Below are 51,573 nucleotides of genomic sequence, written 5' to 3'. Positions count from 1 at the left end.
TTATATCAACAGGCCCTATACTTAAACGCTTAGTGATACCCTCTACTTTTAATTCAGCAATAAAATCCGAATATGGGTAGTGCTTAAATTCAAAGTAATGATCGCCATAATTTAAATCTGCAGCTATTAACGGTCTGCCCTGCTGTGTCATTAATTTAAATTGACCGTCATAAGGCAAATGAAGCTCTATTTTATCTTTTTTAATATATAAGTAGCTAAACCAATCTGATATCTGCCGTTTCGAGAAAGACTTAGCTTGCTTTGCTGCTTCAGATTTGACTGCTAATTCCTCAATAATCGCTTTACCATCTTGATAGAATTTTTTTACAACAGTCTTTTCATTTTCGAACGTTAAACTGCCATCATCTTGATAATCATCTAAATTAGCGCCTAATTCAGTCAATAGCCAAAAAGTCGCAGCATCTGATTGGTCTGGCTTTCGATGAAAAAATTTAGCATGGTAAAAAATTTGCCCTAAAGGAGAGTTTTCAAAAATGGGATAATTGTTAAATTTAACAGAGCCATTGACTATGCCACTTTGCCCTGCAGGGCCTATTTCAATAAATTTAACTATAGGGTTAGCTAAAGCTTCCTCATGTAAAAACATACAAGCTTTAAAATCATCACGGCAATTCGCTACATGGAACGGCTTTTCTATCGTGCCTTGCGCTGTCGCAGATTTAGTCCAGTGAGAAATGATGGTTAAGTTGTTTAGAGCCACTTGGTTGTTTGTATCTAATAAGTGCTTTAATAAAATTGCGCTTTCGGAAAGAGGTCCCCAGTTAAGTACGTAAATTGGTTTTTTATTCAATAGTTCAACTAGCTGGATAATGCTATTGAACTGAGAAATATCAGCATAATTACGGCTAGGCTGGTATTTGCTTGGTTCAACTGTTTTGGTTATGTCTGAGCGGATAAAAGGGATTTCTATTTGATAATCTAAACCCTTACTTCGCCAAACAGGTACACTTAATTTATAAGCTTGAATAAAACTCTCAGCTATAAAGGGTGTCGCATCAGTTAAGTTTTTCCGATTGGTCGAAGAGTACACAAAACCCTGAATATTAAACCTGTCAGCTGTCAGTAATAGCGCGCCTAAAGCAGAAATATCATCCGGATCATTTTGAGGGTGACCATGCTCTCTTAAATCTCTAGGATCGGATAAGTCGCTATAAATCCATAAATTAGGTTTTTCCACTGCCAGTAAGTTAAAACTTGAAAGCAACAAGGTGCCAAGGATTATAATTTTATTCAGCATATTTAACTTGTCTCTAGACAAAATCAGGAAGATTAAATCTAAAGACAATCATGTATGGGTACAAGAATAGAGGTGTAAAGATATGTATAATTAAGTTTAGTAGCAAAGGTACTTGCTACTAAACTAGCGCTATATTATCGACGTTTAAAGAAGCGGCTTTCGTGGTATTGAGTTTCAGGTTCCCCTGCCGAATTTTTAACTGTGATAACAAAATAAAACTCTGTAATAGCTTCATCAAGTAAGTATGGATCTAACTCTAAACTGACAGGTAAATTCGCAACTCCACCTGAAACAACCTCAATTTGCTTATCGCCTAACCATTTAACTTCGCTAGGTAAATCATCTACAGACAAGGTATAAACACTATTATGCTGAGATTTATTTAAGATTTTGAGCGTGTAAGTATTTTCGATGTGGCCATTAAAGTTTTCACGATACAACTGATTTCTATCGCGGATAATGTCAAGATCGAATGCCGAGCGACTATAAAGCTCGTGCACAAAAAGCCCCATCATAACAACTAAAACAGCACCATACCCAACTAACTTAGAGCGTAAAATATGGGTTACGCCGCCCTCAAGTTTTCGCTCAGTAGTATAACTAATTAGGCCTTTTTCATAGCCCATTTTGTCCATCACACCATCACAAGCATCAATGCAAGCTCCGCAGTTAATGCACTCATATTGTAAGCCGTTACGAATATCTATCCCAGTTGGGCAAACTTGTACGCAAAGGTTGCAGTCAATACAGTCACCTAACCCTTTCGCTTTATGATCAGTTTTTCGAGATCTAGGGCCTCTAGATTCCCCCCGATTTGCATCATAAGATACAGTAAAAGTATCTTTATCAAACATAGCGGATTGGAAACGAGCATAAGGGCAAATATGGGTACACATAATTTCTCGCATCCAGCCTGCGTTTCCATAGGTACAAAAAGTAAAAAATAATACCCAAGCCGTAATCAGCATGCTGGTGGAGAATGTAAAAAAGTCGATAAAGAGTTGACCTATATCGACAAAGTAGCCAATAAAAGTCAAACTTGTGTATAAGCTAAAGAGTATCCAGCAAGTATGCTTTAGAACCTTTTTATATAGTTTCTTACCACTCATTTGCTGATCATCTAGCTTCATTCTCTGATGTCGACTGCCTTCTATTTTTTCTTCAAACCAGATAAAAATAAAAGTCCAAACCGTTTGCGGGCACATATATCCACACCAAACTCGACCTAAAAAGGTAGTGACAAAAAACAAAGCGAATGCCGCTATGATAAATATCCAAGTTAGTAACAATAAGTCTTGGGGCCACAAAGTTGTGGCAAAGAAGCGAAACTGCTGCTGCTCGACATCGAGTAATATAGCTTGCTGACCATTAAAGTTTATCCAAGGCAATAACATAAAAGCGGATAAAAAAACCATACCCATTCGACGGCGAACCGTTTGATATAAACCTTTAACTGCTCGGACATAAATTCTGCTTCGAGAACTTTCAACTTTTGAATGACTGTTTTTTGCTGGCTGAATTTTCACCGGGGAGGTGTCTACTTTTATGTCAATTTTATCATTCATATGAATATGTTAACCTAAACTGTCAATAATTGTGTATAGTCGCCATTATAGCCTGAAGCTAAGCTTTATGGTGAAACTTTATGTTTTTACAATAAGATTATATGCTTTAGATCAAAAGCTGGTTTGGAGTTGTACAGCCATGTTAAAAAAATTACTCATTTGGACCATAGTGTTTGCGGTATCTGTGCACCTATGGAAGCATCCTGAGTTTCAGCAATACAAAGAATATATGACAGATAAAATTTGGTTTTTAGCTGCCGAAAGTACCAATACCAAAATAAATGCGAAAACCTCTATGTATTTTGAGAAGATGCAATTTTGGATGGAAAATTTCACAACAGCGGAAAAAGATTTAATTTCTGAATTGAGTCAAAAACCTGCTAATTTTCATAGTTTCATTTCAAATTACTGTCAGTCAAAAACAGATTATCACCCTGTTTTATCAAAACAAAATTTAAAGCTTGCATGCAAAAAAGCGCTTGAACTAAAATCATTAATTGAACGTAAGTAATTTAAAAAGTACAGTAGTCGTATAACGCCAAATTATAAGGGGGGCCAATGTCTTTTATCGATGATATTCCATTTGATGGAGATAACTCAACTCCCCTGACTGAGTCGCTAAAAAAAAGAATAACAGCGGCAGAGTTAAGTTATAAAAACCGCAGTTCATTTGACATAGACCTTACACCTGCTGACTTAAGATTTTATGAATTTATCGCAGAGGGCAATACAAGCGCTCAAAAATCGGCAGAAGAAGCCGAGCTAGAAGCTGAGCTAAATAGGGTTAGGTTAGAAGTCGAAATTAATGCGATTCGCCGCAGAATGCAGCAAAAGCAAGATATAAAGGATAAACAGCAAGCTGTCTTTCATAGCATAGATTTATACATTGAAAAACATCTAGAAAAAGCCATAAAAGTGCCTCTTAAATACCTCACAAATTACCGAGATATGAGTCACTACAAACGAATATTTTCTGAGCTAGGCGATGACAGACTTTCTATTTCAAGGCTCACCAGCTTAATTGGTTCGTGTGATTGGCTCAGCAAAGAGATAATTAATTTCGTCAACAGCACTGGCTATAAGAACAAATTTAAAACCAAAGAAGCCAAGGACCTGCAACAAGCGATAAACCTACTCAATGTACGAGGGGTCACTATATTAATCCCGAAACTTGTGATTGAAAAAAACATACGTTCATATTCGGGTTATATGAAAAAGCCTTGGCAAAGGTTATTACAATACCAACAAATAACCTCCATGTGTGCTTTTTTACTAGCTCGGTATCAGAACAGGAACAATGCCTACAAAACCTACTTAATTAGCGCAATAAATATGTTTCCAGAATTCCTTTTACTCAACATGTTAGCGATTTTGAGTAAGGAGGGACAAAACTATGCAAGGCAAACCGCTACTCATCACCAAGATGACTTTAGAATGCAAAGCATAGATTCATACGAACCGTCTGCGAACATAGTCGCGAATTTAATGACACTTTCAGAAATAATTAAACCACTCGTAGTCGATGCGTTTAATTTTAATAACATTCCTATGATGCCAGTGTTAGAAGGCGAAGAAGAGCATTTTGATGAATTTTCAATTATCCAAAAAGCGAAAGGATTTACTATTTTTAGGTTGTTAATGGCCGCTCAAATGGATAAAAAAGAGGAAATTATTCAGCTACTTAAACACTATGGAATGGATAACTCTAGTTTACAGTATTTGCAATCGATCGATTTTAAATCAATCGATATTTACGAATTACTAGCCATAGTAAATAGTAAATAACCTGAACCCAAACATATGGTTCAGGTTAAATAGCCTCAAAAATAAAAGTGGCGACACTGTTGCACACTGACAGCAAATAAATGGTAAAATTTTTTATCCTTTTTTATACCACTAAATTATGTCAAACAAGCAAATCTCAATCGGGTTAATCAATCCTAAAAGTCCCAGTAATGTTGGCGCTGTTATGCGCGCAGCTGGCTGCTTTCAAGCTAATGCGGTTTTTTATACTGGCGAAAGATATAAGCGTGCAGCAAGATTTCATACAGATACTAAAAATGCGACGCAACACATACCTCTGACAGCAACAGACGACTTATTAGCATCCGCCCCAAAGGCAAGTAAGATTATTTGTGTGGAGCTAGTTGAAGGTGCGACCCCTTTACCCGATTTTCAACACCCTGAAAGTGCATTTTATATTTTTGGCTCGGAAGACGGCAGTATTAGCCAAGAAATAGTTGATCAGGCAGATGAAGTTGTCTACATCCCAACAATAGGTTGCTTAAATTTAGCCGCAACAGTCAATGTTGTTTTATATGACAGGCTTTCTAAGACAGATTTAGCTATAGCTGGTGATGAGTTAATTAGAGCGAGTCGAGATACCAATAACCAAGTTAAAGTAAAAAGCTAGATTAGCTTTTTACTTTTTCTAAAAGCGGTTGGTTTTACTCGTTACTCTCAGGTTGTTGTTGATTTATAGATGCTTCTAAAGCTGCAACTTTTTGTTCTAGATCGACAAGCTTTTCTCTTGTTCTCATCAAAACTCTTGTTTGAACATCGAATTCTTCTCTAGAAACCATATCAAGTTGAGATAATTTACTTTGCAAAATTTGCTTAGTTTTACCTTCCATATCTTCAGCAAACTGCTTCACGCTTGGCGGTAAAGATTCACTAACCTGTTTTGCAATTTCTTCTAATTTTTTCGCATTAATCATAATTTCAAACCTAATTTAAATCTGATCTTGAATACCACTTGGTTTATATGAAAGATTGTATCATTTGGTTTCAGCCTAAGTCCTAAAAATTTTCAACATAAAGAAAATCATAACCAAAATAGATAAACAAACTACACACAACCAAGCTGACAAACATAACTGGGAGTCCTTTTTTAAACCATAAACTAGGGCTAATTGCCCACTCTGGTTTATTATATTGCTTAGATATTCGCTCAGATAAAGTCACTATATATACATTGGCAGTTGAGCCTATATGCGAACCATTGCCTCCCATGCCCACACCTAAAGCAAGCGCCCACCACATAACGCTTACGTTGATACCTTGCTTATCTAAACTCAGTAAGACTGGGATCATAGCCGCAGTAAAAGGAATATTATCTATCAAAGCGGATAAGATAGCTGCAATCCAAAGTAATAATAAGGCTGCGATAATAGGGTAATTAATTATGATGGGCTTAAATTTCTCGCCTAACAGATGCAACAAGCCACTGTGCTCAACTCCACCAATCAAAATAAACAACGAGATAAAAAATATTAGCATCGGGGTTTCAATATGATGACTTACCTCTTCTAAATCTACTTTTTTCGCAATAAAAATAAGCAAGGTCAAACATGCTGCAGCCACTAGCCAAGGCTGCCAACCTATATGATGATGAATAACAAAAAGTACCACCATTAATAGCATGACTCGAAGAGATTGACGCCATAAGCGACGATTAGTGTAATGCGTTCGACCAGAAAATTGATGTAAACTCGTTTGGCTTAAGTCTTCAGAGAATAACCGTTTTAGGCATAATAGAATGGCAAGCCAAGCGAATAAAACGGGTGGCGCCATATGAATAAAAAAGGTACTAAAATCAATTTTAGCTGCTGAGCCTATCATCAAATTAGGCGGGTCACCTACCAGAGTTGCTACACCCCCCGCATTAGATAACAGTGCCGCTGTGAATAAATAAGGGACAGGAGAAATAGCCATTCTTTGGCAAATAATGACAATTAACGGGCCAAAAATAATAACGGTTGTGACATTGTCTAACACCAATGAAATTAAGCTTATGACACTACCGAGCAAGATGATTAACTTAAATTGATTACCATTACTGACCTTGCCTATTCGTTGCGCTATATGCTCAAAACCACCTGTACTGGCCATAATTGAAACCATAATCATCATAATCGCCAGTAAAAAAACGACATTCCAATCAATCGCAGCTAATGCGAGCTCTGGACTATAAAACCCAAATACTTGACCGGCAATGATAATAGCGCCTGCGCCTGCCATCGCAAACTTGGCCCTTTCAATACCATGAAACTGCTCAGTAAAAATACCAATAAAGGTCGCGGCTAAAATTATTGCACTTATGCTTAAAGGATTAATCAAGCTTGCCTCATTAAGCGAATTATCAATACCTGCAGTATAGTCAGCATTAATCCCTTAGCCATATGATTCAAATCACCTTTTTGCTATTTTATAAAAATAGTCCGTTTTAAAAACTTCTCATTTGTAATTTGATTTTGGAGCTAGCAAAACCCCCACCTAGTCGAGCTAAACCCTGTTAAAAATAAAAAATTTATCTTTTTTATTTTTAATTGAACTAAGTCAAAATTTAAGCGTCTATTAAGCTGTTAGTTAAATTTGTTACTCCCGTAAGAATCCTTGTGTCTTTAACGCCAACCTTAGTGTTGGCGTTTTTTTTAACTAAAATTTAAGCCTAACTGTTTGAAATTACACTTTCATTTACGCTTCATTCAGGTTTATCATTCAACCACAAACAACTCAGAATAATAATTTTATGCATAAACATATTGGATTTGGTTTAAATTTGATTGCGCTTGGACTCTTTATCCCAGGCATTTTATTACCTATGTTTTCGTTAAATATGGAGATGAGTGCACAGGTTAGCTCCTCTGTTTTAACTTCGTCGATTGTCGATAAAGAGCTATCGATTCTAGCGACAGTTGAAGAGCTCTGGCAGGATCAGCGCTTCATTGTTGGGGCTCTAATCTTTATTTTCTCTGTTTGTATTCCACTGATTAAAACAAGTTTAGTCAGCTTTGCTTATTTTAAGCGTCATACTTTACTTGAAGAAAAAATAATGAATTTTGTCGCCTCTATCGGTAAGTGGTCTATGGCGGATGTCTTTATTGTCGCTATCTTCCTTGCCATTTTATCGACTAATCATGCAGACACTGCGGACAATCAAGCCATTTCTATGTTTGGTTTTAAACTGGATATTCTAATTAGCAGCGAAACGCTATCCGCGGCTGGGGTAGGCTTTTACTACTTCACAGGCTATTGTTTACTTTCTTTGCTTGGTACGCATATTAGCCAATTGAGTTTACACAAGCAGCCTTAAGTTATGAATTTTGCTATTAGTTTACTAGTAGCGGCAATTCATGCCTGTTAGCGCATGTTTGTTCTACGTAAAGTATAGAGTGAACTGGTATAAAAGCGCCATCTAGCTAAGCTAGCTGGCGCTTTTTAAATTTCAGAATTAGAAAGCGATTATCTTGACTCTCTTAACGCTTTAATCCTATCGTCTAATGGTGGATGACTAGCAAATAAACTCATTAACTTAGGTTTATTATTAATACCAAATGCCATCATAGAGCCTTCTAATTGGCTTTCTTGACTGCGTTTTAGCTTTTCAAGTGCGCCTATCATAGCGGATTTACCCGCTAAATGAGCGCCGCCTGCATCAGCTCTGAATTCGCGTTTTCTTGAAAACCAAGCAACAACGATACTCGCTAACACACCAAGAATCATTTCTAGTACAAACACCACTGCAAAATAGGCAATTCCGCCTAAACCACCTTCGTTATTATTATTTCGAGTTGCATTATCGATAATGCCAGCAATGACTCGAGCTAAGAAAATAACAAAGGTATTCACAACACCTTGGACCAAAGTTAAAGTCACCATATCGCCATTTGCTATATGGCTAATCTCATGCCCAATAACGGCTTCAGCTTCTTGTTGCGACATATTTTCCAATAAGCCTGTACTAATCGCGACTAATGCATTGTTTTTGTTTGCACCAGTTGCAAATGCATTCATATCTGGCGACTGGTAAAGTGCCACTTCAGGCATACCGATTCCCGCCTGTTGAGCGTGACGTTTAACTGTACTAATTAACCATTGCTCAGTTGAGTTTTTTGGTTGCTCTATAACATAAGCACCCACAGATCGTTTTGCCATCCATTTGGACATTAGCAACGAAATAAACGCGCCACCAAAACCAAATACACAGGCAAGCATTAAAAGTCCACCAAGCCCTTGGCGATCTATACCAAAGACAGACATTAAAATACTTAAGGTAACACTTAAAACCAGCATGATTGCTAGGTTTGTTAATAAGAATAATACGATACGTTGCATTTTTAACTCCGCTTAGAATTGAGACAACAAAGACATAATATGTCTAATTCAAACAAAATCAATAGCATTATAAAAATATATTTTCGCTTTATTTGCCTAGGGTGTGTTGAGCTTTTGGGTACAAAATATGTACAGAAAACGTCCACACACCGTAGTAAACTAGTCCCCTAATTGATACTTTACTTTTGCTCTATATACAAAATAACTTCACCGAGTTTGATGCCAAATTTAACGATTTCGGTTCGATTAAGTAAACGTTTTTCATCCATTAAATACATCCAATCGTCTAGCCTAACTTGATATTCACTGCCGTCATAGTTAATCAATAGATCATAAGACCAATAAAGCGCTGAACCTTTGGTTTCTCCATACGCAACACCAACAACATCGTTTGCTGTGCCTTTATATTTATTCTCTGATAGCTTCTCTAGCTGCCAAATTCTTGTTGATTTTTCGCCATCATCAAATTCAAACCACTCCTTAATCTCACCTTGATTACCCTGCCACTTAGCAAGAAGCTCGACTTCAAAACGCCGAGTCATCTTCCCCGAGCGATCAAATACCATACCGTAAGCAATTAATTCGCCATTAAAAAATGTTTCAAGCTTTAAGTTAGGCGTGGTCTTTGCGTAATCTTGCAGAGATTGATTTGAACAAGCCGCTACTAAGTTCAGTAATAAAACAGCGGCAATAACTGGATAAATTTTTAGCTTTAACAGCCTCATTTGGATCACTCCTTTCGAGTATTGGATAGGAAAATGAATTTAATTGTTCTGAACAAATTACTTAATTTTCAGTAATTGCTTTCTTAGTTCTGGTCGTGTCGTTTTTTCTGACAACCAAATAGCACTGAATGTCGGACCAAAGCTGACATCATCTATCGTCCCAATAAGCTCAAGTCGGTTTGCTGATTTCGCTTTGAAGTAAAACTGGCTTTGTTGGCTGCGATTCACTTTAAGCACAAGCTGATCGCCTTTTTTAATATCTGGCCAAATTACATTGAGCTGGATGAGCCAAGCATCAAGATTTTTAGGCGTTACGCCAATCTGCTGCCACTGGTCTAGTGTCGCTTGTATTAAATCTTGTTTAGAAATATCTCTAAGGTAAGTGATTTTAAGCGCCTGAGGGTAGCTAGTGATAATCTCCGAAGGCTTTTGTGTACTGATATCTAGTTCACTAGGAATAAAAAACTCAGCTTTATATACAGACCAGAATAAAAAGTCCATTTGCCCTTCGCCTAGTTTTTTGAGTGATTCAAGCGGTTGTATACTGGGCTGGGCTATACAGCTAAATGTGAAAAACCCGCAAAACAGCAAAGATTTTTGTATAGAACGAAGCTGATTTAAAAACATTTCAATTACCTTTTTGCCTGTAAATAAGCGAGCTTTATTTGTTTAAACGGCTCGCTAACAATGTACATAGAGGTAATAAAACGCTCCATATACAGGCATAAGTAATTAGAAAATTTAGTTCGGATACAGAAAGCGTTAACGCATTAAATTGTGCACCAGCATAATAACTAGCAGGTCCAAATACCAAGCCTAGTAATGATACGTATCTAAGCTTGATTCGGTTTAACCAAGCTAGGCTATGATTGAAAGAAATTGCCAATGCAATCCACAACAAGGCCAACCAAATTGGCACTAAATTATTAATTACGCTGAAATCTAACTGACTGGTTTTAAATTGAACGATTTGAAAAATACTAAGTATTTGATCAACGAATAGCCCTAGTACTGCAATAGGCAAGAGCCGGAAGTCGGAGCGCTTTGAATGACTAAGCAGAAAATGAATTAGGAGTAATCCAAACATCCAGATAACAGCATTGTGCTGGTAAATTGCAGCAAGAAACCAGCAAGCTTGGAAGCAAATTAGGTTATAAGCAGTTATAACCCAAGGCCTTTGTCTAAGCTGCTCTGTTAAGTTTGCAATCATAGAGTCTACTCGCTGCGCTTAGCATTAATAATCTATGACTGCTTTGTCTGCTTTACTCAAATATCTAGGTTTGCGGGCAACAATATGATGTGTGCTGATAACACGTTCGATGAAAGCGCCTTCGCAATAACTTAAGTAATACAACCAAAGTCGTTTAAAGTGCTCATCATAACCAAAGGTACTGATTTCGTGCCAATTTTGCTCAAATCTGACTCGCCAGTCTTTTAATGTTCTAGCGTAATGCAAACCTATGTCATCAATTTTATCTATCATCATATCGGTCGATTGAGCAATATGTTCACTCATAACAGCAATCGAAGGCAGGCAGCCTCCAGGGAAAATATATTTTTGAATAAAGTCTAAATTATTACGGTAATGGTCATAACGTTGATCCGCAATCGTGATTGCTTGAATCAACATTTTTCCAGTCGGCTTCAAAAGTTGATTACATTGCTTAAAAAAGCTTGGTAAAAACTCATGCCCTACTGCTTCTATCATTTCGACCGATACCAATTTATCGTACTGACCGGTTAGTTCACGGTAATCTTTTTTCAGCAGAGTAATTTTATCTGATAAACCAAGCTGGCTAACTCTCGCTTGGGCATATTCAAATTGAGCATCAGATATAGTTGTTGTCGTTACTTTACAACCATAGTTTGAAGCGGCAAATATAGCTAAACCACCCCACCCAGTGCCAATCTCTATTAAGTGATCGTTTTGGTTAAGATCTAATTTTTCGCATATTTGAGTTAGCTTATTAATTTGAGCTTGGCCTAGCTTTGTCGCTGCCTCATCGTAAATGGCGGCAGAGTACATCATTTCTCTATCAAGAAAACGGGTGTACAAGTCATTACCGAGATCATAATGCGCGAGTATATTTCGCTTAGAGCCTGCTGTTGTATTAGCATTTCTTAATGATATAAGCTTATTAGCAAAACGGGTTAGCCAAGCACTTTTTGATTCAACTGCATCCAAAATTTGCTGGCTTCGGGCAAATACTTGAATTAGTTTAGTCAGATCTGGAGAAGACCACTTCTTATCTAAAAAAGCTTCTGCAGCACCTATACTGCCCCCCTTAATAAAATCAATATAACAGCTGACATCATATACATGCATTTGCCCAACTAACTCAGCTTGTTTGTTGCCTAAGCGTGTAATTTGGCTGCCTTCATTTATCTCTAAACAAGCGGATGGCATTTTATCTAAAATTGTAAATACTATTTTTCTACACCTTTGGTTAAACCAAGATAGGCTGGCATCAATATTTAAATTTTGAGTTTGTTCCATCACTAACCTCTCTCTTTCTGATAAGGCACAAAAGGCACCTTTTTGATAAACAGCTTGAGTGCTTGCCAATATATAGTTAATAGTATTTTTAGCGTCATAAAAGGCAAATTAAACCAAGTTTTGACAAGTGAAAAATTCGTTAGTGGCTGCTTAGTTAACGCCATAGTGGCATCAAACACTTTACGAGCTTCAGAGTCGTCTTCACTTTCAGCTTCGCCTTCACTATGGTTTTCTATATGCACTAAAGTCTTAGCTTGGGGTGGCTTAACTTGCCATTTGTACTGCATTGCCATTTGCATAAAAGGTGAAACATGAAACTGTTTTTTTGTCATTTCAGGTGATTCAGTGTCAACTAAATAGTAGTGCGTTTCATTCCAAGGTGTATTACTAACTTCCGCCAACATATACTGGCAATCACCTTTATCTGAATAACAAAAATAGAAGTTAACTGGACTGAAATACAAGCCAAAACTTCGACACTGAGCTAACATAAAAATTTTATTGCCGCACCAATCTGCACCTAAGCTAACTAACTTATTTCTAATACGCTGTTTTAATTCTTCTGGTTCACCCGTTATGTAATCTTTTTGCTTAAAACGAATCGGGTTGTACCATTTTTCGCCAAATAACCAATGTTGCTTGGTGACCTGCTTGAGTTCATCTAGGTCTAACCCCAGCATAGCAAACTGATAACTAAACTCATGATTTTTAGGCGAGAAGCGTCTATGCCGCACCTTTCCAGAGTATATGCCACTGGCTAATGTCATAGCTCGACACCAAAGCGTTTAGCTACCAGTATAGCGCTTTTTACCCCATCTTCATGGAATCCGTTGTGCCAATAAGCACCAGCGAAGTGGGTATTGTTTTGACCGCAAATTTCAAGCCGCCTTTGTTGTGCTGCCATACTGACCTGATTAAATACCGGATGGTGATAGGTAAATTTTCTGAGTATTTTGGCAGGATCAATTTGCTCTGTTTGATTTAACGTAACGCAAAAAGTGTGCGGCGCTTTAATCCCTTGCAAAATATTCATATTGTAGGTAACACATGCTGGTCTAGTTAATTCAGATTCAGGGTTACTAAGCCCTAATTGATAATTCCAACTCGCCCAAGCCAATTTTCGTTTAGGTAGTAAATTGATGTCTGTGTGCAGCACGACTTCATTTGGGCTGTAATGAATACCCCCTAGTACAGACTTTTCCGCTTCGGTTGGCTGATCTAGTAATGCCAAAGCCTCATCTGAATGACATGCCAAAATAACTTCATCAAACCCTTCAACAACTCCATTCTCGAAATGTATGTTCACAGCCCCGAGAGAGCTCACGTTCTGATTGGAAGTATCAGTGCTGAGCGTTTCTCGACTTATTTTAGTGATTTTGGCATTTAATTTTATTTGCTGATAAAAATTACGAGTCAAAGGTTCAATATACTGCTTAGAGCCCCCCGGAATAACATGCCATTGGGGTCTGTCATTCACATTCAATAAGCCATGATTATAAAAAAATTGGACAAAGAACCTGAGTTGAAATGCTTTCATTTCAACCAAGCTAGTTGACCAAATAGCAGCCCCCATAGGTAGAATATAGTTTTGATTAAAGTATTCTGAGAAATTATTTTCAGCTAAAAAATCACCTAGGGTTTTGTCCGCTGGAATATCATCACTGGCATATAGCGCTTTGCATTTTTTGTTGAAGTTAAGTATTTGTTGAATCAAACACCAAAACTTAGGATTCAACAAATTAGTTCTCTGCGCAAATAGACTATTTAGGTTATTGCCATTGTATTCCAAGCCATTACGCTTATTCATCACGCTAAAACTCATTTCTGTAGGCTGAGGTGGAATGCCAAGTTGCCTAAGTAATTTGATGAAATTCGGATAAGTTTTATCGTTATAAACAATAAAACCAGTATCTATTGCATAGTTTTTGCCATCTAGAGATATATCTTTAGTCGCTGTATGACCGCCTATGTAATCATTTTTTTCAAATACAGTGACCTTATGTTTTTGACTGAGTAAATATGCTGCAGTTAAACCTGAAATGCCTGAACCAATAATCGCGATGTTTTTCATTATTTATTCATCCTAGTCGCTAGTTTTTTCCAAATTGAAAAAGGAAGAAGCGATATAAGCTTCATCAGATAAGTAAAGTGTTTTGGGAAATTGATTTCGGCTTTGCGTTTATTTATACCTTCAACAATGTAGTCAGCCGCTTGGGCTGTGGAAATAATTGAGGGCATAGGAAAATCATTTTTATCGGTTAAAGGGGTTGATACAAAACCTGGGTGTATTAGGCTGACATCAATATGGCTATTTTGTAGATCGATACTCAACGTTTTGGCTAAATAAGATAAACCAGCTTTAGAGGCACCATATGCTTCTGCTCTTGGCAGAGGTAGAAACTGAGCACTAGAACTAGTCAAAACAAGCTGTCCACCAGGTTTGACTAATTTCAACCAGGCTTCTAAACAGTACCCAACTGAGATTAAATTGGTTGTAATGACCCGGGCAAATAAATCGCTATCAAAATTCACTGCATCATTTATATACTCACAATTACCCGCATTTAGGATCAAAATATCCAACTGAGGTAAATCGCCTGACGCTGCTATTAGCGCTTTCTTATTAGTTAGTTCACATACCAGAGGTTTTATATTGGCATTTTCTAATACTAATTCATCTAGCCTTTGTTGATTTCGTCCACCCGCATAAACTAGATAGCCCATTTCTGCATAGGCTAAGGCTAAGGCTTTACCAATCCCAGATGAAGCACCTGTAATAAGTACGGTTTTAGAATTCATTGACTTGCTCGCTTTTTAACAAAGCGAATGGCACTGCCTAATAACGGAATATGTTCATATAACATAGCGCCAGCATCCAAATAATCTCTGTGGTAAATAACTAGGCCGTCGGTAAATTTTAAATGAGAGCAACCATCAACTCTAACTGATTTCCCGCCATTTAAAGAGGCATGCTGATACTGCATTTGCCAATATAAAGCAGCCTGATTTGCTTGCCAAAGCTGCGCTTGGATTTCAAATTCACAGGACACTAAATTTTGATATAAGCTTGCAAAATATCCAGTTAATTCCGCCAAGCCCTCTACCTGGTGGAGAGGGTCAATAAAGTTTATATCTGGGTGATATATGTCTGCAAGCTGAGCTAAATTATCTTTATTCAAACTCTGATAAGTTTGAATAAACTGATTAATATCGCTTTGATTCATAGTGACACCACTCCCTAAAAAATGAACCCGAGCTTTAGTAAATAAACCTGCCGATTGGATTAAGTAGTTTGCTTATACCTTGTGTAAATGTTTGCGCATCGTCTGCAACCGTAAAGCATAAGCAACCTTCAGCGGTAACTGGTGTATGTGTGTTGTGCTGATTTAACCAAATAAAATCGCCCGCATGATAAGTGTCGTGCTCATCGGAGAAAGACCCAGCCAGCAATAAAGTAAGCTCGTAGCCTTTATGGGTGTGAGTTGGCACTGTACCGCCTGCTTCTATTTCAAGTAAGTTTGAATGTACCTTGCCTTCAGCTAATTCAAGTTTTGCTCGACGCAATTTGCCCAACTTTTGCCAATTGGACATAGTGACAGAAGTTAATGCTCTAGGTAACTTTAACGATTGCCCCTTATAATCAATATTGACGCAAGGCTTAGCAAGCGGTTCTGGTCGACTAGGTTCGGTTGTAATAGCAGCAAACATTTCATCAAATTCGTCATTGATTGACTCAAAATCATCTAGTTCGAATTCATTAAAACTATCTTCTTTCATAAATTCAATTGCTTGCGATTCGGCTAATGCTTCACATTTTTTTCGACATTCGTCGCATAACTCATTATGTGCAGATACAGCAATACTTAAAGATGCTGGTAATTCACCTGCAACAAAGGCAGATAGCAACTCATGCTTGGGATGATATTTAATACTCATGAGTTTTCCTCTATTTGCTGCTTTAATTTATTTAATGCTAAACGTAAACGTGATTTAACCGTTCCGAGTGGAATTTCCAGCTGTGTAGCCAGTTGTTCTTGTGTCATTTCTTGAAAGTAAACGCCCTGAACCACTTGCTTTTGTGCTTCTGGTAACGAATCCAAATATTGAGCAATTTGCTGTGACATTAAGTGATCGGAGAACACCTCTCCACTGTCATCGACAACTTCAGCAATCGGCCAAATATCATCACTTAACGAATCTTCTTTTTGCGTCTGAGCTTTGCGCAGCATGTCAAAAGACAAGTTACGCATTATGGTATAAATCCAAGTGGTTGCAGCCCCTTTGTCAGCATCGTATAGATGCGACTTTCGCCAAACAATACTCATGGTATCTTGTAGCAAATCATTGGCGGCGCTTTCAGATTTAAGCTGCTTCATGCCAAAGCCTTTAATTTTTGGGGCGAAACTTTTGAAGATATTGGCAAAAGCTTTTTTGTCTCTTTTTAACGCAATATCTGACAACCACTGTTTAAGTTGTTGAGATTGTTCTGGTGTCATCCTAGGCTGCTTGTTCTGTCTTTCAGAGTTGATTGAAAGAGTATGATTTATCTGCTGCATAACGCCAATCTAAACCTTTATGTTTTATTTAGTTGTAGTTACGAGTCTGGAACTGAAAAAGATCACTATTTTTTTCGCCATTAATCACAGTATGCAAAAAATTAACGCATCTCTCAAAACTTTCTGGCTGTGCAAATTGAAGCTTCCTTTCTATTGATAGAGGTAGTAGCTCAACCAATCTAGCGCATACCCAAGCAGGTTCATCATATTTAGGCGAAGGATATAGGCTTTCGTATTCTGGAATTTTGCTAAAAAAACGCGACAAACTTTGCGCGAGCAATTTAGTTTTGTCTGAAGATGTTTGGCTTGCCCAATGCTTCACTTGCTTTGCAGAAGCAAACCTTAAACCATCATTTTCAAGCTCAAACTGAGTAAGCTTAACCATAGATTGAGCTTGGACATCAATAGATAACAAACCATCTTCTAAAATAGAGAAGTCGACGATTTCAACCCAAGCGGCAAGTTCTGAACTGTTATTTTCAGCTTCAGGTAAGTAACTAGATAACGCGAACCCTTCACCTGTTACAGCCTGTTTAACCAAGCGAATGTATCTAGGTTCGAAAATTCGTAAACGCGTTTTACCGCCGGGTAATAGTATAAGAGGAAGGGGGAAAACACCTAATCGCATATCATAATTCACAACTAAACAATAATGCTCAATTTACGAACACGATAGCTTAATAGATCAGTGGATTAGGCGTTTACATTTCTACTTACTTGCGTGATCGACTAGTTCATCCATCACTCGTTTTTTAATTTCGAGTTGTTGATCGGCTGGAATGCCATATTTTTCACCGAGAATTTGATAATCATCTACCGATAAAGATACGGTTAATCTCGGGCGTTTGGGTCTTTTAGTCACAGGTAAATCAAGAATCTTACGAATTTGGTCAGACGGACCTAAACCCGCATCTAAAGCTTCTTTACGGATAACGTATTGTAGCTTTTCATCCATATCGAAGGCGACTTGGACGGCTTTAATCGCCTTAGTGTTACTTGCCCATTTTTCTTTATTTACTCTTTTACTATCAGTCATCTATCGTTCCAGGATACATGTCAGCTATATCAGTTAACGGCCTATGAATGGTTAATAGTACGTCGGTATCGCCATCTTCCCATACTTCAATTTCAACCGAGAACTGCTCATCTGCACTGGTTAAACGGAAATAATCAAACGCTTCACTATCTCTATCTTCAGTTAATGGTGGTTTGCCAGGACGGAAGTCTTTTGCATAAAAGTAACCACGTTGTGCAAATGCATTTTGGAAGTAAACCGGTGCGACCCAATTATGATATTCATTTGGGTTATCCGTTAGCTTGAGTTCAGTTTGAATTTCATCATCGAATATTTCTGAAAAGTTATCTAAATCAAAAACTTGGCTAACTTGCTCTCGGTTAATTTTGACCGAAATATTTGCCCACTCTTCATCATCTTTTTCGACTGTCACATAAACTTTAACTGACCCACTACCTTGCAGAACAAATTCAATCTGACTCGACTTTTCGTACTGGTAACTATTTACTTCTTCGACTTTAAAACTCTGCTTACGCAGTAAATCAGGTAATGCAAATGAATCCGAAAAAGTAATAACATCGGTAATTTTAAGTTGAGATAAGTGAGTTAAATGGCGAATATTTTCTTCTTTTTTGCCACCAAATAAGCTAGATAAAAAGCCCATAATTTTCCTTTAAATAACCGATTTAAACACCCTAGATGAATGTTTTTATTCATATTATACAAACCAAAAAAGGAAGTAAGCGATTAATCACTTACTTCCTAGCCATTTCAAAACTTAGGTTAGGTAAATAGATTAACCTTGTTTAGCTTTAATTCTGTCTAATACAGAATTAGCAGAGCTAGCTTGGTCACCAATACCTGCAGCTTTTAACTTAGCTTCTAATGATGCATCACCAGATTCAGCTTGTAGTTGTTCTGACGCTTTTAATCTATCATCAAAATTTTGCTGCTTTTGTTTAATTCGCTCTAATGAATCTTTTGCGCTTAACAATTTGCTGTTACCCGATACAAAGTTATCTGTAATAGCAGCGGTTGCTTTTTGCACGCTATCAGTTGTCTTTACTACGCTTAATTGACGTTTGTAATCAGCTACTTGACGTTCTGATTTCTTAATCAGCTCTTTTAAACGTTCAACACTTGTTGTGAAGCTATCAAGCGAACCTTGTTGAGTCGTTAACTCAGTATCAAGCGACGCTATTTTTTCGGCAATTTCCATTGCTAATGCTTCATCACCTTTTGATAAAGCTTGGCCAGCATAATCTTCATGCGAAGCTATATCTTTTGTGATACGTTCTACTTCACGAGATGCCTGCATTTGCTTAGCCATAACATCAGTTAAATCACGCTTTGCTTTAGTTAAGTGGTTTTCCGCATCGCGAATTTCTTGTTCAAAAATGCGAGTTGAGTTTGCATCTACAATAGCTTCGCCAACTTCGTTCGCACCGCCCTTAATTGCTGTAAAAATTTTCTTAAAAATACTCATTACGTTACCTCTAGGCTTAAACTAAAAATTCACTAAAATCATCAATAACATCAAGTGCATTGTCACTTAATACGGTTAATTCGTGCTCTATCTCTTCAACACTAGAACTAATAGCTAGTGCGCCAAAAATCGAATACTTATCACCGATTTTGGCAAAAGAAGATAATGGCATTGGGATGTTCATCTCTAACATGGTTTCAAACATTTCCGTACGTTTTTCTGAAACCACCTCATCTTCACCCCAAAGATAAGTAATACATAAAATTTGGTCATCTGTTACCGAAACAAATATAGGTAACTCTTCGCGACCTAAAATAGATATTTGCAGCACATCCACTTCACCTGCGATAGGTTGGCAATCAAAACTATGTCCTGTGTCAGAGTTGTCACCTAGATCGTTCAGGTATTGTGCTATTTTATGAATATTCATCGCTGTCCTCTGTTATGGTTTGCTTGAAGTATTGTCACATTCAGCAAGACATATTATGTCTGAGTTAAAATTTACGCTCATGGACATTATATGTCAAACTAAAATGCGTGTTTTTTGTGAATTAGTTCTTATCTTGGGTTAATTCAACCAGCTTTCCTTCGCGAATTCGCCAAGCTTGATCATGATATTGATACAAAACTTGACTCCCCAGATAATTAATTTTGATATCAGCATAGTCTTGATAATAATTTTTGGGAAATTGAAAGCTAGCATGAATTAAATCATGCGTAAGCCAAGTTAACGAACCCGGTAACTCAGCTGTCTTAATTCGCTGACTAGCAGGCATGCCTTGTTTAGTTGCTATTGTCCAACCCCACTCACCAAAGCTAGGTACATTAAAATGATATTGTTCAACCTGGCTAAACTGACTATCCGCTAAGGTTTTGCCAATTGAAATAAATGCATCTTTTGCATGATAAGGGGAAGTTGATTGAACTACGATAGCACCATCAGCTGATAACAACTGATTCAACCTAAGGTAAAAATAGTTAGTGTATAGTTTGTTTAAATCAGGGTGGTTAGGATCTGGCAGATCAACAATAATGGCATCATAAGTTTGCTGCTGACTAATTAAAGTGTCAACTTGATTAAAAGCATCTGCATTAATGATATTCAAACTTTCATGTTGAAAAGCACCCTGTGTTAAGCCGGATATTTTGTCGGCTAATCTTGGCGATAATAATGCTTCTGGCTGCTTAAATAACTCAATAACGGAATTATCAAGATCGACTAAATCAATCCGCTTTGGCTGCCACTTTAAAATCTCCCTGACAGCTAAGCTATCACCACCACCAATCACCAGCACTTTCTCTTGCCGAGCCGAAGCAGACAATACTGGATGTACTAAAAACTCATGATAAATAGCTTCGTCTTGAGACGAAAACTGTAACCGGCCATTTAGGTATAAATTTACGATAGAATCAAAATTAGGGCCTAGATTTCGTTCGGTTAATACGAGCTGCTGGTATTTAGATTGAGTCTGGAATACAACATTATCTCGATACAGCATATCGGTTAAGTTATGCATCCATTGCTTACCAAAAAAACTTAAGACAATAATGGCTAACAGCATCAGTAAATGTAATCCAGCTAGTGTCATTTTCGCTTTTATCTTTGACCAAAAAACAACCAGAACAACTAAACCTGCAACCCAATTAACAGAAGCTGTAATAACCGCAGCTTGGCTAATATCTATGGTCATTAACCATAAGATCCAAATAGCGGCACCAATACCAGCACCAATATAATCAGCGCCATAAATTGTGCCGGCGTTGTGGGTTAAGTGCTGCTGGTGTAGTTCTTCTCGAACTCTGGCAATAAGTGGGATTTCCATACCAATGAAAAAGCCAAGTATTGCAGCGAGTACATAAGGTAAATTTCGAGCGAATTGAAAGCTAGCTTCAAAGAACCCGCCACGGGGTAAAGCATCAGGCGGAATTGCAAACGTATCCGCGATAATTTGTGGCAAATAAAAACTAAAACTAATACAAGTCGCAATAAAAATAATCGCAACAGAGCCAATCAGCCCAATTAAAACTTCTAACCAAGCAAATCCAGTGATCGCATGTTGGATTTTGCGCGCAGCAAAAGAACCAAAACCCATTGCTACTATCATTAAGCCTATAGTAGCAAAAATAGCATGCTCAACAGCACCTAGAACTCTACCGGCATAATGCGATAATAAGTATTCGTAAACTAGACCACAGGCCGCAAGCACGGCCATTAACAAAATAAGCAGTGCGTCTAATAAAGCTAAACGCACGGCTGGTTTAAATTGGGGCACGGCTTTACGCCATTAAAGAGGTAAGGATTAACGCAATTGACACTATGATAGCAAACTCAGCTGCTGCAACACCTATATTATGCTGCTGATCAACTTCAACCGTTGTATCTATTCCCATTAAGATAATTTTTCGGGCAATTCTGTTGAGGATAAAAATAATAAACGCCATAGCAATTGAAATCGCAAACCATCCAATCACATTCATGACAATTGCAGTTGGTTGATATATTAAAAAATAACTAGCCGCTTTTACCGCAAGCGCAGTTGCCACCATATGACCAGCGTGACGTATCGCAAGTGCAATTTGTCCACCCTTTAATGCATCTTGAAACGAAGCATCTTGGTTATGCTTAGCATAGTTGTGTTCACGTAAACGAGTTACAACTACCAAAATTGTTTGAGAAACAGCAAAACCCATTAAAATAGCGGCAAAGGTATAAATATTAATCCCTTCAACCCAAAGTAATACAGCTCGAATAATAATAGCAGTAGCAATCACAGCTGCAGCGTCAACAATGGCAACTGACACATTCTCATTGCGTATTTCTTCAACTTTATTAATTTGATTTAACGATACTTTATCGTGGATGAATCGACCAACCTTAATAAGGATTAGGCCAACAATACCATATGTAGCAACACCAATAGCTTCAACTATATAGCTATTAGCTGTTTCGCCTGTGATTGCACCTGTTAGCACTATCCCCATCGCAAAAATACTGCCTGCCATGCTAATACCAAAGGCAAAGTTATCTTTATGAGATAACTCCTCAGTTGTATTAACTTTTGCCCACATCCCAGAAACTACACGCATTGCTGATAACAAAGCAATTGCAATAACTAAATCAATTGCTAATAAGCTGAGTAACTCGGGTTTGATATAACTAAAAACATTAAAACTATTCATTGTAGTATCCATAACTTTTGGAAATCTTTATTAACCTTATTTACCGCCAAAACCACTACGGCTAAACCCGCTAGAACCACTTCTAAAACTCGAATTTCCGAAGCCACTAGACTTTTTGCTGCTAGCAGTACTGGTTGATTTTTTAGCATAGCTACTTTGGAAGCTTTTACTTGCATTTTTTGCCGTATGGCTAGAGCGAGAAACCCCTGTCGCCCCAGTTCGACTTTTAGCGTAAGCACTCTTAAATTTACTGCCGCCAAAATTTTTGGCCTTAGTCTCAATTTGAGTTTGCTTAGACAACTGTTTAGGCGAAGTATAACGAGAACGGCCATAGTCGTGATAATAGCTGTAATTACGGCGTCCAGACCAATCATTATAATAAAGACGGTTACTGCCCCAATTGGTTAAATTACTGAACAAGGAGTACATGCCATACCATTCCCAGAATGACATGCCATTACTCGCCGTACTCCATTGTCCGTATGATGGATTACCAATTAATTGACTACCTGCACCAAAATCAGCAGCATCATTTGCTTGTATGCTAGCAGCGCGACTAATAGACGACACTCGAGGCAATTCACCACCACTTAAATCAGCTAATACATTTAATGGATCAGACAAAGCATCATTAAATAATTCATTTGACGCGGCTTGGTATAGATTATTTAGCTCATCAAATCGGACTTGGTTAGACGGAAATAAATCCGCTCGCTTCGCACTATCAAATCTATCCAGCAAACTGGTATAAAGTGGACCTGAAGTGGTAGCGTCTCTCGCAAGCTCATCAGCTAACGCTTGATGTTCAGGCTTAATCTCTTTAACTTGCTTAGCATATTGTTTTATCAGATTTGCATTCCGGACTTGTCCTGAGTCAAGCCGTTGTGCTAAGTTTTTTAGTTGAATATCAACAAAACTGATTTGGTTTTCAATTTTAGCAACTAAAGGATCACCACATGCAGTGATGAAAGCTAAACTAAAAATGACCAAACAATAGCGGATAAATGGCGTGGCCATAAGGTCCTCTACACAAAATAACAATTAATAATTAATTAGCGCGAGTGATACTGTTTTTTTTGAACTCATCGCTAACCCAAAACAGGTTCAATGTATGGCTTTTCAACCGAATAATCAATCGTTTATCACATATGAAAATCAGCAAAAACTTTCCGAACCGCTCACAAGTGCAGCAGAAGATGCTTGGCAAAAGCTAACACACAGACATCCTAAGTTATTAGAAATTCCGCAAATTCAACAAGATAAAATAAAATGGCATTGTGGTTTAAGTGATTTTATTACTCAATCCATGCTAGCGGATCCAGACTTTATCGTACAACAATTAAATCAACCGCTTACACCAGAGCAACAATTTGAGAATGCAACTCATCATTTCAAGCAAGCATTGAATAAAATTAACAACTTAAATGAGTTACACAAGTTATTAAGAGTTCACCGTCGTGAGCAAATGAGCTGGGTTGCATGGCAAGATTTAGATGGCAGTTTGCCGCTTGATACTGCGTTTAAACATATTTCAGATTTAGCCGATTTATTCATCGCCTCCGCGCTAGAATGGCTATACCAACAGGAATGTTTAATTTCAGGAACACCATCAAACTCTGAAGGCGAGCCTCAACCTCTAATCGTGCTAGGTATGGGTAAATTAGGTGGTGGAGAGCTTAACTTCTCATCAGATATCGATTTGATATATTGCTATCCTGAATCAGGCAATACTGTTGGAGGCCGCAGAGAGTATAGTAATCATGAATTTTTTACTCGATTAGGACAAAAACTAATAACCGCTTTGCATCAGATGACTGCAGATGGTTATGTATATCGGGTTGATATGCGATTAAGACCTTATGGCGATAGCGGACCACTGATCATGAGTTTCGCTATGTTAGAAGATTATTACGCAGAGCAAGGCAGAGGCTGGGAAAGATATGCCATGTTAAAGGCAAGAATCATCAGCCCAGAATCATGGCAAACTAACCCAGCATTAGAACAACTAGAAAACTTAATTAGGCCATTTGTATACCGAAGATATATAGATTTTTCTGCGTTTGAATCTCTTAGAAAAATGAAAAAGCTCATCAAACAAGAAAACCGCCGCCAAGGTTTAAGTAATAATATAAAACTAGGCGAAGGTGGCATTCGTGAAGTTGAGTTCGTCGTACAAGCCTTCCAATTAATCAGAGGTGGTAGAGAGCCAGAATTACAAATTCGCTCAACTCGCGAAGCCTTGCAAAAACTACTCGAATTAGAAGAGCTTGGCATGCCAGAAGTAGAGCAGCTAAAACAAGGCTACTACTTTTTACGTAAAACGGAACACGTACTTCAGCAAATTGCAGATCAACAAACACAAACTTTACCTGATGATGAATTGAATCAACAAAGGCTAATTTTCTCGCTTGGCGTAAACAGCTGGGCAGAATTTACAGCTCAATTAAAGCTGCATATGTCTGAGATTCATGAAATCTGGCAAAATGTGATTCATGATGAAGAAGACGTTCAAGAACATAATGACAATTTTGATTATTGGATTGTCAATTTAGATACGGAAATAGCATTATCGCACTTAAAACAAGATCATCCTGATATAGACGCTGATAACTTTTGGGCACAAATCAGAAGCACTCAAGAGCTTACCCAAAAGAAAAACATGGGACCGAGGGGCCGAGATGTTTTAAATAAGCTCATGCCTATTCTAATAGAGCTATGTTTGGAGTCAGAACAATCCGTTCAATTGATAGAGCAAGTTAAAAATTTAATTACCTCCATCTGTACCCGTACAGCTTATCTAGAGTTACTGTTTGAAAACCAAAATGCCTGTAAACAGCTACTAAACTTTTTAGTCATTAGCCCTTGGATCAGTAATCAACTTTGTGCACAGCCTTTCCTGCTCGATGAACTTTTAGTACCTAAACAGCTGCACAAAACACTAACAGAAACCCAATACCAAGCAGAACTACGAGAAAGATTATTGCGTATTGAGCCTGACGATCTAGAAGCACAAATGGATGCTCTAAGGCAATTTAAATTAGCATTTCAATTAAGGATAGCTGCAGCCGACATAATGGGAGAGCTTCCTATAATGAAAGTAAGCGATCACTTAACTTGGTTAGCTGAAGCAATATTAGATCAAGTTATTAATATAGCTTGGCACCAGTTGGAACAAAAACACGGTGTACCTGAATCACTAGCAGATACAGATCATAAAGGTTTTGCAGTAATCGGCTACGGTAAGTTGGGTGGTTGGGAATTAGGCTATGGCTCAGATCTCGATTTAGTCTTTGTTCATGACAGAAACTTTAACGAACAAACTACAGGCCCAAGCCAAATTGGTATCACTCAGTTTTATACTCGATTGGCACAACGTATCATGCATATTTTCTCTACCCAAATGCACTCAGGTATCTTATATGAAATGGATCTTCGCTTAAGACCTTCTGGCGCGTCAGGTTTACTCGTTGCTACTTTAGAAGGTTTTGAGAACTATCAATTAAATGAAGCATGGACATGGGAGCATCAGGCACTCGCTCGAGCTAGAAATATTCTAGGAGATAACGATTTACTGCGTAAATTGTCAGAGGTTAGACATAAAATCCTTTCGCAACGAAGAGATAGCAGCACACTGAAAACAGATGTTATCGAAATGCGTGAAAAAATGTTTAATCACTTGAGCGAAGGTAACCAAGATAAATTCGACCTAAAACAAGATAGAGGTGGGATTACAGATATAGAGTTCATCACTCAGTATCTCGTTTTAGCTAATGCCGCAGAGCACCCTCAACTCACAGTCTGGTCTGATAATGTCAGAATCTTAACCCTAGCTGCAGAATTGAACATAATTAGCCCTAGCGACGCTGAGCAACTAATTGAGGCTTACAAAACTTATCGTTCAACTGGACATAAGCTAGCACTCGCTCAACAAAAATTAATTTCACACGTAGAGAAATACCAAACACATATAGAAAACGTGAAACGAATTTGGCAAGACATTTTTAACTGAGCCGACACCTCAAAAAAGAAATTAACAATCTAAACTATCGAATGCCGGATGAAACAATATCATCCGGCTTTAGTTTTCTGACTAAATTTAGTGACTGCTTTCAAATACGGTGGATATTTGTGTATCAACTTGTATTTCAACGGGTTTATTCAGGAAAGATTGACGGCTTTTAACTTTGATTTTTTGCCCAGACCAAGTGAGATCAGATTGATAAAACTCACCGACAAAACGTTCATGATCAACATATAAGTCCGTCTGTGTCGATGGGCTTAATTTTAAGTGGTGCGGTCTTAAGTAAACATCAACTTTGGTACCGATTAAGTGAGTAATATTGGTATCACCACAATAAGTAATCAACCCTAGTTCAGAGCTTAACTGAACTTCACTCTCAACTTTAGCGGATAGCCACAAGCCTTCACCTAGAAACTCAGCAACAAAACGACTCGCTGGATAATTGAATAAACGTTCAGCTTGATCGATTTGCTCTATCTTACCTTGATTTAAGACAGCGATACGGTCACAAAAGGCAAATGCTTCATCCTGATTATGAGTGACAAACAGCACTGAGATCCCTTGAGTTTTTAATAAATCACGGATGTCAGCTATTAACTCAAAACGAAACTGTGGATCTATATTCGAGAAAGCTTCATCGAATAATAATATTTTAGGTTCACAGGCTAGTGCTCTGACAATCGCGATTCTTTGTTGTTGGCCGCCAGACAATTGATGTGGATATTTATCTTTATATTCCAACATCTTAATCAAAGTCAGCATTTTCTCAACCTTGCTAACTTGTTCAGCTTTAGTCAATTGGTTTAAACCAAAAGCAATATTCTCCGCAACTGTTAGGTGAGGAAAAAGTGCATAATCTTGAAAAATAAGACCTGTATGGCGCTTTTCTGCAGCTAGATTTACAGTCTCACTTAAAACCACTTTGTCGCCGATTGCTATTTCACCTGATACTTGATCCAATAAGCCCGCTATCGCTTTTAATATTGTACTTTTACCGCCGCCTGATGGGCCAAATAAAGCAACAATTTCACCTTGCTCTATGGTTAAGTTCAAGTTAGCAATAACCGTTTGTTGTTGGTAAGCAATATGTAAGTTTTTAACAGATAGAGCGGACACAGGTTTTCCTAAAACTAATTTTTATCAATCGAGCGATTAAGCATGATAACAGGTAACAAACCAACTAAGACAATCGTGATTGCACCAAGAGCCGCTATTTCTAACTGCTCATCACTCGCGTATTGATAGACATAAGTTGGTAAGGTTTGAAAGTCGAATGGCCTTAATAATAAAGCAGCTGGTAGCTCTTTCATACTTTCTACAAAAATTAATAATGAAGCAACTAAAGCACTCTTGCGTATCAGCGGAAAGTGAATTTTAGCGAATAGTTTACTTTTCGATTGCCCCATAGTTTGCGAAACCATGTCGAGCGAGTAACTTAACTTGCCATAACTAGATTCAATGCTTTTATTTGCAATGGCAATAAAGCGAATCAAATGAGCAGCAATAATGGCGACTATAGAGCCACTTAAAATCAATCCAGGGGTGTCAAAACCCAAATATTCAGCGGCTTGGTTAATTTGTGTATCTAAAAATGCTAATGGAATCAGCACACCAATTGCCATCACTGTACCAGGGATTGCATAACCTGTGCTGGCTAATTTCAAGTTGAACCTATGCACTGGCGTTGGTCGGCTACGCAAAATAAAATTCAGTGAAAAAGACAATGCCAACGCCAATAAAGCGGTAATCAAAGCTATGCTAATACTATTATAAGCGAATTCAAATAAGCCCGAAGACCAAGACTCTGCAAAGTAATGCAAGGCGTATTCTAATAATAACCAACTCGGGATCACAAAAGCGATAACTAATACTAGGCTGCAAAACAGAACAGCAAAAACCGTTTGAAATTTATTGAGCTGATAACTTAATTTGTGTTGGCTTAATTTGGCATTATTTGTCGTTTGTTTTGCGCCATTTTGCCAGCGCTCGAGATACAATAACGCCAATACGCCAGTCACCATGATACAAGATAATTTGGCAGCAGAAGCTAAGTCATAATGTCCCAACCAAGTATCATAGACAGCAGTTGTCATGGTACTAACAGCAAAATACTTAACCGTCGCAAAATCAGCCATAGTCTCCATCATAACTAAAGCGACACTCGCTATAATGGCGTTTCGTGCAATCGGGATAGATACTTTTAAAAAGCTTTTAAATGGAGAGTAACCTAGCGTTCTCGCAACGTGCGTCAGCGTTGCCTGCTGCTCCATAAAGCTAGCTCTAACCATTAGGTAAACGTATGGATATAAGACTAAAGCGAGAATAATCGCGGCACCTGTAATACTACGAATGTCGAAGAACCAGTAATCACTCGCAGCTTGCCAACCAAACCAATTGCGTAAACTAGTTTGAATTGGGCCGGCATAATCTAGTAAATCAGTATAGGTATAAGCGACTATGTAACTAGGCATAGCTAAAGGGAGGATTAATGCCCAGCGAAAGAATTTACGCCCCGTAAACTGACATACCGCAATCAACCAAGCAAGCGGAACACCAATTAACAGCACCAAAATACAAACGCCTAATACAAGCAAGAGTGTATTGACTATGTAATCTGATAAAACGGTTTGCTTGATGTGCTCAAAGCTTTCACCATATCCAGTCAAAGCTTCAAAAAAAATTGCTAGTAACGGCGTTGCTAAGATAATTGCAATGATGAAGCTCGTCATACTGAGCTTGCTAAAACACTGACGAATAAAAACAACAATGGCAGCTAAAGAGCTGCCAGTAGGTTTTACTGATAAAGCTGTCCTCTGATTGTTTTTATTGATTAAACAATCAGAGTTATCAAGCGGTTTGGTCAATCGAATTCCTACAGGTCAAACTTAACCTTATCTACCAATTTAAGTGCCGATTTTCTATATTCAGCAACCTGAGTTAATGGCAGAGTATCTTCTTTAAATTCGCCCCAACTTGCAACTAATTTTGCAGGTTTTACAGCTGGGTTGACTGGATATTCCATATTTAACGCAGAATAAGCTTGTTGAGCTTTTTTCGAGGCTAAAAATGCGATTAATTTTTCGGCATTTGCTTTGTTAGGTGCATACTTAGCAATTGCTGCGCCGGATACATTGACGTGTGCGCCCCTATCACTTTGATTCGGGTAAACGATATTGACTGCATCAGCCCAAGGCTTTTGCGCTGCATCGGTTAGCATTTTACCAAAGTAGTAGCTATTACCTAAAGATAAGTCACATAAACCTTCTTTAATCGCTTTAACTTGCGCTCTATCGTTACCTTGTGGTTTACGTGCTAAATTAGCTTTTACACCACGTAACCAAGTTTCGGCTGCGGCTTCACCTTTATGCGCGATAATAGAAGCAATTAAGCCTAAATTATACGGATGCTTACCACTACGGGTACAAATTTTACCTTTGAACTCAGGACTAACTAAGCTTTCATAAGTTAGCTCTGCTGGGTTAGCGATATTTTTCTTAGAAGCATAAATATTACGTACACGCTTAGTTAACGCAACCCAATGCCCTTGTGCATCACGGTAATAGGCTGGAACATTTTGATTAATTTCTGTGTTAGAAAATGCTTGGGTCAAACTCTCATCTTTCAATTGTAGTAATTTACTAAAATCAGACGTTAGTACGACATCTGCAGGGCTGTACTTACCTTCACGTTTAATACGTTCGACCAAGCCACTTTTGGCAAAAACAACCTTAGTCTTAATTCCGGTTTCTGCTGTGAACTGCTCTAAAATAGGTTCAATTAAAAATGATTGACGAAAAGAGTACACATTTACGCTATCAGCACTGTGTGCTGCACTCGAAAAGCCCACTAGGGCAAGAATTGCGGTTGCAAAAATCTTCATTAATTTAAATATCCTAAATTAGAATTGAGAATTATTCTCATTTTAATAAATTTGTCATAAATGTACAGCAGAAAATGAAAGCTTTATTTAAAGTGGATGTTCAATCTCTTCTTTAAAAATGAAACTAAGCTCAACCATGCATATTTAATTGGCAAAAAGTACAAGTTAGTTAGCTTATGAGCACTTTGAGAAGGTGTTTTAGCTAGACCAAACTCCAATCTATATGGTTTTACTTTAGGCGCTAATTTAAAACTGAAAAACAACTTATCCCAAATCGATAAACAAGTACCAAAGTTGCAATCGTAGTATTTAACTTGTCGTCCATGATGCATCTGATGTTGAGCAGGGCAAATCAACCAATGCTGCAACCAACTGGGCCAAACAAACCAAACATGTGAGTGCCTTAAATTTGCGCCCAGTATATTGAATCCAAATATAAATAAATTAGCCCCTAAAATATCCAGCATAGTTAAATTAATAGCAAACAAGGCTGTACCTATACCTATGCTCAAGCCTTGTACTAAAACCATACGCAGCGCATACAAAGCCGACTCAACAGGATGAATTCGATAGACAGAAAATGGCGTTAAAACTTCAGCTGAATGATGTACTTGGTGAAAAGCCCAAAGTAACGGAATTTTATGCATTAACCAATGGAGCAAAAAACGACTGAAATCATCCAACAAAAAAAGAATGAGCGTAAAACCAAATGCTTGAGTTAAAGTCGCAGTTTGCGGTAAACCAGCTGGGCCTTGAAAAGTCGATATCAATTCATTCACCCAAATCGCAATTGGTATACTGCTAAACAGCAAAGGCGTGACTAGGATCACTCGAATAAATTTATTGATGATCCAAATTTTATAATCAGCGACAGAGCTCGCATGCAGCCAAATTTTTCGATTCAGTAAAAAGTGAACTAGCCCGGGCTTGCGTTGGCTAAAAGCGTAAATAACGGAGGCGATTAAAGCGGATGTAATTAAATAGAGGATAAAAATACGTTGATTGGCATCAATTAAATATGATGCCAAATCAAACAAGGTTAGATTGAGCCAATCCATTAAGCTATTCAATGAGATTGCCACCTATTTATAACTGGTTAGAAGTTAAATTTATAGCCTACTGTAAACATTCTTGGTTTACCTGGACGCGCACCATTTGGTCTGCGACTGATAACTTCGATTTCATCAGTAATATTATCAGCTTTAAAGTAAACACTATGCTCACCATACAAGTTGTAATTTGCTGCAAGATCAAACACTAAGCTTGAATCTATCACTTTATTCGACAAATTTTGGCCTTGGCCTGCTGTTTCTTGCATTTCACCTATGTATTTAGCCAATAAATTTAGCTGCCAATTGGTCGCGTTTAAGCCTGCCATTAAGGTTAAAGTATGATCCGGCTGATATGGCATAGAGTCGCCTGCTGTAATTTTCCCCCATTGTGGGTAATCAGAATTAAAGCTTTGCTCAAACTCGGACTTAACATAGCTATATGTAACACTCCATGGCATGTCTAAAGTTTGAGTTAAACTAAACTGGCTAGCGATTTGTGCTTCTAAGCCAAAGACATTGACATTGCCGCCATTAAAATCGCTATCGAGATCACAGTTTGAAGACTGAGAAAAACTACAACTTTCTTTTAGATTGCTGTAGTCGTTATAAAAGGCAACGATTTCGCTGGTAAAACCTGAGCCGTTTTGACGAAAGCCAATTTCATAATTGATGCTTTTCTCTGCTTCAACATTTTCATCATCTTGCTGAGGACTGCTCGGCACATAACCTTTATGAACACCCGCAAACACACCATAGTCGTCAGCTAACTTATAAAATGCACTTAAACTTGGTAGCCATATTTGGCTTTTCTTAGTTAACCAATCGTTTTCATCTTTTCTATTTTGGTATCTAGATTCAATCAATTCACCTCTTACACCCGCAGTAAGGGTTAACTTACCGAGTGTAATTGTATCTTGTAGGTAAATAGATAGCGCATCAACCTCTTCACGATTGACTGTCGTGAATACTTTTTCAGATTCAGAACCTAGCTTGCCCTCGGCTGTCATTTGATAACTTTGCTCAAAATGATCTCTATTGATGAAATCTTGATGGAAGCGAACACCGATATCGAATTTATGCGACAGCCCAGCAAAGTCTTGCAACCAAGTTAAATCCGTTTGAATGCCTCTAGACTGATAATTTCTGTCATTTGTGCCAAGTATTATCTCACCCGCGGCTTGGCCGCTTAATAGCGCATATTCAGCTTGGAATAGCTCTGGCGCAGACAAAACATCTAATAAAGATGGCTGGTCTTCACCCAAACTACTCACTTTTCGCCAATCACGCGCAAAGTCATGTTGGTAAATTCGAGTAATCACATCTAGCTGATCAAACTCAATATAATGGGTTAACTGATAAGTTTGATGATCCCAGCGCATTCTATCTTGCTGGCTTGATGCATATCTGCGGTAAGGACTGGCTTTGAAATCTTGGTCAGTTAAACCTAAATAGGTTTCATTAGATTCTTCTTCAGCGTGCGCTAGTTTTAATTCAACAAAATGCTGATGTCCATTTGAGCTAAGATCATATTTAAATTTGGCCATCAGATCTGATTTAGTAAACCCTGTATCAGAATCTGAGAAATCAATTTGTTTAAACCCATCCGCTTGGGTATGTAAACCTTCAATTAAGTAACCAAACTTACCTTGAGTATTACCATAATGAGCATGAAGTTTACTATATTGGTCTGAACCATACGCGATATCAATCGCACCTTCTTGCATTTCCGGAACCGCTCTGGTGACTAAATTTAATGCACCTGCCACTGTATTTGGACCATATTTAATCGCAGCTGGACCTTTAAAAACTTCAACCGCTGTCATACGGCTAACCATAGGGAAGTAATATGCAGATGGTGCAGAATAAGGAGCTGGTGAAATAAGCACACCATCTTCCATCAAAGATATTTTCTTACTACGTTCAGGAGAAGCGCCACGAAAACCTATATTAGGTCGTAATCCATAACCATCTTCTTGACGAATATTAACCCCAGGCACAGTTGCAAGCACCTGATTAATATCATCAAATTCAAAAGTTTCTAATGCTTGCTCAGAAACTAACGTTGTCGCACCACCTTGGGTTCTTAACTTATCGTTTGAACCTAATATTTGAATACGGTCAATATACTTGTCTTGTTTAGCTTCTTTCTTTGAGCTGTCGGCTTGTTCAGTCGACACATCCGCAGCGAATATAGCCGAGCTAAAACCAGTAGCGACTAACGTTGAGATTACTAGATTAATTGGATCTAATTTAAACATATTTAACTTCACAATAAGGCCTTAATCACCGTCACCAGCTGATGAATCGGGTAAATCGACTGATAAACTCATAATAAAATGGGTTTTAAGTTGATCCGTGATAACTTTTACTTGGGCGTACAGGGCTTCGATTTTTTCAAATTCAGCACCTTGATTATTAATTGCAGTCGCAAAATCAGTTTGAATTTGTCCAAGTATCATCTCAGCTGAGGTTAATGCGGTTAAAATAGTTTGAGCAGTTTGCTCATCACCTACCGCAGCTAAATAATCGTCAAAACTTAACGCAAGCGGATCATCTCCAGCTAGCGTAGCTGTTTCGCCAGTGAACAAATCTCTAAATGCAGCTAAGTTATCTGCAATATTCGTTAGCGATAGTTGGCTAAATCTTGATTCTAAATTGGCTTCGCAAGCTGCATTACCACATATATTCGAACTGTAACCTAAAGGTAAGCCTAGCTTATTGTCTTTTAAGAACTCTAAATAAAACAATGCTGTAGCAAACTCATTTATTGTCTCTTTAGTATCTTGTGTTTTTAACTTTTCAGCGTGAGATGGGCTTTGAGTAAACCATTGGTCGTACAAGCTTTGCATATTAGTTTGCACTTCTTGATTCGCCGCGAGTGCAAAGTCACACCTTTGTTTTAATTGGGTTTGCTGTGGTAAATCATTCCAACCATTTAAAACACTCGGCTCTGTCACACAACTATGTGACATATTCTCGGTAAAGAGTAGGTATTCAAGTGCATCTAGGCCTTTTCGACTATTTGCACGTGAAGCTAAATTATATGGTGAGCCATTTACGCTACCAGCATTAAAATAAGCAACATCTTGGTCAATGCCACAAGTTGCCGTACTAGGCCAAGAGTAAATGTTATTTCTAAGTTCATTGGTATTGGCAGCTAAGGGTGCCATTTGCAACATTTCTATCTGCTGCCAACTTGCCATAGTTGCTTTAAATGCAGTTTCTAGGCTTTGCTTTGACGCATTCGCATCCTGATTTTGCTCTACCAAGCCGCAATAGGCGTGTAAAGCTTGCGTTTGAGCCACGATATCTTGTTGTAATTTTTGATGTTTTGGCTTGATTACTTGCTCCACGACATGCTCAATTAATTCAGCATCGGTGAAACTTGCCGTTAAACCAAACGTTCTGCCTCTTTCACTCTCAATAGATTCGCCACAAGCGCTTAATAAACCTACGCTTGCTGATAATGCTAATACTTTAGTTAGATGAATATATTTCATCAAATACCCCAACTTTACACTCAATACATTTAGTATGAATAAGTCTTTATACCCGCATTTTATGCGAAAACTTATTAATGCTAAATACGACAAAAGGTTAGCTGCAAAACAGCTAACCTTTTTAAAATTTTGTTTACAAACCTGCAAACAATTTTGATACTTTACTTACCACCCAGTAACTAAAGCTTCACTCCAGCCATACGCATCACGTAATGTATTACGAGCTGTTACTAAATCAGCTAAATATGCAGCTTTAGCCGCGGTATCAGTAAAGTCAGTAACTGGCTTATCACCAATTAAATTATTAACGGTTACAAAATCAGCATCAGATAATGGACTTCTTGGGTTAAATTGTAAACCTAAGAAAAAGCCTTTTAATTCAGACCAATGCTTAGCTAAGTCACCATCAGCATCATCACTTGTGATGTCAGCGTGAGTATCATTGATATAGTGAACAACAGTTGAAGCGATTGATTTTTCCCAAGCCATTACAGCTTGATCTCGGTAGCCTTGTAACTCTGTCATCTGTGCAGTCGTTAACTCAACTCCAGCATTGTCATTGATTAACTTGCGTCCCATTAAGAATGCATCCATAGCATCCTTGGTATAATCAGTTGCACCATTGCTACCTAAGTCACGCTTAGCTGCATTAGTTGAGTTACCAAAGTTAAACTCGCTCTTTAAATCAATTTTGCCATCGGCATCAGTATCGTAAGCACCTTGCCATGCAGCGCGTCCGCCTTTTCCTGCAATTTCTTCATCTGTATAAGCAAGATAATCACGTGCTGCGCCAAAATAACCAAAACCTTCATCCCACTGATGCTCTAAAGATGAATAAGCACTATCGCCATCTTGCAAATAGCTAGATAATAAACCTTTACCTGCGTCTGCGTCATCTAAGTAATCATCAGCACCCTGAGAGAAAGCAATCGACATTAATAAGAATTTTTGAATAAGCTGTTGTAAATCTAAGCCTTCAGCCGTTACATAAGGTGAAGCTAAAACACCGTTAGTTTGAAATTCAATTGCGTTATCCGCTAACTTATCAAATAAAGCTAACACTAAACCTTCTGGCGTTTGCTCAAAACCAGTCATAAATGCAGTACCAAAGCCAACAAAGCTTGTACCATCGTTCCAGTTTTTATGTTGACCCGTCGCATCGTTACCCGCGATTTTACCCGCTAAGTTTTTGCCTGTTGAAATGTCATTAATTGACATTTGCTCAGTATTGCTAGTGAAGCTGATAGTTGCCGATAGCACAGCAGCTACATCAACATTCGGGCGATTAACTAAATCTTCCGCATAAAAATACGCTTTTAATTTATTCAACACTTCCGTTTTAGTTGTAACAACTTGATTAGTTAAATCGCTTTCTAAGCCACTACTGATATAAGTGTTTAACTCAGCAATCAACGCATGACGTGCAATTTGGCCTGAATAACTAACGCTATCTGTATCTGCTACAAATTTACTTGAGAAAGTATAAGTATCTAAAACCTCAGGTGTTGTTTGAGTATTATTGTCATCACTTGATGAGCCACAAGCCGCTAGTGTTAAAGTAATTGCAGCTGCTAAAATTGATTGTTTTAAGCGCATTTCAGTTCCTATCCAGTAAAACTTTAAATGATATTAATTCGTATTTGCATGCAATTATACATATAAGAAAATGAGAATCAATATTATTTAGGGTCGTATTTGATTTAAATCACAGCACCTAAAAACAGATATAAAAGACAAGTAATTTTTAAATTCACTTTTCGCAAAACACCAAGGTGTTTTCCTTTTTAACTATAATTTTGCGTCAGGTGTTATAAAATAGCTTTCCTCTCGCCCTTGCTTTCCATGTGGCTTATTAGATTTAATACCAGTTTACCTAAATTTTTGCTCTATATTTTACGTAGAAAAAAAGTGCGCTAATAAGGCATGAATTGCCGCTACTAGTAAACTAATAACAAAATTCGTAACGCAGTTTACGTGCTTTTTAACCCGTAAAATTGAGCAATAATTAGGATGGATTGGTATAACATAAAGATGTAAAAGAGAAATGAAATGTCGGATAAACAAACTTTATATCGCGTTAGTTTTATCAACAATAATGAAAAATACGAAGTTTATGTGCGACGATTAACCAGTAGCAATTTATTTGGTTTTATTGAAATCGGAGATTTTGTCTGGAATAACCACAGCACATTAGTACTTGATACTAGTGAAGAAAAATTAAAATCTGAGTTTGAAGGCGTTGAGCTTAGCTATATACCTATGCACAGTGTACTTAAGATTGATCAGGTCAAAAAATCTGGCACTGCGAAAATATCGAGTCTGGGCGACAAGGTCACTCATTTACCAAAACCTATCTACACTCCAAAACCACAAAACTAAGCAAGGATTCAGCGTGCGGATTTTACACACTTCAGACTGGCATTTAGGCCAAAACTTTTATGCTAAAAGCCGCCAAGCTGAGCATCAAGCTTTCTTTAATTGGTTAATAGAGCAATGCCAAGAACAGCATCTTGATGCCATTATAGTTGCTGGTGATATTTTTGATACTGGCTCACCACCAAGTTATGCCAGAAGTCTGCTCAATCAATTTATAGACCAACTACAAAACTACAATTGCCAGCTTATTATTTTAGCTGGTAATCATGATTCTGTTGCTATGCTAAACGAATCAAAAGCCTTATATGCTAGATTAAATAGCCAACTCATCGCAAATGTGAGTCAGCAGGATTGCCATGATTTTAACGATCAAGTAATCACACTAACCAACAAACAAGGCCAGTCCAGCGTCCAACTTTGTGCAGTCCCTTTTATTCGCCCAAGAGATGTATTGGTTAGCCAAACCATGGCTGAAGAGAAAAACAGCAAAGCAACTAATTTAATGACGGCAATACAAAGCCATTACCAGCAAATTTACTCAGCTGCAGAACAAAAAAATAAATCGTTAGGTAAAAATTTACCTATTATTGCTACTGGGCACTTAACCATAGTCAACGCCAGTGTCACAGACTCAGTACGTGAAATTTATATTGGAACACTTGAAGCCTTTCCTGCTAGTGCCTTTCCTAATTTCGACTACCTTGCACTAGGCCATATTCATCAAGCACAGACAATCGCTAAAAAAGATAATTGGCGTTATAGCGGCTCCCCCATTCCGATGAGTTTTGACGAAGCTAAACGCGAAAAGTCAGTTGTATTAGTGGAATTTACAGAAACGGATAAGCAAGCCAAGCATAGTCCCAGTCGGATTGAATTACTGACTGTGCCTTGTTTTCAGCCAATGCAAAGCCTAAAAGGTAATTTAGAGCAAATAAAACAACAACTAGATAGCTTAGTCACGACAGATTTAAAGTCATCTCAAAAGATTTGGTTAGATATTGAAGTAGACAGTAGCGACTACCATAGCGATGTACAAAAACAAATTGAGCTTATCTGCGCTGATTACCCAGTCGAAATTCTATTAGTCAGACGCAGCAAACAAAAGCAAATTAAGGCAGAGATTCATTCCCAAGAGAGTTTAGATGAGCTAGAACCCGAGCAGGTATTCGCACAAAAATTAGCTGAAGCAGGGTTAGAGCAAGCAGATGAAGTTAAACTTAATCAATTATTTAAGCTCAGTCTAGCTCAACTAAATCTGGCTGAAACTGAATTGGAAGATGGCTTAGATAACGTAAATAACATAGATAGCAGTCCAGATCATAAAGAGAAAAATAAGATTAATAGCGCATCTCAAGGAGAGCTATTATGAGAATATTAAGTTTGAGTCTGCAAAATATAAACTCATTACGCGGTAAGTGGCAGATAGATTTTAGACAAGAACCATTTGCCAGTAATGGTTTATTTGTGATTACAGGTCCCACTGGCGCAGGCAAAAGTACCCTACTCGATGCAATTTGCTTAGCCTTGTATCATCAGACTCCCCGACTAGTGGTATCACAAAGCAGCAATGAGTTAATGACAAGGCATACCGCAGAATGTATGGCCGAGGTCGAATTCTCAGTAAAAGGCAAAGAATACCGAGCCAAATGGCAACAGAGGCGCTCTCGCGGTAATAGCAAAGGAAAACTACAAGCCCCAAAAGCTGAATTAGCCCAAGTTTCAGATGGTAAAATCATTGCCGATAAACTTGCCGAAGTGAGATCTAATATAGAGAAATTAACTGGATTAGACTTCGCGCGCTTTACTAAGTCTATGCTGCTATCCCAAGGTAAATTTTCAGAGTTTCTCAATGCCAGTGGCAAAGACAGAGCCGAGCTATTGGAAGAGCTAACAGGCACTGAAATATACAGCCAGATATCCAAACAAGTTTTTATCAATAGCAAAAATAGTAAAACCGAATTGGAAAAGCTCGAACTACAACTTTCAGGTATTGAGCTACTCAGTTCAGAGCAATTAGCGGAAATTACCCAAGCTCAACAAGATTTAGCCGCAAGTGTAGAATTACAGCAGCAACAAGCGAAAAGCATAGAGCAAAGCAAGCATTGGTTAACCCAAGCCGACAAAGCACAAGCGAGTTATCAAGCCGCTTTATTAAATCAACAGCAAGCAGAACAAGCTATCTTAGCGGCAGAGCCAGATAAACAAAAGCTAGCACTTGCTAAACCTGCAGAAAAATTAATTAACCATTTTCAAACTTGGCAAGACAGCATAAAACAACAAGAAAAAATACAACAACAAGTTGTGCAAACTTCAGCCTCGTTAGCGCAAGTTACGACCCAGCTTACAACTCAAGATCAAAGCCTAGCTCAAGCTAAACAAGTACTTGCCACAAGCAAACAGAAGAATACAGATACACTCAGCTTGATTGAAGAGAAAGTCGTGCCTCTGGATAACCAAATTGCAGAGTTGCACGCCAAACTAGAACACCCAAAACAAAACCTAACGCAAATACAGGCACAACAAAAAGAATTAAATAATCAATTAAACGCTGTTCAATCCACTAAACAGCGTACCGAAAAACAATTATCCGAATTAGAAACTTGGTTAGATGAAAATCAAAACTTAGTGAAACTGAGCCTAGATAAAGTAGATAATTGGCAGCAAAACTTTATTCAAATAGCGCAAACTAAGCAACAAATATCAGCGACACAAAACGAAGCTGCGCAGATGACGTCGACTTGCCAAGCGACCCAATCAAGAATCAGGGAGAATCAACAAAAGTTAAACCAGGTTCAAGCCCAGCTAGCAGAAAAAAATGCTCAACTGGTAAAACAAGTTGCAGAGTATAATCAGCTTGCTTCAAATTCGGATATAGCAGCACTAGAACAGCAGCAACAAGCTTTACAAGCAACATTGTCGCTACGTCAGCAATTATCTCAAGCGTTGACTAAATTAGTTGAAACTCAACAACAAGTAGAAATCGCCTCCAAACAGCTACGAGAACAACAGCCTCATCAAACTGAACTTAAACGCAAAAGGGACGAATTGCGCACAGCTTATATCCAATGCAAAAACAGCATAAAAGATGTGCAAACCATATTGCAGCAACAACAAATTATTCATTCATTAACCGAGCATAGAAAACAACTACAACCTGACCATGAATGTCCTTTATGCGGCTCGACTGAACATCCGCTCGTTAGCCAATATCAAGCAATAGAGCCAAACGAGAAACAAACTAGACTAACTGAGCTAACTCAAGAGTTAGAAATTTTAGAAGCGACAGGAAAACAAAATAGCGATCAACTTGCACTGCTGACGGCAGAGTTAAGCCAGCTTGAAAGCAATCTAATCGCTAACCAAGAAAAGCAAGCACAAGTAGAAGAAACATCACTTGAACTAATTGATAAATTATCAAATCAACTTGAGTCCGTTTACCATGCCCTTGGCTTGGAGCATATAACCAGCGCTAAACTCGATCTAGCTAGCTCACAAGCAAAGCTAGCTCAGTTAGAAAAAATAGCGGACTACCAATCAGAATTAAGCTATAAATTAACGACCCTAAACCAAGCCCAACAAAAAACGAATCAGTTAGAAAAGCAAGCTGCAGAACTCACCAGTGTCGAGCAGCATACGAGCTTAGCAATAGATTATGCTCAGCAGCAGTTAAGTCAGTACACACAACAAATTAATAAATTAGATAGCGAAATAAACCAAGCTAGGACCCAACACAAACTAACAATTGAAAAAATAGAGACTGAAATAAAAGAACACCTATGTAAGCAAGCGCCAACAAACCTAGTTTCATTAAATGAAAACCAAAGTAAGGATCTAATCCAGCAAATAAGCAACCAAGTGATCTTTGCCCATCAGCAACAAGAGGCACAGCAACAACTCGCAACTCAAGTATTAACGGCAGCGCAAAGTATTGAATCTCTCACTCAGCAAATGGATAAGCTAGCAGCTCAACAGACAGATTTAAATACAGTGGTTAATCAGCTACAAGCTCAAATAAGCCAAACTCAAATGCAAAGAGTCACACTATTCGGCGAAAATAATACCAATTCAGTTCGTCAAGAATTACAACGAGAGGTTGAACAAGCGAGTGAAAAACTAGAAATTGAGCAGCAAACTCACAATCAGCTTTCAGCGCAAAAATTAAGTTTGAGTCACGCCTTAGAAACGTTAAAAGAACAAGAGCAAGACATAAAAGAGCAAGCTAGTTCGAAGCACGAAAACTGGCAAGTCCAGCTAAATTCAAGTCCATTTGACGACCAAACGAGCTGGCAAAGTGCGATTTTAGGTGAGGCAGAAATAGCTCAATTAAACCAACAGCTAGAGCAAATTCAACAGCAAAAAATTGAAGCCGATAGTCAAGTTAAACAAAGCATAGCTGCACAAGCAGAGCTAAAGCAAAACCAGCCTGAATTAGCCAAATCACAGACATTAATCCAATTAAATTCAGAGCAATTAGTGCTAGAGCAACAAATTAGCCAGCAGCAGCAAAAACTTGGTGAGCTACATCAACAAATTACAAATCATCAAGCGAGTCAAAACAAACAACAAGGCTTTATTCGTCAGCTTGAACAGCTGCAACAGGAACACAAATATTGGGCTATGTTAAATGATTTAATTGGCTCAGCCGAAGGTGATAAGTTTAGAAAATTTGCCCAAGGCTTAACCTTAGAGCAACTTGTTTACTTGGCTAATCGACAGCTAACTCGCTTGCACGGACGTTACCAACTTAAACGTAAACCGGGTGACAACTTAGAATTGGAAGTAGTCGATACTTGGCAAGCTGATACAGTTAGAGATACTAAAACTTTATCTGGTGGAGAGAGCTTTTTAGTTAGCTTAGCACTCGCTTTAGGCTTATCAGATCTAGTCAGTCACAAAACCAGTATTGATTCACTCTTTCTAGATGAAGGCTTCGGTACACTAGACGCTGACACCCTAGATATTGCCCTAAATGCGCTAGATAATCTAAACGCAAGCGGCAAAATGATAGGTGTTATCAGTCATATAGAAGCACTTAAAGAGCGTATTCCCGTGCAAATAAAAGTAAATAAGAGCAATGGCTTAGGGGTAAGTAAACTCGAAAGCCAGTTTGCGATTAACTAGCGAATCGAATTGATAATACGCAACAAATAGACAAATAATGAATTGAAGAGGTAATTGCCTTATTGCCATTGTAATTATATGATCTTCTCTCAGAAGAATGATTATAAAAACATGGAGATATATGAAAGTTAACTATATTTTAGCTGGTTTAATACTTGCCACAAGCCAAATTCAAGCAGAAGAAGTTGAATCAAATTATGCAGAGAGCTCTGGATTCTACGGTTCAATAGGCACTGTTTCTATTGATGAAAAAGTAGCTTATATGGAAGGTATTGGTGACTCAGCAACATACTGGAAGTTTGGCTGGGAGCAGCGCAATATCAATTGGATATGGGGAGTTGGCATATCTGGATATTTGTATGATGATAAATATGAGTTTTCGCAACAGACACAAGACAATTTTGGTAATAAAAAAGATTCAGAATCTAGTGCAACAGCCTTTAACGCATATCTAGAGGGCGGCTATAGACATATAGTTAACCAAAACTTTGATGTCGCTTTACTTGCTGGTTATGAAGCTGTCTTAAGTTCTGATAGAGGCATAGGTTTATGTACTAACTGCTATTCAGAAGACATAGACGTTTCAGCTGGCTTATATGCCCAACCTAGAATGACATATACTTGGGATAATGGTTGGTATGGTGCTTTAGGGTACAATGCTTACTTTGGCGGTGATGTATCCAATGCCTTAATGATAACCTTAGGGGCAACTTGGTAAATATTTATCTCGTCTCAAATTTTAACCAAAGATAAATATGCCTTAGGTTTAATCTAATTATCAGATTAAACCTTTTTGCCCCAAATCGAAAAACCTAGCAATGACACAGTACATAAACCAATACTAAAAGTTTGGATTAAACTGAGCCCTTCGTCTAAAAAGATAAATGCCCCAAATGCGGTTACCGAAGGTACAAAAGCCATAAAAAGTGAACTGCCAACACCACCAAAAGCTTTAATCGCATAAGCGAAGAAGAATAGCGCACCTATACTCACGACCAAACCTTGGTAAAACATTTGCAACAAGATATCGCTAGTATCTGCCGCCATTAAATGTGATTCAAATAAAAACCAAAATGGTAAATAGAGAATAAAATTACCTAAGGGCACGGTTAACATAATTTGCTTTATCGATATTTGAAAATGTTTAACCGCTGTCATATATACGCTCAATGACAGCCCAGCGACAAACAATAAGGTAAGTCCTGCAAAGTTAATTTCTGCCGAAGCCTGCAATGCGAACATTTCAGGTAGTAATTCGGGCGCAGCCATTAAAAAATTAGCCAGCACAATTAACCCTAAAAACATCCAGCCAACTAAGGTCGGAAATATTTTATAGACAAAAATAGCAATTAAACTACTCAGCATAGGCAGCATGCCATTAACCACTAATCCGGCTAAAGCTGAGCTATTATTTTGTAAACCATAAAAGCTCAACAAGGTATATGGAAATCCACCCGCCAAAATAACAACTAGCAAGGCAGGTAGCGGTATGCTTCTAAAATGGCTGAGTTTAATAAAAGGGAGTGTGATTACACTTGCAGTGAAAAACCTTAATAAGGTGATGTCATGCGGGGTTAGCTGAGTATTAACCCCGTATCGAGACAAAATGATCCAACCAGACCAAATGCACAAGACTAAACAACCCGCCAAAAAACCGAGTAGCTTTTGTTGGCTGTCATTCTGCAGCAGGCATCTTGCTTGAGCGAATAAATTAGCCACGCTAACTAAACCATAACTCAACGTCTTCGATAATTTTGTTACCACTGTAGATAGGGTGATCTTTTAAGCTTTTCTCTATCTCAAAATAAGCTTTATCTGCTTCTGGCAAGCCTTCAAAGCCACCTATCACTTGATACAACCAAACCTCTGTGTCGTACTCTAGTTTGTTAGCTTGGTAATAATCAAGCGCTGATAGACGTTTACCTGAATCGATAATTTGACAGAAATAGGCTTCAACCGCATTTTTAATTTCATCTTCAGCCAAAGTGACTTGCTCAGCTTCTTCAACCACGACAGGTTGGGGTAACTCAGGTCGAGTAAATTGTTTTAAATGCTGAACCGCTTTAAGTTTACCAACTAATAACGCCAAATCATTTTCTAGGCTAGGCGAGTTAATATCGACTGACGCAGGTTGAATTATATTATCAGCCTGATTAAAAAGTTCTGGTACTCGGCTGTGACTCGTATAGTTAGCAGGCGTGTAACTTGGGTTATGCTCTATGTGTAACTGAAAACCTTTGAGCAATTGAGTTCGCCCTTGAAACTCCCTAAATCGACCGAGCAATTCAATTAGCCTAGCTTGAACCAAACTCAGCTCTTTTGCGACTAATGAAAAATTCGATTGTAAGGTAACAATTAACAAACGGCGTAAATCACGATTACTACCCGCATCAATAGCGAGTTTGTCGAACTCGAACATTTCGAGTTGATTCAACAAATCAGTTACCTGGCTTTGGGCCAATTGATTTTCACGAATTTTGGCATCTAGCGAAGCAACATAACCAAACTCTTTATGAATTCGGCTCCACAAAGTTCTAACACCTTGTTTCAGTGAATCTATCATGCCATAAGTTAGCTCAGTCAAATCACTCAGGTGACTATCTGCTTCAGCAAATCTATGTTTATTCGACGCTTCTTTATAATGCGCCACCAAAGTTCGTACTTTAGCTAATGCGGAGCCTATGTTAGCGTCGACTTGACGGTTTCTTTCATCGCTTAATCCTTCTTCAAGAAATGACCGGACAACTCGACGTAAACGTAAATCAGATTCTGCATCAGGACGCCATACAAGCCCTAAGCTTTGTAAATTATCCAACACTTGAGGTGAGTGCTTACCTTCATCAATAGAGCCTTCAATATAGGCCTCCATGATAATTTCACTGTGCCGACTAAGCGCTCTAAGCAGCTTAGTTCCAGCTTGAGTTATATGCGTATTCACAGCAAGCTTCCTTGTTGCATTGCACTCTCAGCCTGTTCGGTTAAAGATAAAGCTTCGGTGTCATCAATAAATCGAATCACTTCATACAAGTAGTCAACTTTACCTGTCGCTATATAGATTAATTTTTCTGGATTCGGCTTAACTAAATAACCCAACTCAGTTAATCGCTTAAAAACTTGTTTCAGTTGGCCATCTGTGGTTTTACTGGTTGAATTGAATAAAGCATAAGTCGATATTTTAGCGAGTTGTTCACTTAATGCGGGTACATCTTCAATCGTACTTTGTAACTCGTTTAAACGGATTGGACTACCTTGCACAAGCGGACTGTCGCTGCCGGTACTTTCTTGTACTAGCACTAGCCATTCGACTAATGGAATTAAATTAGTCGTGGTTTCTTTAAATTGCTTTTCAAGCACCTTGCGCTCGTTTTCGCCTAAAGTTAGATAGCTTGCAAAGAAAACCTCACCTTCTGCAGCTGTTGATAAGGTTCGATTCAGCAAATTCAATTGAGCTTCTACTTTAGAGGCGTTATTTGGCTCTTTTAAATAACGAAAGCTTTCTTCTTGGTTTACCCGACAAATAAAGTTTCCAGATAATAATGACTCTAAAATTTGGCCTTGTTGAGTAATCATGCCTCTGCTCCTGCTTCATCTTTCTGTTCTGTTTGTGTTGGACTAACGACAGCTTTCTTTGCTTTGATTCTGTCTGTAATAGGATTCACTCTAGGCGTAACTGTTTGTAATTTTTTAGTTGCTCTATCAATTAAGTAGCGATTATCAAACAAGCTCAACACTTCAGATTCTGGATTTGGGAAAGCGCCAACGATTGCAATATGATTCTTTTCACAAGCAGTGAAGATTTTTTTAATGTTACTTTGATGCAGTGTACCTAACTCATCGATTGGCCAATGAATCGTCGTAACTGACTTGCCTCTTAATAAGCGAGTGAACGCCAATAAAAACTTACATAAGATAAGATAAGCCATACCATGACTGGAAGATTCGTTAAGTTGGCGATCGGTTCGAATCACTAAATCTTTACCTGATTCGTTAATCCTCAGCTCAATATCTAATAACTTACTGATACCACCAGATAAGGCTGCACGGCCAATGATATCCAAAGCTCTTCGCATACTCAGTGCATAGTCTTTATCTGGTAACTCATGCGCGCCAGTTTCAATCCATGTTTGGTAATATTGATTAAACTGCTGTAAATCAGGCCAGAACTCTAGCTCGCTAATTTTAGAGCGAATTTTTACCGCTGAATCCGAAATGCCATCTAGGAATAATTCTTCGTCGACTTCTCGGCTAATACGGCTACTTTGGCTGACAATGCGCTTATCTATATCCGCTAACACTTGGTAGTAACTAGTTAAGTCTTTACCAAAGATTTTACCTTGCTCACGTAATGCTTGAACCTTTTGTGGTACAACAACATTGAGTAACTGAGCTAATTTATCAACGAGTTTTCTGTGATCAATGCTATACATGCCCTGAGCATTAACATGGCCACATTCATCTCGAGATTTCTCCCAAATTTCAGCTAAACCTGTACCCGCCTGAGAGGCAATTAAACTATCGAAATGATCAATATGAGATTTAATGCTTGCTAATAATTGCTCGCGATCTTCCAACAAGCTTTGCACTTCACTAACACGCTGGCCAATATTGCCGACCTCACCCACTAAGTCTACCGGCGGTAATTTAAGTTTACTTAATTGCTTATTCGCGGCTTGCAGCTCTATCTCTTGCTGTTTAGCTTGACGTAAGTTTTGCTCTAAGCCCGTTTGCTGCTCAACTAATACTTGGCGGCTTGATTGGTATTCCGCAGAGGTTTTACTTAAACTTCTTTCTGCGTCAAGTAATGCCTGTTTAGCTTCAGTTAAACCTTGTTGCCAGCTAACTTTATGACCATTAAAGATAGTTTCATACCAATGCTGATAATCATTTACTAGGTTACGATTACGCTCGGTATAATCTATATCTTGCTGTAATTGCTTAATTTGTTTTTTCAGTTTCGAGATATCGTCAACATCTACGCCTCGGTTTGATAGCTCATCTGCTAACCAAACTTCAGATTGTTTTTTATCCAGTTTTTGTGATTGTTGGCTTTGCTGAATTCGACTATCTATCTGAATGAGTTTTTGCTGTAACTCAGATAATAATTGCTGCCAATGCGCTTGGTGCTCTAATTCAGCTTCAGCTCTTTGCGCTTCAATTTCATCTCGACACGCTTGTAGCTCTTCTTTTTGTCTATTTTTGGCTTGATTATTCTGCTCTAGCCTTTTTTCTAAACTTAATTTACGTTCACCAACCATTTGCTGAAATTGATTAACCAAGAGCTCTCTTTCTTGCTGAAGTCGTTTTCTACTTTGGCTTTTTTGATTACACTCATTATTAATCTGGTTAACGCTTTGCTCTGCACTAACAACCGCTTGGTTGGCTTTTTCTAATTCGTCTTCTGCTTGAGTTTGATGCTGATTCGCCGTTTCGAGCTGAATTTGTGCATCCTCTAATCTGACTTTGATCGCTTGCTCAGATTGAGCGTATTCAGGTGTATCAACGCCTGCAAGATTTAAACAAACACCATATAAACTTAAATCACTCTGACTTAATGTCGTTTCTGGCGAAAGATCGTTTCGTTTGAGTAAATCAGGGTGAATGACCTTACCTAGGTTTTGTTCCCAGTTGGGCTGCTCCCGACGTAAAAACTCCAATAAAGTATTTTGACCTGGATATAAACTCGCTTCGATGGTTTCAACCGCTTGATGCTTTTTAGTTACTTGCTGTCTTGCTTTAGCTAAGGTGTCGTCAGCTTTTTTACGCTTATCTTGCGCTTGCTTTAACACTTGGTTAGCGGCTTGTAAGGCATCTCGGCTGGTATCTTCTATATACGATGCTTCTTTAATTTGAGCGTCGACTAAATCCAACTCTGATTGCTCGTGCGAGTTAAAGCTTGTGTGTTTTAGATCTGATTTTAACTCGGCTTGTTCTTTATCTAGTTCATGAATCGCGTCTTTAAAATCTGATTCAATACGTTGGATCTGTTGTTGATAACTATTTTTAAGTTGCTGTAACTGGTTTTGCTCTTTTTGTCTCTGTTCGCTAATCTGCTCTTTTATATCATCTTTTTCATCATGATAAATTTCGATTTCTTGACTGTATTTTTCACTAATTTCTGCCAAGCGCTTGTTATATGCAGCTTCAATATCAGAATGTTTTTCGGTCAACAATTGGTATCTAGATTGAGCCGTTTGTAATTCATTTTGCCAACGAGATAACTCAGTAATCTTATTTTGTAATGCGTCTATATCTTTGTCTTGCCAGTCTTGATACTGCTGTTCTACTTTTTCTAAGTCAGCTTCATACTTTTGAGTATCGGCTTTCGCGCTTGAGATCACTTGGTTATATTCATCTCTTTGCTCGCCCCACTTAGTTTCAACTTGACGTAAGTTAAGTTGTAACTCTTCTAGCTCGCCTTGAGATTGAATGATAGTTTTACTCAATTGAGCCATATCTAAACTAAGATGTTGCTTTAATTCGGCTAACCTAGCTTCATTACTATTAATTTGAATATGGCTTTGCTCTAGTTGGGCAAATTCAGGCCGGATTAAATTAAAGCTTTGAATTAGTTGGCACTCTTTAATCCACTCATCGACCTTGCTTAGGTTTAGATTAGAACTCGGCGGCTGTACACCGTCTTCTTCTAATATTGCGGCCACCATAGTTTTGATGGTTTCCATTTTGCCTTCTTTAGAATGAACCGCTTTCGCGAGTTTCTCTATGTGGCGTAAGCTTGCATCTGATTCGCACAAGCTAAATAAACGTGCAAAGCCTAATAATTCTCGGCTATTAGCACTGCTATTTAGCTGACTGCGGTCATTTTGAATAATAGCTCTATATTGGCTGGTATTGATTAAGCTAGTATGAGGTACATTAGCGCGCTTCATATTTCGACCTAGCTCAACCATAGTGATAGATTTATGCTCTCCAGTCACCTGCGGCTCAAGGTAGTCAGCTAAATCAAACGCTTTACCAATCAGCCTGTAATTCACACCATTGCCAGATGAAGCCAAAACAGTTTGATATAAGCTTTCATCACTTCGTTGATATTCGTAAACAATAAAACTAGATTCTCTTGGTAAATACCACTTTTCAAAACTATCACGAGTGGCTGGTACCACTCGACTTGGAAATTCGCCATAAAATACAGGGATCAAACGTTGTAGTGTCGTTTTACCGGACGCATTGGTGCCACAAATATTTGTGTGACCAGTCAGTTTTAGTTCCACCACACCTGGTAAGTGGGTGTCTATTAAAATAATTCGTTGAAGGCTTGGCATAATAAATTGCTCTTTTTAAATTTTGCGCCGAGTTGGTTCTATTTCATTTTGTTTTTAGTAGAAGAACCATGAAAAATTGAACTCTCAATCTTGCCATATACGAGTATTGAGAGATTAACTAAATATAAGGTTATTTTTAACGAACTCAATAGTTTTGCAGAAGAAGCTTAATTTTTGTTAAAGTAGCTAACTCTAGTTTAGATAGTTGATTTCACCCTAGATAAACTCATAAAATAGAAGATTCCACATCATCTAAAACTTATACTTTTCATAAGGTTATATTCATGCTATTTGTCGGTATCATTGCTTTATTATGTTTACTTGTCCTGTTTTTCGGTTTTAAAGCCGAAAGCTTAAAAAAAGAAATAAACCAAGTAGTTGGGCGTTTAAATAACGCGTCAAACTCTTCAAAATTTCAAGCTGAAATCCTCTCCGCGGTAGCAATAGAACAAGAAAAAACATTAAAAACACGCATTGGATTAATTAAACAAACCAAAGGTGATATTCCTGTCGTTAAGGTTACTGAAGCAATTGTCAGTTGTTATTCTTTCGTACTAAACGATATAGCGACCAATGGTTATACCGCGAAGCAATCCATTGAACGAAACATTAATCGTAACAGTGACTTATCACTAGAAGAATTACATAACTTCATCGTAGAGCAAGATAACCATATCAAACAAGCTTGGAGTCAGAATACATACCAAGGCTATTTAAACCTTTGTGACTCGCTCTTAACGTTAGCAAACGAGTAACCGAAAAATTAGATTTATATTCAATTAATTGCGGTTAAATATAATAGGTATAAACTTCAATACCTTTGAATAATCCAGCTATACTCTTAAAGATCTCAGCAAGAATAATAACAAGTTAAAATGGTTATTTGGCAAGTATGTATTAATACCTATATTCCAAGCTGATTTGTTAAATAACAGGTTTCCCGTGTGCGGGTTATTGAAATATGCATAAGGAGAATTTAAATGGGTGTCAGTGAGTTAGATTTACTAATGTATATAGTCGGTATCTGTTTATTTTTGTTACCTATCGCTTTGGTTGCTGGAGATAAACGTTGTACTGGACAAGCAAAAAATGTTTGGTTACTGATCACTATATTTTTATCTTGGTTAGGTTGGCTGGTTTATATTGCAACGGTTAAACCTATGGATAAAAAGAAAGCGCCAAAGAAAAAATAGCTCAAGTTTTAACCCGCATGCTCCGATACAAATAGTATCTAAACTCGGAGCTGTACCATGAGTGATTCAGATTTATTCTTTGGCATTTTATGTATAACAGGCTATTTAGCACCTATTAGTTTTGTATTGAACGATACACACACTAAAGGACAAGAAAAAAATTTTTGGTTAATTGCAATGATTTTTTTATCTTGGCTAGCTTGGCTTGCATATATCACAAGTGTACCAAACCTATTGAAAGACATGTTTTCGAGCTGGCTACCTGAATACCTATTTAGAAGCCCAGCAAAACGAATAAAGTATTAATTTCTCAATACAACATTTGGGTTGGTATCTACCTCTCCATCTGCGGATATGGCTGCGAGTTGCTCTCCTCGCATTAACACAGCAAGTTTTCCTTCATCTGTATCACGAATAAAAGCTAAGTGGTAGCCGTACTGAAATAATGAGTTAGCTGCAAATTTTTGTGCCATAGTCAGATGATCCCACCATTCGTTAGGATCCCTATTTATCTTTCTTTCAAACTTCTGAGTCATACAACCACTCACTAATTAATTTGCCATTTATTGCTCTTTCCATAAAGCTCAAGGAACAATGCCTAAGACTTTTACCGAATTCTATATGAGGCAATAGAGTTTTGGCAACCTAGTAGTAAAATATTTAACCTAAACTCAGGATAACAACTTACTTTCTTGAGGCTACTTTTCCTTGCTAATACGATATTAGAGCTAAATCAATATAAATTGCTAGT

47 protein-coding genes are annotated in these 51,573 nt (G+C 38.0%); 12 read left to right on the top strand and 35 right to left on the bottom strand.

Annotated features, from left to right (window positions below):
- Together XM47_RS16695 and ccoG are read right to left on the bottom strand one after the other, a co-directional pair.
- A partial coding sequence (locus XM47_RS16695) for a nucleoside hydrolase-like domain-containing protein (protein WP_048695087.1) occupies positions 1-1,258 on the bottom strand: 1,258 nt, incomplete at its 3' end.
- A 134-nt stretch (positions 1,259-1,392) separates the two neighbouring features.
- A complete protein-coding gene (ccoG, locus tag XM47_RS16690) occupies positions 1,393-2,823 on the bottom strand; it encodes a cytochrome c oxidase accessory protein CcoG (protein WP_048695084.1) in 1,431 nt (476 codons plus the stop codon).
- Positions 2,824-2,962: 139 nt separating this feature from the next.
- Here ccoG and XM47_RS16685 point away from each other — a divergent pair, with 139 nt between their 5' ends.
- The 3 genes from XM47_RS16685 (at position 2,963) to XM47_RS16675 (ending at position 5,236) form a co-directional block, all read left to right on the top strand.
- Positions 2,963-3,334, top strand: a complete 372-nt coding sequence (locus XM47_RS16685) for a hypothetical protein (RefSeq protein ID WP_149865543.1) — start codon at positions 2,963-2,965, stop codon at positions 3,332-3,334.
- A 47-nt stretch (positions 3,335-3,381) separates the two neighbouring features.
- A complete protein-coding gene (locus XM47_RS16680; protein WP_048695080.1) occupies positions 3,382-4,608 on the top strand; it encodes an HDOD domain-containing protein in 1,227 nt (408 codons plus the stop codon).
- Positions 4,609-4,726: 118 nt separating this feature from the next.
- Positions 4,727-5,236, top strand: coding sequence for an RNA methyltransferase (locus XM47_RS16675; protein ID WP_048695078.1), 510 nt, complete (start codon positions 4,727-4,729; stop codon positions 5,234-5,236).
- Positions 5,237-5,270: 34 nt separating this feature from the next.
- Here XM47_RS16675 and ubiK read toward each other — a convergent pair whose 3' ends face one another.
- Complete coding sequence (ubiK, locus tag XM47_RS16670; protein ID WP_048695075.1) at positions 5,271-5,540, bottom strand: ubiquinone biosynthesis accessory factor UbiK; 270 nt, start codon at positions 5,538-5,540, stop codon at positions 5,271-5,273.
- A gap of 82 nt (positions 5,541-5,622) precedes the next feature.
- Positions 5,623-6,942, bottom strand: a complete 1,320-nt coding sequence (locus tag XM47_RS16665) for an ArsB/NhaD family transporter (RefSeq protein ID WP_216595997.1) — start codon at positions 6,940-6,942, stop codon at positions 5,623-5,625.
- Positions 6,943-7,354: 412 nt separating this feature from the next.
- On the opposite strand from XM47_RS16665, the gene XM47_RS16660 reads away from it, so the two are divergent.
- A complete protein-coding gene (locus XM47_RS16660; protein ID WP_048695071.1) occupies positions 7,355-7,918 on the top strand; it encodes a paraquat-inducible protein A in 564 nt (187 codons plus the stop codon).
- A gap of 149 nt (positions 7,919-8,067) precedes the next feature.
- Here XM47_RS16660 and htpX read toward each other — a convergent pair whose 3' ends face one another.
- From htpX to XM47_RS16565, 19 genes are all read right to left on the bottom strand, one after another.
- A complete protein-coding gene (gene htpX, locus XM47_RS16655) occupies positions 8,068-8,940 on the bottom strand; it encodes a protease HtpX (RefSeq protein WP_048695069.1) in 873 nt (290 codons plus the stop codon).
- 179 nt (positions 8,941-9,119) lie between these two features.
- Entirely contained in the window at positions 9,120-9,665 is a 546-nt protein-coding gene (locus XM47_RS16650; protein WP_048695065.1) for a DUF3833 domain-containing protein, read from the bottom strand.
- Between the two features lie 57 nt (positions 9,666-9,722).
- The gene (locus XM47_RS16645) at positions 9,723-10,166 is read right to left on the bottom strand and encodes a chalcone isomerase family protein (RefSeq protein WP_245623491.1); all 444 of its coding nucleotides are present in this window, start codon (positions 10,164-10,166) and stop codon (positions 9,723-9,725) included.
- A gap of 160 nt (positions 10,167-10,326) precedes the next feature.
- Positions 10,327-10,875 carry a DUF2878 domain-containing protein gene (locus XM47_RS16640; RefSeq protein WP_048695061.1) on the bottom strand — a complete coding sequence of 183 codons (549 nt, stop codon included), beginning with the start codon at positions 10,873-10,875 and terminating at the stop codon, positions 10,327-10,329.
- Between the two features lie 24 nt (positions 10,876-10,899).
- Positions 10,900-12,162 carry an SAM-dependent methyltransferase gene (locus XM47_RS16635; RefSeq protein ID WP_048695059.1) on the bottom strand — a complete coding sequence of 421 codons (1,263 nt, stop codon included), beginning with the start codon at positions 12,160-12,162 and terminating at the stop codon, positions 10,900-10,902.
- A 2-nt stretch (positions 12,163-12,164) separates the two neighbouring features.
- Entirely contained in the window at positions 12,165-12,929 is a 765-nt protein-coding gene (locus XM47_RS16630; protein WP_048695057.1) for a DUF1365 domain-containing protein, read from the bottom strand.
- On the bottom strand, positions 12,926-14,233 hold the full coding sequence (locus XM47_RS16625) for an NAD(P)/FAD-dependent oxidoreductase (RefSeq protein WP_172656554.1): 1,308 nt from the start codon (positions 14,231-14,233) through the stop codon (positions 12,926-12,928). Before XM47_RS16625 ends, XM47_RS16630 begins: the two co-directional genes overlap by 4 nt.
- Positions 14,233-14,961: an SDR family NAD(P)-dependent oxidoreductase gene (locus tag XM47_RS16620; RefSeq protein WP_048695054.1), complete on the bottom strand. Its 729-nt coding sequence runs from the start codon at positions 14,959-14,961 to the stop codon at positions 14,233-14,235. Before XM47_RS16620 ends, XM47_RS16625 begins: the two co-directional genes overlap by 1 nt.
- Positions 14,958-15,386, bottom strand: a complete 429-nt coding sequence (locus XM47_RS16615) for a nuclear transport factor 2 family protein (protein WP_048695053.1) — start codon at positions 15,384-15,386, stop codon at positions 14,958-14,960. The genes XM47_RS16620 and XM47_RS16615 overlap by 4 nt, the downstream gene beginning before the upstream one ends.
- A gap of 34 nt (positions 15,387-15,420) precedes the next feature.
- A complete protein-coding gene (locus tag XM47_RS16610) occupies positions 15,421-16,098 on the bottom strand; it encodes a ChrR family anti-sigma-E factor (protein WP_048695050.1) in 678 nt (225 codons plus the stop codon).
- A complete protein-coding gene (locus tag XM47_RS16605) occupies positions 16,095-16,718 on the bottom strand; it encodes a sigma-70 family RNA polymerase sigma factor (protein WP_053084599.1) in 624 nt (207 codons plus the stop codon). The genes XM47_RS16610 and XM47_RS16605 overlap by 4 nt, the downstream gene beginning before the upstream one ends.
- A gap of 28 nt (positions 16,719-16,746) precedes the next feature.
- Positions 16,747-17,346: an LON peptidase substrate-binding domain-containing protein gene (locus tag XM47_RS16600; protein ID WP_048695044.1), complete on the bottom strand. Its 600-nt coding sequence runs from the start codon at positions 17,344-17,346 to the stop codon at positions 16,747-16,749.
- Between the two features lie 81 nt (positions 17,347-17,427).
- Positions 17,428-17,754 carry a hypothetical protein gene (locus tag XM47_RS16595; protein WP_048695042.1) on the bottom strand — a complete coding sequence of 109 codons (327 nt, stop codon included), beginning with the start codon at positions 17,752-17,754 and terminating at the stop codon, positions 17,428-17,430.
- On the bottom strand, positions 17,747-18,397 hold the full coding sequence (locus XM47_RS16590) for a hypothetical protein (RefSeq protein ID WP_048695041.1): 651 nt from the start codon (positions 18,395-18,397) through the stop codon (positions 17,747-17,749). Before XM47_RS16590 ends, XM47_RS16595 begins: the two co-directional genes overlap by 8 nt.
- Positions 18,398-18,529: 132 nt before the next feature.
- Complete coding sequence (locus tag XM47_RS16585) at positions 18,530-19,219, bottom strand: PspA/IM30 family protein (RefSeq protein ID WP_048695039.1); 690 nt, start codon at positions 19,217-19,219, stop codon at positions 18,530-18,532.
- Positions 19,220-19,235: 16 nt separating this feature from the next.
- On the bottom strand, positions 19,236-19,649 hold the full coding sequence (locus tag XM47_RS16580; RefSeq protein WP_048695036.1) for a YjfI family protein: 414 nt from the start codon (positions 19,647-19,649) through the stop codon (positions 19,236-19,238).
- A 121-nt stretch (positions 19,650-19,770) separates the two neighbouring features.
- Positions 19,771-21,492, bottom strand: coding sequence for a polyamine aminopropyltransferase (locus XM47_RS16575; protein ID WP_048695034.1), 1,722 nt, complete (start codon positions 21,490-21,492; stop codon positions 19,771-19,773).
- A gap of 4 nt (positions 21,493-21,496) precedes the next feature.
- The gene (locus tag XM47_RS16570; RefSeq protein ID WP_048695032.1) at positions 21,497-22,399 is read right to left on the bottom strand and encodes a DUF350 domain-containing protein; all 903 of its coding nucleotides are present in this window, start codon (positions 22,397-22,399) and stop codon (positions 21,497-21,499) included.
- A gap of 36 nt (positions 22,400-22,435) precedes the next feature.
- Positions 22,436-23,416 carry a hypothetical protein gene (locus XM47_RS16565; RefSeq protein ID WP_048695030.1) on the bottom strand — a complete coding sequence of 327 codons (981 nt, stop codon included), beginning with the start codon at positions 23,414-23,416 and terminating at the stop codon, positions 22,436-22,438.
- 94 nt (positions 23,417-23,510) lie between these two features.
- Between XM47_RS16565 and glnE the strand changes: the two genes are divergently transcribed.
- Entirely contained in the window at positions 23,511-26,408 is a 2,898-nt protein-coding gene (glnE, locus tag XM47_RS16560) for a bifunctional [glutamate--ammonia ligase]-adenylyl-L-tyrosine phosphorylase/[glutamate--ammonia-ligase] adenylyltransferase (RefSeq protein ID WP_078061947.1), read from the top strand.
- An 87-nt stretch (positions 26,409-26,495) separates the two neighbouring features.
- Here glnE and XM47_RS16555 read toward each other — a convergent pair whose 3' ends face one another.
- From XM47_RS16555 to XM47_RS16525, 7 genes are all read right to left on the bottom strand, one after another.
- The gene (locus XM47_RS16555; RefSeq protein ID WP_048695028.1) at positions 26,496-27,536 is read right to left on the bottom strand and encodes an ABC transporter ATP-binding protein; all 1,041 of its coding nucleotides are present in this window, start codon (positions 27,534-27,536) and stop codon (positions 26,496-26,498) included.
- A 14-nt stretch (positions 27,537-27,550) separates the two neighbouring features.
- A complete protein-coding gene (locus XM47_RS16550) occupies positions 27,551-29,149 on the bottom strand; it encodes an ABC transporter permease (RefSeq protein WP_048695099.1) in 1,599 nt (532 codons plus the stop codon).
- A gap of 143 nt (positions 29,150-29,292) precedes the next feature.
- Positions 29,293-30,300 (bottom strand): extracellular solute-binding protein, encoded by a 1,008-nt coding sequence (locus XM47_RS16545; RefSeq protein WP_048695026.1) that lies wholly within the window; start codon positions 30,298-30,300, stop codon positions 29,293-29,295.
- 83 nt (positions 30,301-30,383) lie between these two features.
- A complete protein-coding gene (locus tag XM47_RS16540; RefSeq protein WP_216595996.1) occupies positions 30,384-31,370 on the bottom strand; it encodes a sterol desaturase family protein in 987 nt (328 codons plus the stop codon).
- A 26-nt stretch (positions 31,371-31,396) separates the two neighbouring features.
- A complete protein-coding gene (locus XM47_RS16535; protein ID WP_053084598.1) occupies positions 31,397-33,610 on the bottom strand; it encodes a TonB-dependent receptor family protein in 2,214 nt (737 codons plus the stop codon).
- A 21-nt stretch (positions 33,611-33,631) separates the two neighbouring features.
- Complete coding sequence (locus XM47_RS16530; RefSeq protein WP_048695021.1) at positions 33,632-34,852, bottom strand: imelysin family protein; 1,221 nt, start codon at positions 34,850-34,852, stop codon at positions 33,632-33,634.
- A 165-nt stretch (positions 34,853-35,017) separates the two neighbouring features.
- Positions 35,018-36,448: a DUF4856 domain-containing protein gene (locus XM47_RS16525; RefSeq protein ID WP_053084597.1), complete on the bottom strand. Its 1,431-nt coding sequence runs from the start codon at positions 36,446-36,448 to the stop codon at positions 35,018-35,020.
- A 453-nt stretch (positions 36,449-36,901) separates the two neighbouring features.
- Here XM47_RS16525 and XM47_RS16520 point away from each other — a divergent pair, with 453 nt between their 5' ends.
- The 4 genes from XM47_RS16520 (at position 36,902) to XM47_RS16505 (ending at position 43,067) form a co-directional block, all read left to right on the top strand.
- Positions 36,902-37,231, top strand: a complete 330-nt coding sequence (locus XM47_RS16520; RefSeq protein WP_048695018.1) for a DUF1820 family protein — start codon at positions 36,902-36,904, stop codon at positions 37,229-37,231.
- A 13-nt stretch (positions 37,232-37,244) separates the two neighbouring features.
- Positions 37,245-38,597 (top strand): exonuclease subunit SbcD, encoded by a 1,353-nt coding sequence (sbcD, locus tag XM47_RS16515; protein ID WP_077066590.1) that lies wholly within the window; start codon positions 37,245-37,247, stop codon positions 38,595-38,597.
- Positions 38,594-42,349, top strand: a complete 3,756-nt coding sequence (locus XM47_RS16510) for an AAA family ATPase (RefSeq protein WP_048695015.1) — start codon at positions 38,594-38,596, stop codon at positions 42,347-42,349. The genes sbcD and XM47_RS16510 overlap by 4 nt, the downstream gene beginning before the upstream one ends.
- 121 nt (positions 42,350-42,470) lie before the next feature.
- Positions 42,471-43,067 (top strand): hypothetical protein, encoded by a 597-nt coding sequence (locus XM47_RS16505; RefSeq protein WP_048695014.1) that lies wholly within the window; start codon positions 42,471-42,473, stop codon positions 43,065-43,067.
- A gap of 65 nt (positions 43,068-43,132) precedes the next feature.
- Here the strand turns inward: XM47_RS16505 and XM47_RS16500 are convergent, their stop codons facing one another.
- Genes XM47_RS16500 through XM47_RS16485 form a run of 4 tightly spaced genes read right to left on the bottom strand, consistent with a single transcriptional unit; the run spans position 43,133 to position 49,629 of the window.
- Positions 43,133-44,068, bottom strand: coding sequence for a DMT family transporter (locus XM47_RS16500; protein ID WP_077066591.1), 936 nt, complete (start codon positions 44,066-44,068; stop codon positions 43,133-43,135).
- Between the two features lies 1 nt (position 44,069).
- Positions 44,070-45,287, bottom strand: coding sequence for a hypothetical protein (locus XM47_RS16495; protein ID WP_048695010.1), 1,218 nt, complete (start codon positions 45,285-45,287; stop codon positions 44,070-44,072).
- The gene (locus XM47_RS16490; protein ID WP_048695008.1) at positions 45,284-45,919 is read right to left on the bottom strand and encodes a condensin complex protein MksE; all 636 of its coding nucleotides are present in this window, start codon (positions 45,917-45,919) and stop codon (positions 45,284-45,286) included. The genes XM47_RS16495 and XM47_RS16490 overlap by 4 nt, the downstream gene beginning before the upstream one ends.
- Positions 45,916-49,629, bottom strand: coding sequence for an ATP-binding protein (locus XM47_RS16485; protein ID WP_048695007.1), 3,714 nt, complete (start codon positions 49,627-49,629; stop codon positions 45,916-45,918). The genes XM47_RS16490 and XM47_RS16485 overlap by 4 nt, the downstream gene beginning before the upstream one ends.
- 284 nt (positions 49,630-49,913) lie before the next feature.
- Here XM47_RS16485 and XM47_RS16480 point away from each other — a divergent pair, with 284 nt between their 5' ends.
- The 3 genes from XM47_RS16480 (at position 49,914) to XM47_RS16470 (ending at position 51,128) form a co-directional block, all read left to right on the top strand.
- Positions 49,914-50,384, top strand: a complete 471-nt coding sequence (locus XM47_RS16480) for a hypothetical protein (protein ID WP_048695004.1) — start codon at positions 49,914-49,916, stop codon at positions 50,382-50,384.
- A 225-nt stretch (positions 50,385-50,609) separates the two neighbouring features.
- Positions 50,610-50,822 (top strand): hypothetical protein, encoded by a 213-nt coding sequence (locus XM47_RS16475; RefSeq protein WP_048695001.1) that lies wholly within the window; start codon positions 50,610-50,612, stop codon positions 50,820-50,822.
- A 57-nt stretch (positions 50,823-50,879) separates the two neighbouring features.
- Positions 50,880-51,128: a hypothetical protein gene (locus XM47_RS16470; protein ID WP_048694999.1), complete on the top strand. Its 249-nt coding sequence runs from the start codon at positions 50,880-50,882 to the stop codon at positions 51,126-51,128.
- On the opposite strand, the gene XM47_RS16465 is transcribed toward XM47_RS16470, so the two are convergent.
- On the bottom strand, positions 51,125-51,358 hold the full coding sequence (locus XM47_RS16465) for a hypothetical protein (protein WP_048694997.1): 234 nt from the start codon (positions 51,356-51,358) through the stop codon (positions 51,125-51,127). The two genes, XM47_RS16470 and XM47_RS16465, sit on opposite strands and share 4 nt — an antisense overlap.
- Between the last annotated feature and the right edge of the window lie 215 nt (positions 51,359-51,573).

The sequence above is a fragment of the Catenovulum maritimum genome, from assembly GCF_001050375.1.
GTDB classification, from domain to species: Bacteria; Pseudomonadota; Gammaproteobacteria; order Enterobacterales; family Alteromonadaceae; genus Catenovulum; species Catenovulum maritimum.
This window is presented reverse-complemented; position numbering and strand designations above follow the sequence as displayed.

What these genes read in the sequence shown, in the direction of transcription:
- XM47_RS16635 (WP_048695059.1), bottom strand. Translation starts at nt 12,162, where the DNA reads ATGGAACAAACTCAAAATTTAAATATTGATGCCAGCCTATCTTGGTTT.
- XM47_RS16510 (WP_048695015.1), top strand. Translation starts at nt 38,594, where the DNA reads ATGAGAATATTAAGTTTGAGTCTGCAAAATATAAACTCATTACGCGGT.
- glnE (WP_078061947.1), top strand. Translation starts at nt 23,511, where the DNA reads ATGGCTTTTCAACCGAATAATCAATCGTTTATCACATATGAAAATCAG.
- XM47_RS16615 (WP_048695053.1), bottom strand. Translation starts at nt 15,386, where the DNA reads ATGAATCAAAGCGATATTAATCAGTTTATTCAAACTTATCAGAGTTTG.
- XM47_RS16610 (WP_048695050.1), bottom strand. Translation starts at nt 16,098, where the DNA reads ATGAGTATTAAATATCATCCCAAGCATGAGTTGCTATCTGCCTTTGTT.
- XM47_RS16505 (WP_048695014.1), top strand. Translation starts at nt 42,471, where the DNA reads ATGAAAGTTAACTATATTTTAGCTGGTTTAATACTTGCCACAAGCCAA.
- XM47_RS16550 (WP_048695099.1), bottom strand. Translation starts at nt 29,149, where the DNA reads ATGACGAGCTTCATCATTGCAATTATCTTAGCAACGCCGTTACTAGCA.
- XM47_RS16480 (WP_048695004.1), top strand. Translation starts at nt 49,914, where the DNA reads ATGCTATTTGTCGGTATCATTGCTTTATTATGTTTACTTGTCCTGTTT.
- ccoG (WP_048695084.1), bottom strand. Translation starts at nt 2,823, where the DNA reads ATGAATGATAAAATTGACATAAAAGTAGACACCTCCCCGGTGAAAATT.
- XM47_RS16525 (WP_053084597.1), bottom strand. Translation starts at nt 36,448, where the DNA reads ATGCGCTTAAAACAATCAATTTTAGCAGCTGCAATTACTTTAACACTA.
- XM47_RS16570 (WP_048695032.1), bottom strand. Translation starts at nt 22,399, where the DNA reads ATGAATAGTTTTAATGTTTTTAGTTATATCAAACCCGAGTTACTCAGC.
- XM47_RS16660 (WP_048695071.1), top strand. Translation starts at nt 7,355, where the DNA reads ATGCATAAACATATTGGATTTGGTTTAAATTTGATTGCGCTTGGACTC.
- XM47_RS16485 (WP_048695007.1), bottom strand. Translation starts at nt 49,629, where the DNA reads ATGCCAAGCCTTCAACGAATTATTTTAATAGACACCCACTTACCAGGT.
- XM47_RS16645 (WP_245623491.1), bottom strand. Translation starts at nt 10,166, where the DNA reads ATGGACTTTTTATTCTGGTCTGTATATAAAGCTGAGTTTTTTATTCCT.
- XM47_RS16630 (WP_048695057.1), bottom strand. Translation starts at nt 12,929, where the DNA reads ATGACATTAGCCAGTGGCATATACTCTGGAAAGGTGCGGCATAGACGC.
- XM47_RS16535 (WP_053084598.1), bottom strand. Translation starts at nt 33,610, where the DNA reads ATGTTTAAATTAGATCCAATTAATCTAGTAATCTCAACGTTAGTCGCT.
- htpX (WP_048695069.1), bottom strand. Translation starts at nt 8,940, where the DNA reads ATGCAACGTATCGTATTATTCTTATTAACAAACCTAGCAATCATGCTG.
- XM47_RS16490 (WP_048695008.1), bottom strand. Translation starts at nt 45,919, where the DNA reads ATGATTACTCAACAAGGCCAAATTTTAGAGTCATTATTATCTGGAAAC.
- XM47_RS16565 (WP_048695030.1), bottom strand. Translation starts at nt 23,416, where the DNA reads ATGGCCACGCCATTTATCCGCTATTGTTTGGTCATTTTTAGTTTAGCT.
- XM47_RS16650 (WP_048695065.1), bottom strand. Translation starts at nt 9,665, where the DNA reads ATGAGGCTGTTAAAGCTAAAAATTTATCCAGTTATTGCCGCTGTTTTA.
- XM47_RS16520 (WP_048695018.1), top strand. Translation starts at nt 36,902, where the DNA reads ATGTCGGATAAACAAACTTTATATCGCGTTAGTTTTATCAACAATAAT.
- XM47_RS16620 (WP_048695054.1), bottom strand. Translation starts at nt 14,961, where the DNA reads ATGAATTCTAAAACCGTACTTATTACAGGTGCTTCATCTGGGATTGGT.
- XM47_RS16470 (WP_048694999.1), top strand. Translation starts at nt 50,880, where the DNA reads ATGAGTGATTCAGATTTATTCTTTGGCATTTTATGTATAACAGGCTAT.
- XM47_RS16475 (WP_048695001.1), top strand. Translation starts at nt 50,610, where the DNA reads ATGGGTGTCAGTGAGTTAGATTTACTAATGTATATAGTCGGTATCTGT.
- XM47_RS16595 (WP_048695042.1), bottom strand. Translation starts at nt 17,754, where the DNA reads ATGACTGATAGTAAAAGAGTAAATAAAGAAAAATGGGCAAGTAACACT.
- XM47_RS16605 (WP_053084599.1), bottom strand. Translation starts at nt 16,718, where the DNA reads ATGCAGCAGATAAATCATACTCTTTCAATCAACTCTGAAAGACAGAAC.
- XM47_RS16545 (WP_048695026.1), bottom strand. Translation starts at nt 30,300, where the DNA reads ATGAAGATTTTTGCAACCGCAATTCTTGCCCTAGTGGGCTTTTCGAGT.
- XM47_RS16580 (WP_048695036.1), bottom strand. Translation starts at nt 19,649, where the DNA reads ATGAATATTCATAAAATAGCACAATACCTGAACGATCTAGGTGACAAC.
- XM47_RS16530 (WP_048695021.1), bottom strand. Translation starts at nt 34,852, where the DNA reads ATGAAATATATTCATCTAACTAAAGTATTAGCATTATCAGCAAGCGTA.
- XM47_RS16685 (WP_149865543.1), top strand. Translation starts at nt 2,963, where the DNA reads ATGTTAAAAAAATTACTCATTTGGACCATAGTGTTTGCGGTATCTGTG.
- XM47_RS16585 (WP_048695039.1), bottom strand. Translation starts at nt 19,219, where the DNA reads ATGAGTATTTTTAAGAAAATTTTTACAGCAATTAAGGGCGGTGCGAAC.
- XM47_RS16465 (WP_048694997.1), bottom strand. Translation starts at nt 51,358, where the DNA reads ATGACTCAGAAGTTTGAAAGAAAGATAAATAGGGATCCTAACGAATGG.
- XM47_RS16675 (WP_048695078.1), top strand. Translation starts at nt 4,727, where the DNA reads ATGTCAAACAAGCAAATCTCAATCGGGTTAATCAATCCTAAAAGTCCC.
- ubiK (WP_048695075.1), bottom strand. Translation starts at nt 5,540, where the DNA reads ATGATTAATGCGAAAAAATTAGAAGAAATTGCAAAACAGGTTAGTGAA.
- XM47_RS16640 (WP_048695061.1), bottom strand. Translation starts at nt 10,875, where the DNA reads ATGATTGCAAACTTAACAGAGCAGCTTAGACAAAGGCCTTGGGTTATA.
- XM47_RS16625 (WP_172656554.1), bottom strand. Translation starts at nt 14,233, where the DNA reads ATGAAAAACATCGCGATTATTGGTTCAGGCATTTCAGGTTTAACTGCA.
- XM47_RS16680 (WP_048695080.1), top strand. Translation starts at nt 3,382, where the DNA reads ATGTCTTTTATCGATGATATTCCATTTGATGGAGATAACTCAACTCCC.
- XM47_RS16600 (WP_048695044.1), bottom strand. Translation starts at nt 17,346, where the DNA reads ATGCGATTAGGTGTTTTCCCCCTTCCTCTTATACTATTACCCGGCGGT.
- XM47_RS16590 (WP_048695041.1), bottom strand. Translation starts at nt 18,397, where the DNA reads ATGGGCTTTTTATCTAGCTTATTTGGTGGCAAAAAAGAAGAAAATATT.